Origin of the sequence: Nocardiopsis listeri NBRC 13360, from assembly GCF_001570765.1 — a bacterium.
Taxonomy (GTDB): Bacteria; Actinomycetota; Actinomycetes; order Streptosporangiales; family Streptosporangiaceae; genus Nocardiopsis; species Nocardiopsis listeri.
In genome coordinates this window covers 1-56,309 of the sequence record NZ_BCSH01000058.1, presented here as the reverse complement: position 1 = coordinate 56,309, position 56,309 = coordinate 1, and the positions used below count along the sequence as shown (strand labels likewise).

Here is a 56,309-nt window from a genome sequence, read left to right as displayed (position 1 = left end):
AGGGAGAGCCCACCCCCACCCCGCCCAACCACCCAAAGAATCAGAGACCCCAGGCGCCCCAACAGCAGACCGAAACCCCGCCAGACCACCAACAGGTTCCCTGGCCCAGGCGCCCCACCCACACACCCCACGCCCACCCGACCACCCCCAAACCCAAACCCAAAGCCCCAAGGCGTCCCTGGGCGACGAACTTCGAGGGGAACGATCGGGCCCTCCTCCACAAGCCCACCGATCTCCACGAGCCCACCGACAGAACACCGTCTCCACCTCCGGCGGTCTAGCGTGGGGGCATGAGTGAACCACGTGTCGAACTCGTGCGCTCCTGGCGGGGCAAACCTCCCCGGGAACGTCAGGAGACCCGCAGGCGGCAACTCCTTGAGGCCGGTCTGGAGGTGTTCGGCACCGAAGGATTCCGCGCGGCCACGGTCGGCCGGATCTGCGGGGAGGCGGGCCTGACCAACCGCTACTTCTACGAGCACTTCACCGACCGGGAGGCCGCCTTGCGCGCGGTCTACGACGGCCTGGTCCACGAGGCTCTACAACGGATCTCGGAGCACTTGCAGGGTTCGGAGCCCTTGCAGGATGAGGAGGGCCCGTTGGAGGCACGGGTGATGGCGGCGGTCGACGCCTATCTCTCCTTCTCCATGGAGGATCCGCGTCGGCCCCGGGTGGTCTCGGTGGAGAGCGTGGGGGTGAGCCCCGCCATGGAGGAACACCGGCGAGGGGTGCGTCATCGGATCGCTGAGCTGTTCACGGAGGAGTACCGGCGCTCGGTCCGGATGGGCGCGTCGGTGGACCATCCCTTCGGCAAGCAGGCCCTGGCCCTGGTCGGCGCGGCCAACGAACTGGTCATCGACTGGGTGCTGAGCGACCGTTCCCACACCCGGGAGGAGCTGTTGGAGGACGTGGCCGGGGTGTTCGTACCGGTGTTGAGGGCACGGCGGACTTCTTGACACACGCATGTGTCAACTTGGATGATGCGGGTCACGCCCACATCCCTCGGAGGCACCCCATGGCACCGCGTTATGGCGACTACCAGCTGGAGATCTACCTCAACGGACTGACCGGGGTCCTGCCGAAGTACCCCATGACCGCCGCGGAGCTGGAGCGGAGGGCGAGGGAGGCACTGCCGCCGTCGATCTGGTCCTACGTCGCGGGTGGAGCGGGCGACGAGCACACCCAGGAGGCCAACGCCACCGCCTTCGAACGCTGGGGCCTGTACCCGCGCATGTTCGTGGGCGCCACCGATCGGGACACCTCGGTGAACCTGTGCGGGATCGAGTTGCCCTCCCCCGTGATGATGGCCCCGGTGGGCGTGGTGGGTCTGTGCGCGCAGGACGGGCACGGTGACCTGGCCACGGCGGATGCGGCGGCCAGGACGGGCGTTCCGATGATCGCCTCCACCCTGTCGCAGGACCCGATGGAGGAGGTCGCCGCCCGGTTCGGGGACACCCCCGGATTCTTCCAGCTCTACACGCCGACGGACCGGGAGCTGGCCCAGAGCCTGGTCCGGCGGGCGGAGCGGGCCGGCTTCCAGGGCATCGTGGTCACCATGGACACCTGGATCACCGGGTGGCGCCCGCGCGACCTGTCCACCTCGAACTTCCCGCAACTGCGCGGCCACTGCCTGGCCAACTACACCTCCGACCCGGTCTTCCGGGAACGTGTGGGCGAGGACGCGGCGCCCGACGCCGTGGTCGCGCACTGGGCCGGTATCTTCGGTAATCCGCTGACCTGGGACGACCTGGAGTGGCTGCGTTCGTTGACGGACCTGCCACTGATCGTCAAGGGGATCTGCCACCCCGACGACGCACGGCGTGCGGCGGACGGGGGCGTGGACGCCATCTACGTGTCCAACCATGGGGGCAGACAGGCCAACGGCGGCATTCCGGCACTGGAATGTCTGCCGGACGTGGCCGCCGCCACGGACCTGCCGGTCATCTTCGACTCGGGGGTGCGGTCGGGTTCGGACGTGGTCAAGGCCCTGGCCCTGGGCGCGACGACGGTCGCGGTGGGTCGCCCGTACGTGTACGGGCTGGCGTTGGGCGGAGCGGACGGGGTGGTCCACGTCCTGCGGTCGTTGCTGGCCGAGGCGGATCTGCTCATGGCGGTGGACGGCTACGGATCGCTCGCGGACCTGAACCCGTCGGCGCTCAAGGATCTGCGCTGACTCCGCACCGGACATGACGAAGGGCCGGCGCGTGGGCGCCGGCCCCTGGCGTCATCCGGGTGCCGAAGGCGGTCGATCACTCGACGTTGTGCTTTTCCAGGAACGTGTAGACGTCGTGTTCGTCCACGCCGGGGAAGGTGCCCGCGGGCAGTGCGGACAGCACGTGGGAGTGGGCGCGGGCCGAGGGCCACACGTTCCCCTCCCACTTGCCGGCCAGTTCCGCGGGCGGACGCACACAGCACTCTCCACTGGGGCAGTTGGACTTGGTGCGGTTGGTGGTCTCGCGCCCGCGGAACCAGCGCGACTCCTTGTAGGGCACGCCCAGGGTGATGGCGAAGTTGCGCTCACGGCTGGGGTCGACGTGCGCCACGCACCAATGGGTGCCGTTGGGCTTGTCGGTGTACTGGTAGTAGATCGAGTACCGGTCGGGTGACTGGAAGACCTGCCGCCCCGACCATTGGCGGCACATGCGCTGACCTTCGATGGCGCCCGAGTCGTCGGTGGGGAAGACGAGCCCGTCGTTCTCGTAGGCCTTGTAGATGATGCCGGTCTCGTCGTTGCGGATGAAGTGGCAGACCAGGTCCAGGTGGCGGTGGGCCAGGTTGGTGAACCGGTGCGCGGCCATCTCGTAGGAGACGGAGTAGACGTCGCGCAGGTCCTCCACGGACAGGTCGCGGGCCTGCTTGGCCTCTTGGAGGTAGGTGACGGCGGTGGACTCGGGGATGAGCACGGCCGCGGCGAAGTAGTTGGCCTCCACCCGCTGACGGAGGAAGTCGCCGAAGTCGCGGGGCTGGTCGTGCCCGAGGATCACGTGGCCGAGGGTCTGTAGGAGGATCGTGCGCGGGCTGTGCATGCCCAGGCTGGTCTCGCGCTTGAGGTAGATGCGCCGGTTGACGTGGTCGGTGAGGGAACGCACCGAGCGCGGCAGGTCCTGCACGTACTTCAGGGAGAAGCCGTGGTGGGTGGCGATCGCGAGGATCTGTCCCTGGGAGATGGGTCCCGCCGTGTAGTTGACGGCGTCGAGGGTCTCGGCGGCGGCGCGCTCGATGTTCTCGAAGTAGTTGCCTCGCTCGCGCATCTGCCGACGCAGGTCGGCGTTGGCCCGCCGGGCCTCCTCCGGGGTGGCGGTCGGCTTGGCGTTGCGCCGCTTGAGCTCGTCGTAGAGACCGACGATGTGTTCTAGGACGTCGTTGGGGACCCTCTTGCCGACCTTCAGGTGCGGGAGGTTGAGGCCTTGGTAGAGGGAGTCACGCTGGGCCTCCTCGACGGAGATCTCCAGCTGCGCCCGACGGCTCGGGGGCTGCTTGGAGAGAAGTTCTTCGATGGACACCCCGAGGGCCGCGGCCAGGGACGTGAGGAGAGAGAGCTTGGGCTCACGTTTCCCGTTCTCCAGCAGCGAGAGCTGAGAGGGAGCACGCCCCACGCGTTCTCCCAGGTCGGAGAGGGTCATCCCGCGTGCGCGACGGAGATGACGGAGCCTCTGACCAAAGGTGACGAGATCTAGGTCACCTGTCAAAGACGGTATTTCTTCAGCACCAAAGTACGCCATGGCTTCATCTTACGGAAAGAATCGACGATCTTCACCCAAAATCGAGTGGAAAAGTCTTGGATCTTCACCAAGAATCATAGTTACCGGCGGGGAACTTACCGCCCAGGGCTCAGCCCCTGGCCCTGGAAGGACCTCCCTCGACCGGTGTGAACACCTTGGGGACTACACGAAGGCGGGAACGAACATGAGCACCAGCGCTCGTCGTCAGGAAGCCAGCGCCGCGCTCCAGCGCGACTGGGAGACCAACGCTCGTTGGGCGGGCATCGAGCGGACCTACTCCGCCGACGACGTGGTCAAGCTGCGCGGTTCGGTCACCGAGGAGCACACCCTGGCCCGCCGAGGCGCCGAGCGCCTGTGGGACCTGCTCCACACCGAGGACTACGTCAACAGCCTCGGCGCCCTGACCGGCAACCAGGCCGTCCAGCAGGTCCGCGCGGGACTGAAGGCCATCTACCTCTCCGGGTGGCAGGTCGCGGCCGACGCCAACCTCGGCGGCCACACCTACCCCGACCAGAGCCTCTACCCGGCCAACTCGGTCCCGTCCGTGGTCCGTCGCATCAACAACGCGCTCCTGCGCGCCGACCAGATCACCTGGTCCGAGGGTGACGACAGCGCCCCCGAGTGGCTCGCCCCGATCGTCGCCGACGCCGAAGCCGGCTTCGGTGGCACCCTCAACGCCTACGAGCTGATGAAGGGCATGATCGCCGCCGGCGCCTCCGGCGTCCACTGGGAGGACCAGCTGGCCTCCGAGAAGAAGTGCGGTCACCTGGGCGGCAAGGTCCTCATCCCGACCGGCCAGCACGTCAAGACCCTGAACGCGGCCCGTCTCGCCGCGGACGTCGCCGGCGTCCCGTCCCTGGTCATCGCGCGGACCGACGCCCAGGCCGCGACCTTGATCACCAGCGACGTCGACGAGCGCGACCAGCCCTACATCACCGGCGAGCGCACCGCGGAGGGCTTCTACCGCTTCCGCAACGGCGTCGACGCCTGCGTCGCCCGTGGTCTGGCCTACGCGCCGCACTCCGACCTGCTCTGGATGGAGACCGCGACCCCGGACCTGGAGGTCGCCCGCGACTTCGCCGAGCGCATCAAGGCCGAGTACCCGGACCAGATGCTGGCCTACAACTGCTCGCCGTCCTTCAACTGGAAGCGTCACCTGGACGACGCGACCATCGCGAAGTTCCAGCGCGAGCTGGGCCACATGGGCTACAAGTTCCAGTTCATCACCCTGGCGGGCTTCCACTCGCTCAACTACTCGATGTTCAACCTGGCCAAGGGCTACGCCCAGAACGGGATGACGTCGTACGTCGAGCTTCAGGAGGCCGAGTTCGCGGCGGAGGCCCAGGGCTACACCGCGACCCGCCACCAGCGCGAGGTCGGCACCGGCTACTTCGACGCCATCAGCACGACCATCTCCCCCGAGGCCAGCACCACGGCCCTCACCGGTTCCACCGAGGAAGACCAGTTCTCAGAGGCTCACTGAGTCCGGTCTTCGTTTCCTCAGAGGTCGTCCCACCCCGCTTTCGTGGCTGGGGCGGGGCGGGACGACCTCTCCCCCCTAGCCGTCGGCCATACGCGGTCCGTGTCACACGCGTATGGCCGACGGCTTTTTCCGTGTGCGGACGGGGTGCCGGGGGCCGGAGCGATCGCGGGTGTCGAATTCGGGGCGGGGGCGGGGACGGGGACGGCGTCCTCGCCCCATCCCCCACCCGCACGTTCCCACGGGCACCATCGGCCACGCGGGTACATTCGACTCGTGACCGACAGAACCCACCAGGACCCGAGCGAACCCGCCCCTTCTCCGGCCGCCCCCGCAACGGCCGAGACCACGATCCCGAACCTGCTGCCCGATCGCTCCCTGCTTCGCTGGGAGATCCTGTGCGTGCTCGCCCTGTCCCTGGGCGCCGCCGCGGTCTCGGCGACCATCACCTTCCTCGGGGTGCTCACCGCACCGGAGTCGATGGCCGACCAGACCGCGAACCTGATCCGCTCGCGCGCGGAGAACCGACCCTGGCTGGACCTGTCGTTCCAGTTGTACGCGGTGGTCTTCGCCTTGGCCCCGGTCGCGTTGGTGGTCTACCTGCTACACCGGACCGGGGAGTCGGCGCGCACCGTGGGCTTCGACCGGCACCGCCCCTGGTTCGACACCTGGAGCGGAGTACTGCTCGCGGCGGCGATCGGTGCCGGTGGCCTGGTCGTGTATCTGGTGTCGTGGCAGCTGGGGCTGACCCGCACCATCGTGCCCAGCACCCTGGAGGGCCACTGGTGGGAGATGCCGGTGCTGATCCTGCAGGCCCTGAAGAACGGGGTCCTGGAGGAGGTGATCGTGGTCGGGTACCTGCTGCACCGGCTCGGCCGACTGGGTTGGTCGCCGTGGAAGGCGGTGCTGGCGAGCTCGGTGCTGCGGGCGTTCTACCACCTGTATCAGGGCGTGGGCATGTTCTTCGGGAACCTGATGATGGGGCTGGTGTTCGGCTGGTTCTACCTGCGTTACGGGCGGGTGATGCCGCTGGTGGTGGCGCACACGGTGATCGACATCGTGGCGTTCGTGGGCGCCGTGTACCTGATCGGTCGCTTCGACTGGCTGCCGATGTGATGCGTTCCGACCCCGGTCGTCAGCGCGGGGCGCGTCGGTAGGTGAGTCGACGCAGCAGGGTCTCGGCGGGGCCGCGCGTCCCGGCGCGGTCCATCCGCTGCGCCGCCACCACGGTGAGCAGCCAGGTGGCGAGGGCCACCAGCGCCGCCGACCAGCTCGACAGGTACACGCCCAGGCCCAGTCCCCACGCCGCCAGGAACGGGGCGAACACCAGCGACTGGGCGAGATAACCGCTGAGCGAGCGGCGTCCCAGGGCGACCATCGCTCGGATCGGAAGCGACTCTCGATCCCGGCGGGTGTCGATCCGGTGGGCGATGAGTCCGAAGAGGGCGGCGTAGCCCACCCCGGCGAAGATCCCGGTGTAGAAGTGCGCGCCGCCCAGGGCGGCTTCGGGGACGGCGTCGATGAGTCCGAGATGGCCCAGGGCAGCCGCGACACCCGTGGTCCAGCCGAGCAGGATGCCCACGAACGCGGTCCGACGCAGCAGCGACAGGTGCCGGGCGGGCTCCTCCAGAACGCGGTGTCGGGCCGCGAGGAGCCCGATGAGGAAGGCCGTGGGCAGGGCGAGGGTGAACAGGCCGGAGAGCAGGGTGAACAGCCAGGTGGGGAAGCGGACCGCGGCGGAGGTCGCGTAGTCGGCCTCGGCGATGCTGAGCCGTTGCAGGTCGGCGGGCATGGGGCCGGAAGAGTCCACGAGCAGCCCGGAGACGGTCGAGACGGTCGTGGCCAGGGCGCCCAGGGTCAGCAGGACCACCACCCACACGCGCAGGGTCCGGTCGGTGCGGCCCAGGAACAGCGGGACCATGATCAGCCCGATGAGTCCGTAGACGCCGACGATGTCGCCCTGCCACAGCAAGGTGGCGTGCACCGCCCCGAGGAGGATCATCCACAGGTGCCGGCGGCGCAGGAGTCGTCGGGCCGCCTCAGGGCTCGTACCGCGCGCCGTCTGTCGCGCGTACATCTGTCCGACCCCGTAGGCGAACAGGAACCCGAACATGGTGTGGGTGCGGGCGTCCACGACGGTCACGGTCAGGGCCTGGACGATCCGGTCGGCGATCCCTCCGTCGGCGGGGTGCAGCATGGTCGCGCCCACGGGGGCGTCGTAGAGGAACCAGGGCACGTGGGCCAGGGCGATGAGCAGCAGCATCGCGCCGCGGGCCAGGTCCGGGGCCAGGGCGCGTTCGGCGACCGGGGTCGACGTGGCGGGAGTGGGGATGGTCTCGGTACGGCGGAGTGTCATGGTGATGGGCTCCGGGTCGAGGGTTCGGAGGTCATGTGGTCACCGTCTCCCGTCGGGGGCGGTCCCGGGCAGTGCTTCCACGTCACCCTTCACCCATGACTCCCGTGGGGGCGCGTCCATGACGTGACGTCACTGGTCGGGCCACCGGCCGGGATGTCATGGGTTCGTGGCAGGCTCCCGTGCATGGACGTGACCTTGCAGGTGACCATCGACTGCGCCGAGCCGCGAAGGCTCGTGGACTTCTGGTGCCGGGCACTGGGCTACGTGCCCGAGCCACCGCCCGAAGGGGCACGCCACCTGGCGGGAGCACTGGGCGGCGATGGGGATACCGGAGGAGGAGCTGCCCGGGGACGCCGGGGAGACCCCGGAGTCGATCGTCGACCCGGCCGGTCGGGGGCCACGGGTGTGGTTCCAGCAGGTGCCCGAACCCAAGGTGGTCAAGAACCGGGTGCACCCGGATCTGAAGGTCGGAGGTGGGCGTCGGGTGCCCTTGTCCGAACGCGTCCGGCGGGTCACGGCCGTGGTCGAACGGTCGACCGCCGCGGGCGGCACCGTGCTCAGGGTCCTGGACCACCCGGAGACGGAGTACTACGCGGTGGTGCTCCAGGACCCCGAGGGCAACGAGTTCTGCGTGGTGTGAGTACGCGGACGCCGTGCTCAGCGGGGTGGTTCCCAGCCGAAAAGGTGGAAGTGGCCGTAGCGGACGTTGAGACGTCGGACGTCGATGACCGTTGTGTTCGACGTGCTCCGATTACAGCCTTCACGGCGCTCAGCGGGCAGTGTCACCGTGTCAGGAGCCGACCGTGACTTTCCCCGGTGCGGGGGCATGACGTGGTGTCACTGGTGACGGCGGTGGGCGGGCTGAATACTGGGCCCGGTCACACAACCTGGAAGGTCACCCACGATGTCCGAACAGACCGAGGCGACACCACGTGATCTGCGCAGGCTCAACGTCAGCGTCGTGACGGCGGCGCTGTCCGCCACCGGCGCGTTGTTGGTGATCACCGACGCCGAGGTCTGGTGGCACGCCCTCCTACTGGCGATAGGCCTGGCCACGGCGTTGTTCACCGTCAACCGGTCGGCGACGGACGAGCGGTTGACGGTCCTGGTTCCGGGTCTGGTGGTGACCGCCGTGGTGTGGGCGGTCGGGATCCTGGTGGCCGAGACCCTGTCGGCGTCCTTCGGGCCGGCCATCGTCGGGACGTTGTTCGTCCAACGGCTTCCCCGGCATCGGCGTGCGGCGACCGTGCTCTTGATCGGCTTGGGTGTGGTGGTGCTCGCCGCCATGCCTTTGACCCTGGGCCTGTCCCCCTTTGAGTTGCTCACCCACAGTGTGGCCACCGCGTGCGTCGCGATCACGGGAAGCGTCCTGACGTCCCTCGTCCAGGTGATGTCCGGACTCGTGGACGAGCTGGAACGGTCCCGCCGGCGCGAGGCCGACCTGGCGGTGTCCCGTGAAAGGGTGCGGTTCGCCGGCGACCTGCACGACATCCAGGGGCACACCCTGCACGTGGTGAAGCTGAAGGTGGCGCTGGCCCGCAAGCTGCTGGGCCGCGACCAGGGGCGGCAGGACCGGGAACGGGCCGACCGGGAGCTGGGCGAGGTGTACGAGCTGGTCGGTGACACCATCTCCCGGACCAAGGAACTCGCCCACGCCCAGCGGCGACTCAACCTGTCCGCGGAACTGGAGAACGCCGGCAACCTCTTCGAGGCCGCGGGGATCCGGGTCTCCGTCGAACGCCGCAACGAGGTCGATCCGAGAGTAGGCGAGATACTCGGCCAGGTGCTGCGGGAGACGACCACCAACATCCTGCGGCACGCCCAGGCGGAACGGGTCCGGATCACGTTGACGGAACGCGGCATCTCCATCATCAACGACGGCGCGCGGACCGGACCCGTCACCGAGCTGCGCGGGCTGGCGGCGCTCCGCGCACGCGTGATCGATCTGGGTGGGGAGTTGGTCGTGGAGCGCTCCGACGAGGACTTCCTGACCGAGGCGACCTTTCCCGCCCCTGGCGCCTCTCTCAGCGATGATTCGGACACCGTTTCGGACATAACCGCCCGATCTTGGAGGGATGCTCGATGACCACCGTGGTCCTGGCCGACGATGAGGCCCTACTGCGTTCGGCGCTGGCGGCGTTGCTGCCCATGGAGGAGGAGATCACCGTGCTCGCGGAGGCCGAGGAGGGTGGGGCGGCGGTGGAGGCGACCCTGCGGCACCGGCCCGACGTGCTCGTCATCGACCTGGAGATGCCCGGGGTCGACGGTCTGGACGCGGTGGCGCGGATCCGCCGGGAGCTACCGGAGCAGGTGGTCCTCATGCTCACCCGGCACGCCCGCCCCGGGGTACTGCGTCGTGCCCTGAAGCTCGGTGTACAGGGGTTCGTCAGCAAGTCGGCGGAACCGGCGCACATCGCCTCGGTCGTGCGGAGCCTGCACGAGGGGCGCCGGTGGATCGACCCGGACGTGTCGGCCCGGGCGGTCATCGACGACAACCCGCTCACCGCCCGGGAGGTCGACGTGCTGCGGGTGACCGGCGATGGCTATTCCGTCGCGGAGATCGCCGGGCGGTTGCACCTGGCCCAGGGCACGGTACGCAACTACCTGTCGAGCGCGATGCGGAAGACGCAGACCCGGACACGGCATCAGGCCGCCCGCTACGCCCGAGAACACGATTGGCTCTAGACGGTCGGTCGGGTGCGGGCCTCTCGTTCGGCGATGACGTCCTCCAGGTAGCGGGGACGCCCCACCAGCAGACCCACGGCGAGGTTGAGGAGGACCAGGCCGATGATCATGATCATCGGCGCGTGCCAGCCGCCCGAGACCTCGTGCAGCATCCCGAAGAGGAAGGGCCCGGCGCCACCCAGCAGGTAGCCGAGGCTCTGGCTGGACGCGGACATGGCCGCGGTCCCCTCGGCGGTGCGGGTGCGCACGGCGAAGATGGTCAGGGCCAAGACGAAGCTGCCCATGCCCACGCCGATGAGGGTGGTCCACACCCAGGTGCCCGACAGCGGCGAGACCCACAGGCCGATGAACCCGACAAGGTAGGCGACGACGAACAGCACCACGAAGGGGCGTTGGTCGCGCACGCGCACGATGAGGGTGGGCATCACCAGGGACATGGGAATGCCCAGGGCGGTCAGGTAGGCCAGCATCACCCCGGCGGACTGGGCGTCCATGCCCTGGTCGCGCAGCATCTGGGCGAACCAGCCGAACATGATGTAGGCGATGGAGGACTGGGTACCAAAGTACACCACTCCTTGCCGGCCCAGGCCGGTGGACAGGACCCGACGCGGTCCGATCGCGCGGCCGCTCCCGCCCGTGGCGGGTTCGTGGCGCAGGACCAACAGCCAGGGCAGTACGGCGACCAGCCCGAAGAGCGCGTAGACCCCGATGGCCACACGCCACTCACCGGTGGCCTCCTCCAGGGGCACGGTGACGGCGGCGGCGATGGCGGTACCGACGGCCAGGCCGGTGGTGTAGACGGTGGTCATCAGACCGACCCGGTGCGGGAAGTGCTGCTTGACCAGGGCGGGGAGGATGACGTTGCCGATGGCGCCACCGGTCAGCGCGACGACGCTCAGGGCGAGGAACAACCAGGGTTCGGGTGCCAGGGCGCGGGCGACGAGACCGAGGGTGAGCGCGCTCAGCGCGTACACGAGCAGGTGGTGGGAGCCGAGTCGGCGGGCGAGGGTGGGGGTGAGCCCGCCCAGGAGCGCGAAACACAGTACGGGCAGGGTCGTGAGCAGGCCGGCGCCCACCGCGCTCATGCCCAGACCACTCGTGACCTCGTCCAGGACGGGTCCGACGCTGGTGATGGCGGTACGGAGGTTGAGTGCGGCCAGTGCGATGGCCACGGCGACCAGGAGCAAGGCCTTGCGTGGAAGCGCGGAGGCGGTTTCGGTCCTGGCCGCGGCGGTGTTTTCGGTGGGTGTTGTGCGCGCAGGGGTGGCGCTCATGGGACGCGGCTCACATAATTGTAGGATGACCCTATGTACTTCATGAGGATAACGCATTGCCCGTGAGGGCCTATTCCCATGCCCGACTGGTCTAGGCTCCCTCCTTAACCGTTCCATACCTGTGCGCTGGCCCTGTCATCCGGCGACCCGCCCCTAGGAGGTTTACGCGTGCCCCTCGCCTCTACACGCCGGACCGGTCTGGTCGACCAGGTCATCAGCCAGCTAAGAGCCCAGATCGACTCCGGTGAATGGGGTGTGGGCGACCGTATCCCCACCGAATCGGAACTGTCCGAACAGCTCGAAGTCGGTCGCAACACCGTCCGCGAAGCGGTTCGGGCCTTGGCCCACGCGGGCCTGTTGGAGATCCGTCAGGGCGCCGGCACCTTCGTGCGCGCCTCCAGCGAGCTCGGTGGTGCCCTGCGCAGGCGCCTGGAGCGCTCCCGTGTGCGGGAGAACCTGGAGGTACGGCGCGCCCTGGAGGTGGAGGCGGCGCGTCTGGCGGCGATGCGCCACACCGAGGAGGACATGGTCGACATCGATCGGGCCATGGCCCTGCGCGAGGAGGCGTGGCGCGGCCGCGACATGGGCGCGTTCGTGGAGGCGGACTTCACCTTCCACCGGGCGGTGGTCAACGCCACCCACAACACCCTGCTCATCGACCTGTACGACGACATCGCCCAGGTGGTCTACGCGAGCATCGCGCACACCGCCTACGAGCAGAGCGACGAGGCCGCCGAGCAGCCTTCCTCCGCCACCGAGGGGATAGACCACAGCAAGCTGACCGAGGCCGTTCGCGACGCGGACCCGATCCGGGCCGCCCGTGAGGCCACCTGTTACCTCGACGAGTTGCTGTCCCTGGCCGAGGACTGACACCGCACCGCACCGCGCGTACGAGGGCCCCGGGACCGAACACGGAGCGTGTCGTCCCGAGGCCCTCGTTTCGTCCTCGACGCCCTTCTCAGTGGTCCCCGCCGTAGACGTCGGTGACCGTCGAGAAGGAGCCGCGGCGCGACCGCATCGCCGGGTGCTCGCCGCCGCGCGCGTCCCGGCGCGGGTTGAGCGCGCGGGGGCGGCCGCGGCGGGCGGTGAGGTCGCCGGGAAGATCGGGGGCCTCCTCCCAGCCCGTGACCCGCGAGGGGTCCAGGCCCAGCAGGTCCAAGGTGCTCGCCCCCTCGCTCACGGCGTCGATGATCTCGCGTTCGCGGGAGATGCTGCTCATGGTGTCGGCGATGATGGCGCTGACCTGGCCGCGCGGGAGACAGACCACTCCGTCGTCGTCGGCGACGATCCAGTCGCCGCGGCGGATCGACAGTGGGACGGGGCCGGCCGCCTCCATGGTGATCTGGTGGCCCACCGAACCACCGGCGTCGTGCCCGGCCTCGCGGACCGAGACCCCCGTGCCGAAGACGGGGAGTTCGCAGTGGGCGATGGCGGCGACGTCGCGCACGCATCCCTCCAGGACGATCCCGACGATGCCCTTGGTACGGGCGGCCACGGCGAGGATCTCGTCCACGTAGCCGTACTCGGATTCGCCGGAGACGTCCACGATGAGCGCGGAACCGGGTGGGGCCTGGGCGACGGCCACGTGCAGCGCGAGGTTGTCCCCCGGAGAGCAGCGGACCGGGAAGGCGGTCGCGGCGAACGCGGCTCCCGGCCAGACGGAGAAGAGGTGGGTACCGAACGGTCGGCCCCCGCTTCGGGCCAGTGCCACCGTTCCCACAGCCGTCAACGTCTTCGCAAGCGCCATGTCAGCCTCCATTACACCCGCGCCCGGTGCGGCCGGCTCGAACCGACCTCCTCCATACTCACGGGTAACTTAAGCGTGACGCAAGCCATACAGGCGGGAAAGACGTAAAATGTTACCGGTGGTTACACGGATGGCCCGAACGACACCCGTTCTCACACGGCCGCACCACCCGTCGCGCCGACGGCGGCCACCGCGTCCAGTGCCGCCCGCGCCGCCGCCACGTCGTGCACCCGGAACACCCGCGCGCCCTCCCGAGCCGAGACCGCCAACGTGGCGAGCGTGCCCTCTCCTCGATCGGTCAGACCGACCCCCAGGGTCTCCCCCACGAAGTCCTTGTTGGAGACCGCCACCAGGACCGGCCAGCCGGTCGCGGCGAGTTCGCCCAACCGTCGGGTCAGCTCCAACGACTGATAGGTGTTCTTGCCGAAGTCGTGCGTGGGGTCGATCATCACCCCGTCGGGCCGCACCCCCAGGGAGACCGCGCGTTCGGCCAGGGCGCACACCCCGGAGACCACGTCGGCGACGACGTCGTCGTAGTGGACCCGATGCGGGTCGGTGCGCGGGGCCAGGCCGCCGCTGTGACTGCACACCAGTCCGGTGCCGTACTCGGCGGCCACCCGCGCCAGGTCGGGGTCGGCCCCGGCCCAGGTGTCGTTGATCATGTCCGCGCCGGCCTCCGCGCACGCGCGCCCCACCCGCGCGCGCCAGGTGTCCACGGAGATCACCACGTCGGGGTGGCGCTCGCGCAACTCCCCTACGAACGGGACCGTGCGGCGGATCTCCTCGTCCTCGTCCACCACGGCGCCGTAACCGGCCTTGACCCCGCCCACGTCGATGACGTCCACCCCCGCCGCCACGGCGTGGTCGGCGGAGGCCAACGCGGCCTCCAGGGCGTAGGTCGCGCCCCGGTCGTAGAAGGAGTCGGGGGTCCGGTTGATCACCCCCATCACCGCGTACCGGTTCCCCTCGTACGTGTGTGAACGCAGTCGCAGTGTCCCTGTTCCCTCCGGCACCGCCGGAGCACCTGTCACCATGGCTCCATCCTGGGCCATGGTCGAACACGGTGGCCAACCGGTATCGGTGCCGGAAGGGTCGGGTGCGGGCGTCTCAGCTCTGGTTCCAGGCCGCCGGACGTTCACCGCCGCGACGTTCCTTGTGCACCCGTAGGTGCTCCCAGGTCTCCACGTGACCGACACCCATGGTGGAGCGGATGGTCTCCAGTGCCTCCACCAGGCGGAAACGATCGGGTGCGGTGAGTCTGCCGACCACGTCGTAGCGCCCGAACCCGCTGGCGAGGAAGGAGACTCGGGCCATGTTGGCCAGGGCGCTGCCCAGCGCGTCGGCGTCGCCCCGACAGTGCAGACCGAAGCCGAGCTGTTCGTTGGAGCCCGCCGCCGTGGGGTCGACCAGGGCGGTCACGTGCACCACCCCGGAGTCGAGCAGACGCACCACCCGGGAGCGGGCCGCCGCCTGGGACAGTCCCACCTGACGCGCCAGGTCCGCGTACGAAGCCCTGCCGTCCTTGAGGAGTCTGCGGACCAGGCGCCAATCCAGCGCGTCCAGTTCGATGTCGTGGAGCTCCCTCACGCTGCTGTGGGCGTCCTTGTACACCGCGTTGGCCCGGAAGACCTCCGCGCCCTCCACACCCGGCAGCGAACGCAGGTGGGCCATCTCCTTGGTGAGCGCGGCGTCATCGGCCACGCGCACCTGTGCCACCGCGGGGAAGCGCCCCGCGGTCTGGGCCGCGAAGGTCACCGCCTCCCGCTCCTCCAGAGCCTCCAGGGCCGGTTCGACCGGTCCACCGATCCGGAAGGACACGTGGCCCAAGACCTCCATGCCCACCACGCCGGCGTGCAGCACGCCCACGATCCGGATCGCCCCTGATTGAACGAGTTGCCGCACGCGAGCGCGCACCGCGGTCCGTGACAGACCGACACCGTCGGCCAGTGCCTGGAAGGTCGCTCTGCCGTCCCCCTGCAACGCGCGCATGAGCGCCGCGTCAACCGCATCGAGCACGATGCCTGCCTTTCGTTCCCATGTCGTCGTCCATTCCCCCGAACGACGCCCCCTCCTCCGGCCAGATCATCGCAGTTGTGGAGCCTCTCGTACTACAGATCGCCAAAGAAATCGGCTCATTCACCCCTTTGACCGGCCCGAGACGGGTAGCCAAAACCCCATCGGGTACCTCTCGACCACATAACAGACTTGTATAGAACATCCCTCGAGACGGGTACGCAGTGCATACAACCTCCGCAAAGCGCCACACTGAACGGGCGGGCTCGGGTGAGGCCCCGGAGAACGCAGGGGGACCATGGGATCCCGGCACGGTGATCTCGGCGTGAGCGGTCGGAACCGTGGGGACGTTCACGGGCGTAAAACCCATGAGAGGCACAACCGAAGGTGAGCGCCACCCGGAATCGTGGTGTGGGCACAGGAACCAGTACGGGGCGGACCCGACCGCCCCTTGGTGTGAGAGGAATGCCGGTGGCAGCGGAGGACGAGCGGCGGGATGAGGCGCCCGAGCACCAGAGCGGACGCCCGAGCACGGGTGGGGCGCTGCTGTGGACCGCCGTGTCGGTTCCCTTCCCCGGAGCGGCTCATTTGCGCATGGGGCGACGCAAGGCGGGCTCCTTGATCCTGGGCCTCTACCTCCTGGGGGTCATCGCCCTGGGACTGTGGGCCTACCGATTGGGCGCGCACGAGTCCGGCACCATGACGGTGCTGGCCGGAATGGCCGTACAGGACATCTGGTTGTTGGGCGCGATGGGCGTGGTGTTCGTCGTCGCGGTGGTGTGGATGAGCGTGATCGTCCATTCCTGGGTGATCACCCGTCCCGAGGGCAAGGGGCGCAGCCGGCGGATGATCGGCGCCATGACCGTGCTGGTGCTGTGCCTTGCCGTGGCCGCGCCCTCCGCGTGGGCGCTGCACGCCGGATACACCGCCTACGAGACGTTGGGGTCGGTGTTCGGCGCGCCCGAACGCGAGGACCTGCCCCCGCACGACGCGGCCGACCCCTGGTACGGGGCCGAGCGGATCAACGTGCTGCTGATCGGCTCGGACTCGGGCGACAACCGCTACGGTACGCGCACCGACACGATGATGGTGGCGAGCGTGGACACCGACACCGGTGACACCATGCTCGTGGGCATGCCGCGCAACCTGGAGGACGTCCACTTCCCCGAGGACAGCGCCTTGGCCGAGCGCTACCCGGAGCCCTATGGGTTCGACCTGCTGCTCAACGACGTCTACCAGACGATCGCCGAGGAACCCGACGAGCTCGCGATGAACCCCATCGCCCCGGACCCGGCCGCGGACACCCTCAAGAAGGTGATCGCCTACAACCTGGACCTGGAGGTGGACTACTACGCCATGGTCGACATGATGGGCTTTCGGGACCTGATCGACGCCGTGGGCGGCGTCCAGGTGCGCATCGACGAGCCCATCCCCTATGGCGTACACGGCGGTGTTCTGGAGCCGGGTCTCCAGCGGCTGAACGGACACGACGCCCTTTGGTACGGCCGGTCCCGGGTCAACAGCGACGACTACGGGCGGATGGGCCGCCAGGGTTGTCTGATCAAGTACGTCGCCGAGCAGGTGGAGCCCACCACGGTCCTCACCAGCTACCGGCGCCTGGCCGGGGCCACCAAGCGGACCCTGACCACCGACATCCCCCAGTCCAAGGTGCCGGCCTTCATCGAGCTGGCCGACCTGGTCACCGACGAGGGTTCCATGAGCGCCTTCCAGCTCTCCCCGCCCCAGGTCAACACCGCCGCCCCGGACTGGGAGGAGATCCAGCGGCTGGTCCAGGAGGCCATCGACGGCAGCACCGAGGGCGACGAGCTGCCGGACGAGTCCTCCGAGGGGGCCACCGGTGAGGAGGACGAGGAGTCCTCCGAGGAGCGGTCGGGGCAGGAGTCCGAGGACGAGCGGACCGAGTGGCAGGACTACACCGGTCTGGACGAGGAGTCTCCGGCCGACCCGGGCCGACAGGTCGGCGCGGAGGCCGGCGACCTCGACGCGCTGTGCCCCTGATCCGAGGCCCCAAACCCCCTTCGGTGCGGTGACCGGTCCCGGCCGTTCACCGCACCGAGCGTTGCCACCACCTCGACCGTGTGTGACGCTGACGCCGTGACCGCAGCGCAGCTTTGGACCCTCGTAGCCCTCGGCGCCTTCCACGGACTGCACCCCGGCATGGGTTGGTTGCTCGCGGTCGGTCGTGGCCTCCAGGAGGGCGGGCGCGCCCAGGTGCTACGCGCGTTGCCGGCGATCGCGGTGGGCCACGCCGGCAGTGTGGCGGTGGCCGCGGTGGCGATCACGGTGACCGGTTCGGTGACGGCCTCGGTGCTGTTCCCGGTGCTGGGCGGCGCGGTGATCGTGCTCGTGGGGTTGGTGATGTTGCTGTCCCGGCGGCACTTCCACTGGCGTGAGGTGCGGCTTCCGCTGTGGCAGCTGACCGCCTGGTCGTTCCTGATGGCCTCGGCGCACGGCGCGGGTCTGATGCTGATGCCGGTGTTGGCGGGCGGACTCTCCCACACCCACGTGGACGGTGGTGGCCACGGCGACCATGGCGGACACGGTGCGCTGTCGGCGGCCGAGGGAGGCGGACCGGTGGATCCGGGATCGGCCACGGCCGAGACCGGGACGGCCGGCGCGGCGGAGATGGTCGAGGGTTCCTGGAGCCTGTGGGACGCCACGCTGCTCGGGTTGGCGGCGACCGGGGTGCACACCCTGGCCATGTTCGCGGCCGCGGGGGTGGCGGCGCTCATCGCCTACGACTTCCTGGGGGTGCACGCCCTGCGATGGAAGGGGGTGACCATGGACCGGATCTGGGCCCTCACCCTCGTCCTGGGCGGGGCCTTCGTCCTGTGGTCGGTGCTGTGATCGGTCGGTGCCGTTGTCGTGGGCGGTTTCGCCCGGGCCGCTGACTTTGATTCCGGCCACAGTCGGGAATGACTCGAATGTCCACTGTGTCCAATAGACGAAGTGCCTCTTCTTCGAGGCCACCAGACACGTGCGCCAGGGACGAGAAGGTGACCGACCGGTCGCCCGCCCTCGGCGTGGAGGGGCAGAGTCCATGACGCACAGAGCCGCCGCACCCGGACGCCGCTGGCACGGGGTGATCCTGTCGACGGCGATCCTGGCCGCGCTCGCCGTGGTCGCGGTCCTTGGCGCCCGGTGGGTGGTGCACAACCAGGAGAAGGTCTTCCCCGTCTCGACGCCGTGGGGACCGGACTGTTCGGTCTGGGTCGGCGACGACCAGGTCCGGCTCGACCGCGACCAGGCGCAACGGGCCACCACGGCGGCGGCGGTCATCGCCCAGGGCGAGGACGCCCCGGTCGAACGGCCCGACGTGGAGGACATCCCGGACGAGGTGATGCGGGTGCTCGTCGAGGGCCCGGAAGATGACGCCGGACCCTCACTGACCTGCCGTTACGGTGGCGAAGAGGTCGAGTTCGAGGAGGAGAGGCCCTCCGGCATGACCCCGCGCACCGAGACCCTCAAGGCGGGCGTTGAGGAGCACTTCTCCGACACCAGCATCGGCGGTTACGTGGCCGGTGGCTACGACTCCGGCCACGGCGAGGGGTCGGCGCACTACGAGGGCCGCGCGCTCGACATCTTCTACCGGCCGGTCACCGAGGACAACCGCCGACAGGGGTGGCTGATGGCGCACTGGCTCATCGCGCACGCCCCCGACTTCCAGGTCGACGTGATCATCTTCGACGACAAGATCTGGAGCACCCGCTACCCGTCGCTGGGGTGGCGCCACTACGAGGCCGACCCCGACAACGAGATCCTGCGCCACCTGGACCACGTGCACGTGGACGTGCTGCGCGGACCGGACCCCGACGAGGCCTGATCCTCACGAAGAGGGGTCGAGGAGGACACGGGGAAGGGCCCGGACCGATCTTGGGCGGATCTCCAGCGGTGGTCGCGGGCCCCTCTCGTCGGCTCGGGCCGGGCCGGTTCAGTCCTCCAGCCGGAAACCGAGCTTGAGACCCACCTGGAAGTGGGCGACCTGGCCGTCCTCGATGTGTCCGCGGACCTGGGTGACCTCGAACCAGTCGAGCCCGCGCAGCGTGGTCGAGGCCCGTTGGACGCCGTTGCGGATGGCCTGGTCGATCCCGTCCGGCGAAGTGCCGACGATCTCGGTGACGCGGTAGGTGTGGTCGGTCATCGGTGGACCCCCTGCGTAGTCGGTTACGGGGGCGGCGCGGACGCGGCCCCCGTTCCCTGCGTCCCCCCGATCCACCGTGGTCACACGTGGCCGTGAGAGGTGACCGATTCGTCCCGGATCCCCTTCCGAAACCGGGGATCCTCGACCTTTGCCGACCTTTTCCGGGGGCCTTGACCCCGGGTGGGTCCGGATTGACCCGAGTGCCGCGATGGCCTCAGGGGAACACAGGGACACAAGTGGGGGCGAAGTGTCAGATTAGTCCTGACCTGGGACTTAGGACTCTACGTCGACGGGACTCTCCCGAGACAACGTCGTAACTGACTCTTGACGTACCCCGGGGGGCGGCGGTGTACATTGGGATATAGCGCTTCGGTCCCCCGTCGGAGCGCGCGGCGATGTTCCGAGCCCCCGTTGGAACATCGCATGCGACGCCGGGTGGTTTGCCCCCGTAACCACCCGGCGTCGCTTTTTGTCCACGCTCGGGCGGTGGATACCCGCCCGTGGCCGTGGCTTGACCATCAGATCCGCTTCGTCTCCTGGGGTTCGGCATTGAGTGAGACCACGACGAACGCGCACTGCTCCCGAAGGGGTTGTCGCGCTCCGGCCGACTGGGCCCTGGTGTGGAACAACCCCAAGCTGCACACCCCCGACCGCCGCAAGGTGTGGGTGGCCTGCGACGAACACCGGGAGTACCTGGCGAACTTCCTGGGCATGCGCGGTTTCCTGCGCGAGACCGTTCCCATGGACGAGTTCGAGGGCTGATCGCCCCGGGTCTTGGAGCCGGTGTCCCCACGAACCGGGTCGTGGATCGCGCGCGGCCAGGGTCGGGTTCAGGCGTCGGTGGGCTTCTCCAGGTTCGCGCGTGCTCGACTGAGGGCCTCCGGCGTGTCCACGTCGAAGGCGTCAGGGGCTCCGGGCAGCGGAACGTGCGCGGGCTCCAAGGGGCCGAGCAGTCCGTGGAGCGATCGCCGTGTGTAGGCGGCCAGCGCCTCACGAAGAACGTCGGTGCGCCACAGTCCGGTGAGCCACTGTTGGCGCCCCGAGGCGTCCACCAGCACCGCACCGTTCGCGGGTCCGGCGGCGTGGGCCAGGGCGGCGAGATGCTCCGGACGCAGATAGGGCAGGTCGGCGGCGAGCAACACACACCAGGGGGCGCGCACGTTCGGCAGGCCCACGCGCAGGGCCGGCACCGGGCCGGCCCCCGGCGGGTCCTCGCGAACGTAGGAGGCCCGCGGCCGATGCCGTTCGGGTCCGACCACGGTGACGCCGGCCTCGGGGTCGTGCGCGCGCACGGTGGCGGCGACGTGTTCCAACAGGGTGCGTCCGGCGATGGTCAGACCGGGTTTGTCGAGCCCGCCCATGCGGGTCGCCGCTCCCCCGGCCAGGATCACCGCGTCCAGGTGTTCGCTCACGCCCCCAGCATGCCCTACGGCTCAGCCCTTGACGCAGACGACCTGGCGCAGGTGGGCCGCCACCTGGACGAGGTCGGTCTGAGCCTCGATCACCGATTCGAGGTCCTTGTAGGCGGCGGGGATCTCGTCCACGACGCCCCGGTCCTTGCGGCACTCCACGCCCTTGGTCTGTTCGACCAGGTCGGCCTCGGTGAAGGTCCTGCGCGCCTTGTTGCGGCTCATCCGACGCCCCGCCCCGTGGGAGGCGGAGTTGAACGAGGCCGGGTTGCCCAGCCCCTTCACGATGTAGGTCCCAGTGGCCATACTGCCCGGAATAATGCCGAATTCGCCCGAACCGGCGCGGATGGCGCCCTTTCGGGTGACGAGCACGTCCACCCCGTCGTAGGTCTCTTCGGCCACGTAGTTGTGGTGGCAGGAGATCCACTGCTCGAAGGTGGTGCCCGGGACCTGGTCGGCCAGGACCCGGCAGGCCAGGCCCATCATGACGTCGCGGTTGCGGCGCGCGTAGTCCTGGGCCCAGAACAGGTCGCGCCGGTAGGCGTCCATCTCCGGGGTCCCGGACAGGAACACCGCCAGGTCGCGGTCGGGCAGGTCCTGGTTGTGCGGCAGCGTCTGGGCCCGGCCGATGTGGTGGTCGGCGAGTTCCTTGCCGATGTTGCGCGACCCCGAGTGCAGGACCAGCCACACGTTCCGGTCGTCGTCCAGGCACACTTCGAGGAAGTGGTTGCCGCCGCCCAGGGTCCCCATCTGGCGACGGGCGCGCTCGTTGCGGGGGTGGACGGCCTCGGCCAGGTCGTCGAAGCCGGCCCAGAAGGTGTCCCAGCCGGAACTGCGCAGGCCGGGAACGCGGGCGGGGTCGACGGGCTCGTCGTGGGCGTGGAAACCGACCGGGATGGTCGCCTCCAGCGCCGAGCGCAGGGCACTCAGGTCGTCGGGCAGGTGCTCGGCCTTCAGCCCGGTGCGCACCGCGGTCATGCCACAGCCGATGTCGACGCCGACCGCGGCGGGGCTGACGGCGTCTCGCATCGCGATCACCGAACCCACCGTGGCGCCCTTGCCGTAGTGGACGTCGGGCATGACGGCCAGGCCGTGGGTCCAGGGCATGCGGGTGACGTTGCGCAGCTGCTCCATGGCGGCGGACTCGACCCCGTCCGGGTCGGCCCACATACGGATCGGCACTCGTTCACCGGGAACCTCGGTGTAAGACATGGGGCCACCCCCTTTCGTGTCGGTCCCGGGGGCACCGGTCGGCGCCCCCGGGACATCAAGCCAGAACGGGAGGTCGGAGGCGATCGAATATTCGCGGTCGCCGGTCGGGTCGGGCGCGTCAGCCGCCGATCGCGGACATCGGGCGGGCCGGTTGCAGGAAACTGGGGTCGTTGATGCCGTGGCCGGGCAGTTTGCTCGCCACGGCGGCCTTCCAGCGTTGGGCGATCTCGTCGTCGGTGGCGCCCTCGCGCAGGGGCGTGCGCAGGTCCGACTCCTCGCGGGCGAATAGACAGTTGCGGATCTGGCCGTCGGCGGTCAGGCGTACCCGGTCACAGGCCCCGCAGAAGGGGCGGGTCACCGATCCGATGACGCCGACGGTGGCGGTGCGACCATCGGGGAAGTTCGCGCCCCGTACGTGGAACAGCTCGGCCGGGGCGCTGCCCCGGGTGTCGGCGTCGGCGGCTTCGAGGCCGAACTCGGCCTCCAACCGCTGGAGGATCTCGTCGGCGGTGATCATGTTGTCGCGCCGCCAGCCGTGTTGGGCGTCCAGCGGCATCTGCTCGATGAAGCGCAGTTCGTAGCCGCGTTCGATGCAAAAACGCAGCAGGGCGGGCGCTTCGTGGTCGTTGATGTCGCGCATGAGCACGGTGTTGACCTTGACGGGGGTGAGACCGGCTTCCGCGGCGGCGGCCATCCCCTCCAGGACGTCGTCCAGACGACGGCGTCGGGCGAGCTTCTCGAACACGACGGGGTCGAGGGTGTCGAGGGATACGTTGACCCGGTCCAGCCCGGCCTCGGCGAGCGCGGGGGCCATTCGGGCGAGCCCGATGCCGTTGGTGGTCAGGGCGGTGCGCGGGCGGGGCTCGTGTTCGGTGGTGCCGGCGACGATGCCGGGCAGGCCGCGCCGTAGTAGGGGCTCGCCACCGGTGAAACGGACCTCGTCGATGCCCAGTCGAGTCGTCCCGATACGGACCAGTCGCAGGAGTTCGTCGTCGGTGAGCAGTTCCGGTTTGGGCAGCCACTCCAGGCCCTCAGCAGGCATGCAGTAGGTACATCTGAGGTTGCAGCGGTCGGTGAGCGAGACCCTCAGGTCGGTCGCCACGCGCCCATAGGAGTCGGACAGCACAGGCGGTCACCCTCTCCAGTATGAATTGCCGAGTAGGCGGTACGCCAATTTGCACCCACCCGAGGGATACCCACTCGACAGCGTAGAAGATCCACTTTCACGGTGAGTAGCCCTGATCGCACCTTTTGCCGCATTTCGTCGGTGACCACCAGGATTTCCGCCTATGTGTGGATCTTCACCCCAAGGAGCAACGCGAATCGTTGTCCGAACGTTTCCCAAGAACCGCTTCATGTGGCCTCTCGGCGGCCGGGCGGGCACCGCGGGTGATGACATCGCCGTACCCGATGCCCCATGCTCTACCGAGGACGACGTTTCGATCGTCCCAGAGCCGCACGGCGACGAGGAGGCAGGACACGGTGATCAGCACACGCGAGTGGGCCCTGGCGGGTGGGCCCGACGGTTCGGCGAAGCTGGCGGCACGGGCCTGGGCGCCCACGAAGGGTGAACCCACCTGGTTGGCCGTCCTGGTGCACGGCTACGGCGAACACCTGGGCCGCTACGACCAGGTCGCCGAGGACCTGTGCGCGGCCGGCGCGGTGGTCTACGGCGCCGACCACCGCGGACACGGACGGTCCTCCGGTGAGCGCGTCCTGATCGACGACTACGCCGGGGTGGTGGAGGACGTCCACCGCGTCGTCACCCAGGCGCGCACCGCCTACCGCACCATCCCCCTGGTACTGATCGGTCACTCCATGGGCGGCATGATCGCCGCCCGCTACGCCCAGGTGTACCCGGAGTCGCCGCAGGCACTGGTGCTGTCCGGACCGGTCCTGGGCCGTTGGACCGCGGCCGAACGGCTCGCCGCCGCCACGGAGATCCCCGACGACCCCATCGATCCCTCCGTCCTGTCCCGCGACCCCGAGGTGGGACGGGCCTATCTGGCCGACGAACTGGTCTGGCACGGCCCGTTCAAACGCACCACGGTCGAGGCACTGCTCACCGAACTGGAGCGCGGCAACGCGTCCGGGACCGTGGGTTCGCTGCCCACGCTGTGGGTGCACGGCAGCGAGGACGCGCTGGTCCCCGTCTCCGACACTCGGGTGGGGATCGAAAGGCTCGCCGGTGAGGACTTCACCGCGCGGATCTTCCCCGGCGCCCGGCACGAGGTGTTCAACGAGACCGACCGCGACGAGGTCCTGGCCGAGGTGATCCGCTTCGCCCACCGCTTGACGACCTGATTCCGCAGCGAGGAGCCGAGGCGCATGACCATTCCACCGCCGACGTCGGGGTCCGGACGGCGAGACGAACCGTCCTCGGGCGCGATCCCATCGCTCACACCACCGCTCTCGGAGGTGGCGGCCTCGCGGGAGGTCGTGCGCGCCCTACTGCGCGAACAGCACCCGGACCTGGCCGATCGCGAGATCAGCGACCCGATCGAGGGCTTCGACATGGCCGTGTTCCGCCTTGGTGAGGACCTCGCGGTCCGACTGCCGCGCCACCGGGAGGCCATCGCCTCGTTGGCGGCGGAGGTTCGGTGGGCGAAGGAACTGAGCCAAGCGTGGACCTTCCCCGCGCAGCGGATCGTGCGGACGGGAGTTCCGGGCGCGGAGTTCCCCTGGAGTTGGGCCATCACGTCCTGGCTTCCCGGCCGGATCGCGGCGCAACGCCCCTTGGACGCGTCGGCCGCACCGGACCTGGGTCGGGCCCTGGCCGAGATCCACCGGCCCGCGCCCGCCGACGCCCCGTTCGACGTCGAACAGGGCATTCGGCTCGCCGAGCGGGAGCCCGTGCTCCGAAGGTTCCTGCGGGCCCTGCCCGTGGTGGGGGCCGGCCGGGGCCCGATGGTGGACCCGAACGCCGTGGCGGAGTTGTGGGGACGGGCGCTCGCGGTGCCCGACGACGCCCCCCGGGTCTGGATCCACGCCGACCTGCACCCGTTCAACGTGATCTCCGACGAGGGCCGGTTCGGCGGCATCATCGACTGGTCCGGCGTCTCGCGCGGCGACCCCGCCGTGGACCTGGGTTTCCTGTGGTCGCTGCTGCGGCGCGACGCCGTGGCCGAGGCCTATCGGGCCTACGGTGGCCTCGACGAGGCAACGGAGGCACGGGCCAAGGGGATCGGGATGGTGAAGGCCATCACGCTCGCCGCGGTACCGAAGGCCGAGGTCTCTCGGATCGGATGGCGGGCGCTGACGGAACTGGGCGTGGCGGTTCACGGTGGGAACGCGGAAAGAGGTCGGTCCCTGACGGATCCGATCCGCTGAAGGGCCGTTCCTCACACGTACAGGCGACCACGCGGTTGGGCGGGGTGGGCCAGGATCTCGGCGTAGGCGGCGGCCAGGCGGTCCACCGCGTCGACCATGACCTCCGGCGGGCGGGTGTAGGCCAGGCGCAGGTACCGCTCCAGGGTTCCGTCCGCGCCGAAGACCGGCCCGGCCGCAGGGTGGACCCCGTGTCGGATCGCGGTGGTGGACAGCGCGCTCGCCACCGGCTGTGGCAGCGTCGCCCACAGCACGAGTCCTCCCCCCGGCACACTCGGCCGCCAGTCGGGCAGCCGCTCGCGCAGGGCGCGCAGGAGGGCGTCCCGGTTGCGGCGCAGCTCCCGACTGCGCTCGGCGCGGATGCGCAGCACGTCCGCGAGCAGATGGGTGGCGGTGAGCTGGTCGTGCACCGAACCGGCCAGGTCGAAGCGTTGGCGCACCTGCATCAGCCGGGTCACCATCGGTGGAGTGGCGCGCACCCAGCCCACCCGCAGCCCGCCCCAGAACAGCTTGGCCACCGACCCCACGGTCAGCACCCGCCCGTCGATGTCGTGGGCGGCCACCGGCGCGGGCAGGTCACCGGAGTCGATGGCCAGTTCCGCGGCGGACTCGTCGACGATGAGGTGGGTGTTGGCGCGGCGCGCCTCCCGGACCAGGACGCTTCGTTCGTCGTCGTCCATGAGCGCGCCGGTGGGGTTGTGGAAGTCGGCGACCGTGTACGCCACGGCCGGCTTCCACTGGCGGAAGGCGTCCACCAGGTACTCCATGTCCCACCCCTGCGGGGTCACCCCGGTGGTGCGGATGCGCGCTCCGTTGCGGCGCGCGGCGTCCGGTCCGTGCGGGTAGGTGGGCGACTCCAACAACACCTGGTCCCCCTCCTGGACCAGTAGGTCCATGGCCAGGGTGATGCCCTGTTGGGCGCCGTTGGTGACGAAGATCTGTTCGGGTGTGGTGGGCAGTCCACGCTCGACGTAGCGGCGGGCGATGGCGTGGCGTAGTTCGGGCAGCCCATAGGGGTAGTAGCCCATGCCGGCGACGTGCGCGGCGAGCTGTTCGGAGGCGTGGAAGGAGGCCTCGCGCAGGCCCGCCACCGCGGGTGGGGCGGCCACCCCGAGGTCGATGTGCTCGGTGGCCGGCGCGAACGTGGAGGGTTCGTGGGTTCCGGAGTGGGGCAGGACCGTCCAGCTTCCGGCGCCCTGTCTGCTGTCGAGGTAGCTGTTGTCGCGCAGCCAGGCGTAGGCGGCGGTGACGGTGTTGCGGCTCAGTCCCAGGGCGGTGGCCAGGTCGCGTTCGGCCGGTAGGCGGGTGTGGGTGGGCACACGACCGTCCAGGACCAGGCCACTGATGGCGTGGGCGATGGCAAGGTAGTAGGGGCGTTCGACGGGCGCCTCACCGATGAGGCGGGCGAGCAGACGCCCGTTGATCCTGCGGGTTCCGCCTCCGGTTCCGGGACGATCACTGCGCGGTTTTGCCAAAGGGGTCCACCTCGGTGGGTCTGGATCAGACCACTTGTCCTGATTGGCTCTTCATTTCCGGGATTTCTTGGTCCACGATACCGATGTGGCTCCCCCGGGTTGATTGTCATCCAATGACAGGATGGCTTGCTTGAGATGACTTCGAAAGGAAGGCCGTGTCCAGTACGGTCCGCACCCTGGCGTCCAGGGTCCTGATCACTCCCGCGCTGCCGCGTCCGCGTCTGCGCCGCCTGGTCCAGCTCTACCTGGGCCTGTACCTGTTCGGTCTCAGCGGCGCCATGCTGCTCCGCTCCGACCTCGGCGCGACGCCCTGGGACGTGTTGCACCAAGGCCTGTCCCTACAGACGGGGCTGACGATCGGCACTTGGAGCGTGATCATCGGCGCGCTGCTGATGCTGCTGTGGATCCCGCTGCGCCAGAAGGCCGGGATCGGCACGCTGAGCAACGTGGTCGTGATCGGACTCTCCACCGACCTGTCCCTGTGGCTGCTGCCCACCACCGACCTCATGTTCTGGCGGGTGACGCTACTGGTGGGGGGCGTGCTGGTGTGCGCGGTGGCGACCGGCTGCTACATCGGGGTGGGGCTGGGGCCCGGGCCCCGGGACGGACTCATGACCGGGTTGGCCGCGCGCGGGCTCTCCGTTCGTCTCGCCCGCACGCTCATCGAGCTGACCGTGGCGCTGGCCGGTTTCCTGCTGGGCGGCACCGTGGGGATCGGCACCGTGGTGTTCATGGTGGCCATCGGCCCGTTGGCACAGGTGTTCCTGCCGATGATGCGAATGCCGGAGCCGACCTCACGCGGCGAGGGGAATCCGGAGCAGACGCGTCGATGATCACCACGACATAACTTCTCTACGGAAAAACTCCCCAATTCACCCCATACTTCCACGCACCGGCATATGCACGTGCACGTACGGGTGACAACGGCCCGGTGGAGCGTGGAAGATGGGGATCGCGGTAAACGGCGAGGGCCGGGATCGGTACTTTCCTCCACCGTTCTTTTCGGCTGCCCTCGCCTGGGCACATAACCGGGTACGGCAGTGACGGACGACCGGGGGAACTGTGGTCCGAACGGCGCCCCGACCCGTGGAGAGGTCGGGCGACAAAACCCCGAGGGGGCGTGCGCACGAACGTGCGCGCAGCGGTTCGCTACGGCGCGATGCCCCTCGTACGGTCGGGGACATCAGCGCCTACCGCGTACTCGTGACGACGTGATGGGGGTGTGCCGCGTGCCCGGCCGGATTGAAGACTACGCAGTGATCGGCGACATGCAGACAGCCGTGTTGGTCGGTCGCGACGGTTCCATCGACTGGGCTTGTCTGCCCGACTTCGATTCCTCCGCCTGCTTCGCCGCCCTGCTGGGCGACGAACAGAACGGCCTGTGGAGCCTACGACCCACCGGCGGCACCGCCCACGCCGACCGGCGCCGCTACCGGGGTGGCACCCTCATCCTCGAACAGGAATGGGACACCGACACCGGCACGGTACGGATCATCGACTTCATGCCACCGCGCGGCGGCGCCCCGCACATCGTGCGGATCGTGGAGGGCGTGCGCGGCACCGTGGAGATGAGCACGGCGATGCGCATCCGCTTCGACTACGGGCACGTCGTCCCCTGGGTGCACCGGACCGGCGCCGAACTGGTCGCCATCGCCGGACCCGACGCCGTCTGGCTCAGCAGCCCCGTCCACCTCAAGGGGCACAACTTCACCCACGACGCCACCTTCACCGTCAATGAGGGCCAGCGGATCCCCTTCGTGATGACCTGGCACCCCTCCCAGATCGAGGAGTCCGACCACCTGGACGCCGAGAAGGCGCTCTCGCGCACCGAGCGCTTCTGGGAACAGTGGGTCAGCCAGTGCAGGTACGAGGGCCCCTACCGGGAGGCGGTGGTGCGCTCCCTCATCGTGCTCAAGGCGCTCACCTATCAGCCCACGGGCGGCATCGTCGCCGCGCCCACCACCTCCCTGCCCGAGGACATCGGCGGTGTCCGCAACTGGGACTACCGGTACTGCTGGCTGCGCGACGCCACCATCACGTTGGAAGCACTCATCCGTTCCGGGTACAAGGACGAGGCGCAGGCCTGGCGCGAGTGGCTGGTCCGCGCGGTCGCGGGCGAACCCCAGCTGATGCAGATCATGTACGGCATCCGGGGCGAACGCCGGCTCACCGAGTGGGAGGCCGACTGGCTGTCGGGCTATGAGGATTCCAGTCCGGTACGGATCGGTAACGCCGCCGTGGGCCAGTACCAGCTCGACGTGTACGGCGAGGTCATGGACGTCCTGCACCTGGCCAGACGATCCGGGATCCGTGGCGGCGACCACCTGTGGGGGTTGCAAAGGTCCCTGGTCAACTACCTGGAGTGGTGCTGGGACGAACCCGACGAGGGCCTGTGGGAGGTGCGCGGACCACGGCAGCACTTCGTGCACTCCAAGGTGATGGCGTGGGTGGCGGCCGACCGCGCCGTGCGCAGCATCGAGGAGTTCGGCAAGGAGGGGCCCATCGAACGGTGGACGGCGCTGCGCGACACCATCCACGCCGAGGTGTGCGAATACGGCTTCGACCCGCAGCGCAACACCTTCACCCAGTACTACGGCAGCAAGGAGTTGGACGCCGCCCTGCTGCTCATACCCGAGGTCGGGTTCCTGCCCTACGACGACCCCCGGGTCATCGGCACCATCGACGCGGTCCGCAAGGACCTGATGGTGGACGGGTTCGTGCTGCGTTACCGCACCGACCTGGAGGACTCCGCCGACCAACTGCCCGGTGACGAGGGCGCCTTCCTGGCGTGCAGCTTCTGGATGGCCAACGCGCTGCTGTCCATCGGCCGCCAGGAGGAGGCCAGGCAGTTGTTCGAGCGGTTGCTGTCCCTGCGCAACGACGTGGGTCTGCTGGCCGAGGAGTGGGACCCGCGCGCGGGCCGACAGGTGGGCAACTTCCCACAGGCCTTCAGCCACGTGCCGTTGGTGACCACCGCGCTGAACCTGGAGGACCGCCAGGGCGGCTGGCGCGCGGAGTAGCGACCCCGACGGAACGGAACGCCCTCGCGGGCTCGGCGCGCGGGGGCGTTCGTCGTCGGTTCGACGTGGAGGTCGGGATCAGGCACTCGTGGGCACTTCGAACACCGGATCGGGAGCGGTTGTACGCTTACGCCCCGGAGGCCATCGTGACCGCCATCGGTCAGGGGCGAGGTTTTTCAGTCCGATCGCAGGGGGTCACGCGTGCCGCAGGAGAGGGTCCTGGGCGGCCGATACCGCCTTCTGTCCAAGCTGGGCGCGGGCGGGATGGGCCAGGTCTGGCAGGCCGTGGACGAGTTGCTGGATCGACCGGTCGCGGTGAAGCTGATCCAGCCCGGACGCGCGGACTCCGACGAGGTCGCGGCCCGGTTCCGCCGCGAGGCACGACTGACCGCACGCCTGGCGGGGCACCCCAACGTGGTGATCCTGCACGACTTCGGTCACGACGCCGGGGGCGTGGTGTTCACGGTGATGGAGCTGGTTCCGGGACGTCCGTTGTCAGAGGTGATCAAGGGCGCCGGCCCGTTGCCGATCGACCTGACGGCGTCGCTGGTGTCACAGGCCGCGGCGGGGTTGAGCGCGGCGCACGCCGCCGGGATCGTCCACCGGGACGTCAAGCCGGGCAACCTCATGGTGATCGAGGACGGCCCCGACGGACCCGGGCTGAAGGTACTGGACTTCGGTATCGCGGCGGTGGTCGCGGCGACCCAGAACGACCGCATCACCCGGACGGGACAGGTGATCGGCACCCCGCTGTACATGCCCCCCGAACAGGTGCGCGGGGACCGCGTGGACCGGGCCGGGGACCTGTATTCGCTGGGCGCCATCCTCTACCAAATGCTGACCGGTGAGCCCCCGTTCCACAGTGATCGCCCGCTCACGGTGCTGCGCATGCACCTGAACCAGGAGCCCCGGCGGCCCCGCGCGCTGCGCCCGCAGATCCCGCCGGCGCTGTCCGAACTGGTGACGCGGATGCTCGCCAAGGAGCCCGGACAACGCCCGGCCGGGGCCGAGGAGGTGCGTGACCGTCTGGCCCCGTACCTGCCGTACCGGTCCGCTCCGATCCCGGTGACCAAGCCGGTGCCCGCCCCGCCCCGCGAGCAGCCGGGGCAACGGCCCGACATCAGCGGCGACGCGCACCCGATCCGGCTCACCGCGCTGGTGGAGGCCGCCAGGGACCGTGTCGACGAGGGCGACTTCGACACCGCAGCCGAGGAGCTGCGCACCCTGATCCCGCTACTGCGCGCGGTGTACGGGGCCGACCACCCGGACACGCTGCGCGCCCGTCGTCGGGAGGCGTACGCCACCGGGAAGGGCGGCGACCACGGCGAGGCGGTCGCCGGGTTCGAGACGCTCCTGCCCGACCTGATCCGGGTCTACGGGACGCGCCACCCCGAGACCCTGGCGGCCCGCTACTACCTGGCCACCAACGCGGGCCGGGCCGGCGACCACGTCCTGGCCGCCCGCACCCTGGAAGCGCTCCTGCCCGACCTGGTCGCGGTCGGTGGACCCGACTCGACCAAGGTGCTCACCGCACGTCTGTACCTGGGGTTCGAGGTGGGTGAGGCCGGTGAGCCGGGCCGCGCGGTCGACCTGCTCGGCACGCTGATCCCGGACCTGGCCCGGTTGCGCGGCGCGGACGCCCCGGTGACCCTGCGGGCCCGCCACTACCGCGCCGCCTACCTGGGCTACGACGGCCGCCCGGCGGAGGCGGTGCGCGAGTACGAGGCACTGCTCGCCGACCACGTCCGTGTCCACGGGGAAGAGGCCGAGAGCACTCGCGGCGTTCGCACCCACCTCACCCTCTGGCGCGCCCACGCCCCCTGATCCTTCGACGCCCCAAGGATTCCGTGGCGATCGTGCGAAAACCACCATCGATCGGCGGAATCGGACGCGGGTGTCGGTGGTGGGCGCTAGTGTTCTGCCCATGTCATCCAGGGACCTGAACGAGATCATGGACAGCGGCTGGGCGAAGGCGCTGGAGCCGGTCGCACCGCGGATCGCCGAGATGGGCGACTTCCTCCGTCAGGAGGTGGCCGCCGGACGCACCTACCTGCCCGCGGGCGACCACGTCCTGCGCGCCTTCCAGCAGCCCTTCGACGAGGTACGCGTCCTCATCGTGGGTCAGGATCCCTATCCGACCCCGGGCAACGCCGTGGGGCTCAGCTTCTCCGTCGCCCCCGACGTGCGTCTGCCCGCGAGCCTGCGCAACATCTACAAGGAGATGGTCGAGGACATCGGCGTGCCGATGCCCTCCAACGGCGACCTCACTCCCTGGACCGAGCAAGGCGTCCTGCTGCTCAACCGTGTGCTCAGCGTGGCTCCCGGCAACCCCGGTTCGCACCGGGGCAAGGGCTGGGAGGCCGTCACCGAACAGGCCATCCGCGCCCTGGCCGAGCGCGACCGGCCGCTCGTGTCCATCCTGTGGGGACGCGACGCCCGCAACCTGCGACCGCTGATGCCCGGTGTCCCCTGCGTGGAGTCCGCCCACCCCAGCCCGATGTCGGCGCGCAACGGTTTCTTCGGTTCCAGGCCGTTCAGCAGGACCAACGCGTTGTTGGCCGAACAGGGCGCCGAACCGGTGAACTGGCAGCTGCCCTAGGCACTCCCATCCCCCTGGGAGTCCACACGCGAATTCCACCCTCGAACACGAACCAGCCCACGGACTCGGTGCCTCCTCCGGCGCCGGGTCCGCCGCGTTCCACCCCTCGAACCCGGAAAGGCCACCCCCGGCTATGGCGAAAAGACTCGGTTACGAAGACGCGCTTCGGACCCTCGGTGAGAACGACTCCGAGGTCCTGGACCTGGCGGAGCAACTCGCCGACGGCGGGTTGGGGCTGCTAGGTGTCCCGGACCTGTTCGGTGTGCGCGGCGCGCTGGTGGGCAAGGGACGCAAGGCCCTGGAAGGCATCCGAGGCAAGCTCAAGGGCGAAAGCCGGATGTCGCGAACGGAGAAGATCTCGGCCGCCTACCAGGTCCTGGTGATCACCTCGTTCTTCGAAGGGGCCGAGGAGGCCTTCGAGGAGGTCGGCCTGCCGTTCGGGATGGACGAACTGGAGATCACCGCCGAGGAGCAGTACACGCTGTTGGGGCGGCACCTGAGCCAGGGCGCCCACCCGCTGTTCCCCTTCACCCACTCGGGGTCGGGCCGCACGGGGATCGACTGGCCACTGGAGCGGACCGGCGCCACGGGCGACTTCACGTCCTTCGTGTTCGGACTCGCCGTGGCCGAACGGCACGGGTTCACCCCGGACCACCCGATGACGGAGAGGTTCCAACGGTCCCTGGCCCGCCACGCCTCGGCCCGGTTCAAGGAGGGGATCCTGCGGTTGGGGGCCGACATCCCCGAGTTCGCCATGTGGCTGCACACGTCCGAACGCGAACGCGACCGACGGGAGATCGGCACCGGTCTGGCCGACCTGCACGAACAGCTGACCCGGATCGGTTCGGACCGTCCCGTCTCCAGGCGTCGACGGGAGCTCTCCGCCTCCTACCAGGCGGTGCTCAACCGTCCCGTGCTCCGGTCGGACGAGGTCCCCTCCGGGCTCTCCCTGCCCTCGCTACGCGAGGCCTACATCCCCCCGCGCGGGCGCGTCACCCTGATCAACAGCACAAGCTCCCCCGCGCTCGACCGCTGGTGGCGGGAGTTCCCGGTCCAGGACGACCTCCAGACCCTGGTGGCCTCGTTGATCACGCATCCGCGCGCCACCGAGTACCCGGTGGTGGTCCTCGGGCACCCGGGCGCGGGAAAATCCAAGTTCACCGAGATGCTCGCCGCCCAACTTCCCCCCGAGGACTTCCTGCCCATCCGAGTGGAGTTGCGTTCTGTCAGCCCGAACGCGCCCCTGCACACCCAGATCGAGGAGGGGCTCAACGCCGACCTGCACGCCTCGGTCTCCTGGCGGGACCTGGCCGACGACGCCGACGGCGCCCTGCCGGTGATCATCCTGGACGGGTTCGACGAACTGCTCCAAGCCACCGGGGTGGACCGGTCCGACTACCTGGAACGCGTCCAGGAGTTCCAGCAACAACAGGAGGCGCTGGGGCAGCCGGTGGTCGTGATCGTCACCAGCCGCACCCTGGTGGCCGAACGGACCCGGTTCCCGTCACTGACCACGGTCATCAGGTTGGAACCCTTCGACGAAGGTCAGATCGAACAACTCTTGCGGGTGTGGAACCAGGCCAACGCCGAGGCGTTCGAGCGCAAGGGCCTGCTGCCATTGGAGGCGCGGTCCCTTCTCCACTACCGAGAGCTGGCCGAACAGCCGCTGTTGATGCTGATGTTGCTCATCTACGACGCGCACGGCAACGCGCTACGCCGGGACTCCCACGCTCTCTCCCACGGTGAGTTGTACGAACGCCTGTTGACGATGTTCGCCAAGCGCGAGGTGGAAAAGCACCGCGCCCGTCTGGGTGGACGTGCCCGTGAGGAGGCGGTGGAGGACGAGCTGCGCCGCCTGGAGGTCGTCGCGATGGCGATGTTCGCCCGCGGCCTACAGAGCGTGCGCGCCGAGGAGTTGGAGCACGACCTGTCCGTCCTGATGCCGGAGGCGGCCGAACGCCCCGAGGACACGGGCCTGCACGGCACCATCGCCCCCGCCCACCAGGTGCTGGGCCGCTTCTTCTTCGTCCACGAGGATCGTGCCCAGACCTCGGAGGGCACCAGCAGCGCCTTCGAGTTCCTGCACGCGACCTTCGGGGAGTACCTGGTGGCCCGTCTGGTGGTGGCGGTGCTGGAGGAACTCGCCGAGGACCGGAGTCGGGCCACGCGCCGACGCAACCGTGCGTCCCGGTTGGACGACGGCGAGCTCTACGCCCTGTCCTCCTTCGCGGTGTTCGCCGGGCGGGACAAGGTGGTGTCCTTCCTGGACGAGATGCTCCAAGAGCGTGTGAGGGAGGATCCCGGCCTCGGGGACGACCTGCGGGAGCTGTTGATCGACCTGTTCCGCGAGGCCCCCTTCCCCGCCCCCAACCGTTCCTTCGCCGAGTACGAACCCAAGCGGCTGCCGATCGCCATGAGGGAGGCCTGTTACACGGCGAACCTGATCACCCTGTTGGTCCTGCTCACCGAGAGGCCGATCCCGTTCGACGAGCTATTCCAGGACGTCCCGGACCTTCGTCAGACCTGGCGCCGCATGGTCGCCCTGTGGCGTCTGCTGCCCGCCTCCCAGTGGTTCGGGATCCTGGAGACGGTGCGGGTCCGGCACCTGGGGTTCTGGGAGAATCAGGATCCCGTGTCGGTTCTGGAACGGGAGAGGGGCGGCCCGGTCAACCTCGGTGAGTGCACGGGTTTCGAGCTGCCCGACGACGCACGGGCGACCTCGGCCTTCATCAACCCGTACGAGGTCGAGGTTCCTGCGGGGACGTTGGCGCACCGGTTCCTGCGTTCCCTGGCGACGCGGATCAACGGGACCGGTTCACGGTTGGCGCTGACCTTCTCCCCCTACCTGAAGCACGTCTCCCACGAACTGGGGAGATTCGTGGTCAAGGACGCGGGAGAGGAAGTCGTCTGGGAGGTGGCCCACGACGTGTTGCGGCTGCGCTTGGAGCCGCTCGACGGTCTTTCCGCGGAACAGGTCGACGAACGGCTCTGCCGATATCGGCGACTGCTCGACTTCGATGCCGGCGGGGTCACCCTGACCGTCCTGCGGCAGGCCTTGGAGGACCTGCGTTCCTGGCCCGAGCCCCGGCACGGTGAACAACGCCTGACCCTGGCCCGGATGGCCCAGGACGCCCTTCGGGAGTCGGGGAACCACTCCGCCGAGGCACCGGAGGTCATGGAGTCGCTCCGTCGCCTGCGCGGTGAGATCTTCAGGTTCCTGGAGAGGGACGCGGAGCGGGACGGATTCGACGCGCCGAGCTCCGCCCCACCCGCCGCGGGGACCTTCCGGTACCCGCCACTGCCCCCGGTGTCCTACCCGTCCGCACCCGTACCGCAGAAACCCGGGGAGGACCCCGACGTTTCCGGGGCGTGGTGGGGTTCCTCGGGATGGTGAGGACTTCGTTCGACGGACCGGCGCTCCGTGGGTGTCGCGCAGCAGGGTGTGGCCCTAATCCGCCAGGGCCCTTTTGACCAGGGCCGGGACGACCCGGCCGATGGGGTCGTGCAGCACGGCGCTCGCGTAGTCGTCGTAGGGGGTGGGTTCGGCGTTGATGACGCCCAGGGCGGAGCGGGACATCATGGCGACGTCGCACAGCCCCGCGACCGGGTGCACGGTCAGGGACGTACCGATGGCCAAGAACACGTCACAGTCACGGGCGGCCTCGGTGGCGCTCTCGATGATCTCGGGGTTCAGTCGCTGGCCGAAGGAGATGGTGTCGGACTTTTGGATCCCTCCGCACTCCACGCATCGGGGATCGGACTCCTCGTCCAGGCGGGCGAGTACGGCGGCGCTGGGGGTACGCAGTCCGCATGACATGCACATCACCCGGAGCATCGTGCCGTGCACCTCGATGACCTGCTCGTCGGGGACCCCCGCGCGCTGGTGCAGGCCATCGATGTTCTGGGTGATGAGGGCGCGCAACCTGCCCGACGCGGACAGGTCGGCCAAGGCGCGGTGCGCGTCGTTGGGTTCGGCCTTCCACACACTGTGGGCACGGCGCGACGACCAGACCTCGCGGCGCACGTCGATGTCGCCCATGTAGCAGTCGATGTCCGACAACGCCTGGGCGTCGGGATCGTTGGTCCACAACCCTTGGGGTCCGCGGTAGTCGGGGATTCCGGAGTCGGTGGACACCCCGGCACCGGTCAGGACGGTGATGCGTCGCGCGGACGCGAGGAGTTCGGCGGCGTGCTCGAACCCCTCGGGGTCGGCGAAGCTCGCGGTGTCGTCGGTCATCGAGGCCATACTCCATTCTTACCGCGCCCGTGATCCCCCTTCCGCACGGCCCGCCCGTGAGCTGCGGGCCCGGGCGGAAGCCGACGTCGTACTCTCGGGTACGTGTGGGGCGGGTGGTCGCATTGCCCCACCGATGCGCACGAGGGGGGCAAAGGGTGCCAAAATGCACACAATCATGAAGCAGTCCTACATTCTCGTGGTCAACGGGACCAAGGTCCAACGCCCGGTGTTCGTGCTGGGCGCTCCTCACTCCGGGGTTCCACTGATCGCCCGTGCCCTGTCCCTCGCGCCCGGCTTCCACGTGGGAGCCGGTTCCTCCGGGGTGCTCAACACCGTGTACGCGGTGGCAAGGCGCCCCTCCCTGGCCTCGGAGAAGGCCCCGGCCACCGCGAGCCTGTTCCGGGAGGCCTACGCGGAGGCCTGGCAGCTCACCCCCCTGACCTGCCCGAGGTGCCCGGGCCCGTACGCCCGGGTACCCGCGAACACGGCCTCCGAGCCGTGTGAGCACAGCTCCAGGGTGCGCCGTTACGGCGACGCCAGCCCCGACCTGCTCTACAGCGCCAACGCCCTCCAGTCGGCCTTCTCCGACGCCCTGTTCGTGCAGGTCATTCGCGATGGCCGTGACGTCGTCGCGGACATGTTGGAGGACGAGCGGTCGTTGGCCTGGCTCAAGCCCAGTTTCATGAAGTTGGAGCACGAGTTCCCCAACCACTTCTTCGGCCTGGAGGATGAACAGGACCTGGAACGGTTCACCGAGGGGTCCTCGGCCACCAAGTGCGCGATGCGGTGGCGGGGCGCGGTGCTCATGTCCGCCGGGTTGCGCCGCGAGATCGGCGCCGAACGGTTGTTGACGTTGCGGTACGAGGACGTGCGGGGTGGCGAGGTGCGGACCGCGGAGAAACTGCGCGAGTTCACCGGGGCCCGGGTCTCGGCCGGCGAACTGCTGAGCGACGACTCGGGGGTGGGCTCGTGGAAGGAGCGGTTGTCCCGCCGGGACCACGGTGACGTGCACGAAGTGGCCCGCAACGAGTTGTCCCGTCTGGGTTACCTCTGATCGGGGCCGTCCGCGCCATGTGCGCGGAGCAGGGCCTGGGCGGCCTCCTTCGCGGTGAGCGCGGCGTCGGTGATCCCGGTGACGTTGCGGGCGACCACCGCTCCTTCGTGGAGCATGAGGAGGGTGTCGGCCAGGGCGTCGGGGTCACCGGCTCCGGTCGGCGCGACCAGGGTCCGGTACAGGTCCCGCAGCCAGTGCTTCTGTTCCTGGGCCACGGCGCGACCGGGGTGTCGGGGGTCGGAGAGTTCGGCGTAGGCGTTGACCATGGCGCAGCCGCGTTCGTTCTCCCGGTCCATCCACTCTTCCAGGGCGGCGAAGGTGGCGACGATCCGGTCGATGGGCGGACCGTGCGCCTCCACCCGTGAGGTGAGGAAGTCGCGCCACCGCAGGTCGCGGGCTCGCAGGTAGGCGACGACCAGACGCTGTTTGGACCCGAAGCGGTCGTAGATGGTCTTCTTGGTGACCCCGGCCTCCTCGGCGATCAGTTCCATGCCCACGACGTTGACGCCCCGGCTGTAGAAGAGCTCGGAGGCGACCTCCAGGACCCGACGGGCGGCGGGCGTGAGCGGGCGCTGTTCGACGGTGTGCATGATGTCTCCCTGGTCGGGTCCGGCGACTACATTGATAGTATACCGACCGGTGTGTTTACCTCCACGGTATGAGCCTTTCCAGTACCGCGCCCCGTGCCCCGGCGCCCCGCCGCACCGACCTGGTCACACCGCTGCTCGCGGTGGGGTTGGTGGTGATGTGGAGCTCGGGTTTCGTCGGAGCCGAGCTCGGTACCCGATACGCACCCTCCACGACCCTCCTGGCCTGGCGATTCCTCCTGGTTGCCGCGGCGTTGGCCGCCTGGTGCCTGTGGCGGGGCTCGCGCATGCGCCGTCGCGACCTGGCCCTGCACGCCCTCGTCGGGCTACTCGCGCAGGCCGGTTTCCTGTACGGAGTGGTGGCCGCCGCCGAACACGGGGTGTCGGCCGGTACGAGCGCGTTGGTCGCCGCCTTGCAGCCGATGGTGGCCACGGCCCTGGCCATCCCCCTGTTGGGCGAATCGGTGCGCGGCCGGCAGATCCTGGGGCTGGCCGTGGGACTGGGCGGCGTGGGGTCGGCGGTGGGCTCCGATCTGTTGGGCGTGCACGCCGCCCCGTGGTGGGCCTACCTGTTGCCGTTGGGAGCGATGCTGTCGTTGGTGACGGCCACCCTGGTGGAACATCGGGCCCGGCCCGGCGGGAACCTGATCGAGGCGTTGGCCGTGCAGTGCACGGTGAGCGCGGTGCTGTTCACGGGTCTGGCCTCGGTCACCGGAACCCTCGTCCCGCCCATGGAACCGGGGTTCTGGGTGGTGGTGCTGTCCACCTTGGGCGGGTACGGGTTGTACTGGGTCAACCTGGCCCGCACCGGCGTGGCCCGGGTCTCGGCGCTGCTCTACCTCACCCCGCCCACCACGATGTTGTGGACCTGGTGGATGTTCGGCGACCCCGTGGGCCCGGGCGCCCTGGCCGGCCTGGGTGTGTGCCTGGTGGCGGTATGGCTGGTGCGATCGGGCCCGACCCGTTCGGGCACGGGTCCCTCCTGAGAGAGCGCCGGGCACCGCAGCCATACGCTCCGGTCCCGCCTCGGCCCCCGCCGTCAGCGGTTCGGTGGCTCCCACGAGCCGAGGAACCCCCTGAGGGGAGGGTCCGGCGTGCGGCTACGATGAGTGCATGATCTCTACTGTGCTGTCCGTCCTGGCCCTGATCGTCGTGGTCGGGATCTTCCTCTCGATCTTCGTCGGAGGCGCCGTATACGTCGCTCGGACTCGCCGCAACGGCACCGAGGCCATGCTGGCCGGCGCCCGCAAGGTGCGCGAGCTGCGCTGACCCCGGCCGCCCTCAGCCCTCCAGGGTCTCGGGGTCGGGACCGAAGCGGCGTCCCTCGTCGAGTCCCCCGATGCGTTCCATCGCCTCCCGCGACAGTTCGAAGTCGAACACCTCGAAGTTGGAGCGGATGCGCTCGGGCGTGACCGACTTGGGGATGACCACGTTGCCCAGCTGGATGTGCCACCGCAGCAGGATCTGCGCGGTGGTCCGTCCCAGTTCTCGGGCCATCTCCACGATGAGCGGGTGGTCCAGCAAGCGTCCCGAGCCCAACGGGCTCCACGCCTCGGTGACGATGTTGTGCTCGGTGTCGAAGGCGCGCAGCTCGGACTGGGCCAGCAGCGGGTGCAGCTCGATCTGGTTGACCATGGGGGCGATCCCGCCCTCCCGCAGGACACGTTCCAGGTGTGGGCGGTTGAAATTGCACACCCCGATCGAACGTGCCCGGCCCTCGGAGTAGAGGCGTTCCAGCGCCTTCCACGTGGACACGTACCGGTCGCGCCCGGGTTGTGGCCAGTGCACGAGATAGAGATCGACCACGTCCGTCCCCAGTCGTTCGGTGCTGGCGTCGAAGGCGCGCAGGGTGGGGTCGTAGCCGTGGTCGGGGTTGGCGACCTTGGTGGTGACGAACACGTCGTCCCGTGCCAGCCCGGAACGGCGCAGCGCCTCCCCCACACCGGCCTCGTTGCCGTAGGAGGCCGCGGTGTCGATACTGCGGTAGCCGACGGCCAGGGCTTCCAGGACCGCCGCGGTCACGGCGTCGTCGGGCACCTGCCACACGCCGAAGCCCATTTGTGGCATGCGAAGCCCGTTGTTCAGTGTGATGGTGGGAACCGTCATCGTCCTCATCCCCCGTCGGTCCGACCGGCCGGTCGCCGTGTACGTCGTCCTTCTTGCTCCCGTGTTCGTGGCCTGTTCGGCCACTGTGCGCATACTGCCACGTCGCCGCGGGTGCGGACCTGAGGCTGCGCCGCTGTCGGGCGGGCTTTTCACCCGGATGGCCGGACCCGGCCACGCCCGAGCGAGGGGCGATAGTCTGCCCGCCCCGACCCAGGAGGGGACGAATGGGACATGAGGCGCGGTTGCGGGTCAGCGCGGAACTCGGGCGGGAACGTGGCGCGTTGGTCGAGCGGATCGTCACCGAGGTGTACGCGGAGGTGCCCGCCTACCGGGCGCTGCACGCCTCGCAGCTGGTGGAGGTCCGGGCGATCACGTCGTGGTTGGTCACACGTTCGATGGAGCTGTGGGTACGCGGCGCGGACCGGCTTCCCGAGGAGGACGTGGAGCGGCTGCGTGGCATCGGCCGGGCACGCGCCGCCGACGGCCGATCCATCGGTGCGGTAGTGCGCGCGCACCGGGTGGGTTCGGCCGCCGCGGTACGGATCATCCGGGAACGGGCGGGCGATCGGCTCGACACCGACGACGTGTTCGCCCTGGGCGAACTCTGGTTGACCTCCCTCGACCAGATCGCCGAGAGCCTGTCCCAGGGCCACGTCGAGGCCGCCGACCGACTCGACGCCGACCGGGAACGGGCCCGCCGCGCCCTGCTCGACGACCTGCTCATCGGCCGCCAGTCCTCCCCCGGCGCGATCCGCGACCGGGCGCGCACGTTGGGCATCGCGCCACCCGACCCGGCGACGTTGGTGGTGGTCGAACCCGACGGGGAGACGGGCGCGACCGTGGCGACCGGCCTGGAGCTGCTGCGGGAGGTGACCGGCGCGGACCCACTGGTGACCACGCGTTCGGGCCGGGTGGTGGTGCTGGTCGCGGCCCAGGACGCCGCGCATGTGGTCGCCGCGATGGTGGAACGGGGCCTGCGGGGATGCGCGTTGGCGCCACGCGCGCTCGGCGACATGTCGGCGGCCTACCGACTGGCGGACGGCGCCCTGGAGACCGCGCCACCCCACGCCTTGGGCGAAGACGGTCTGCTCCGTGAGGCCGACGCCTGCGTGCTCGCCCTGATCAACGGTGGCGGCGTCACCCCGGCCACGGTACGCCGCACGGTCCTGGGTCCGCTGCTCAACCTCGAACACCGGCACCTGTTGGAGACGTTGATCGCCTACTTCCGCTCCGGGACGGCCACCACCGCCGCCGACGAGCTGCACGTGCACGCCCAGACCCTGCGCTACCGACTGCGTCGGGTCCGTGAACTGACCGGTCACGATCCGCAGCGTCCCTGGTCGCGGTTTGTGTTGGAGACGGCCTGCGCCATCGCGCCCTGAACCCGCCGCGTCCTGGCCCGAACCCGGGTGCGCAAGGCGGGGCGGATGGGTAGGAACCGTGCGGCGACGCCCCCCGTCCGAGGAAGGCCCCACGATGACCACCACCCCTCCACCCCTGCACGGCCCCGAGTTCGAGGCCGATCCCCACCCCGCCTACCGGTGGTTGCGCGAGAACGAACCGGTACACCGGGTGGACCTGCCCGGCGGCGCGTGGGCGTGGGTGGTGACCCGCTATGGTGACGCCCGCGACGTGCTCGCCGACCCCGAGATGCTCAAGGACCCGTTGGCGGGTGAGCGGACCTGGTTCAAGGCCGGGTTGGGTCTGCCCTATGACCACCGGGACAGCCTGCGGCGCAGCATGGTGAACGTGGACGCCCCCGACCACACCCGGCTGCGTCGGGTGGCGAGCGCCGCCTTCACGCCCAGGCGCGTTCGGGCGCTGGAGGAGAGCGCCGAACGGATCACCGCCCGGCTGTTGGACGCGTTGGTCACCTCCCCCGACCCCGACCTGGTGCGCGACCTGGCCTACCCGCTACCGATCGCGATCATCTGCGACATCCTCGGGGTGCCCGAGGCCGACCGGCCCGAGTTCCACCGTCAGGCCGCGGTGATCGACTCCTCGTCCTACGAGGAGGTCGAGGCGATCGCCGCGACGACCGACTGGTTCGACTCCTACCTGGGGTCGTTGGTGGACGCCCGACTGGCCGAGCCGACCGACGACCTGCTCAACGACCTCGTACAGGCGCACCGCGTCGGGGACCTCACCCGCGACGAGGTGACCTCCACCGCGTTCCTGTTGTTGGTGGCCGGGCACGAGACCACCGTGGCGTTGATCGGCAACATGCTGCTGACCCTGTTGCGCCACCCCGACCGGTGGGAACGCGTTCGTCAGGACCGTTCCCTGTTGGGCCCGGCGATCGAGGAATCTTTGCGGTTGGAGAGCCCGTTGCAGAACGCGACCTGGCGCTTCCCCGCCCGGCCCACCACCGTGGGCGGGGTGCGCCTGGGGGCGGGCGAACCCGTTCTGGTGTCGCTGTTGGCGGCCGGGCGCGACCCGCGACGGTACGAGGACCCTGACACCTTCGACCTCGAACGTGGCTCCTCCCACCTGGCCTTCGGGCACGGGGCGCACTTTTGCGTCGGGGCACGGTTGGCGCGGATGGAGGCTCGGGTCGCGGTGGGCGCGCTCCTGGACCGCCTGCCCGGGCTGCGGCTCTCCGTCCCCGAATCCGAGCTGCGCTGGTGGCCGAGCATGATCATGCACGGGCTGTTCGCGCTGCCGGTGACCCTCGACCCGAACCGGTAGACCGTGTTCGGGCCGGCCGGGTGAAGTCTTGCCCTGCCATGGGGTGCTGTTTCTCCCGTGACAACGGTCGGTGGCCGAGACTGGCAGGCGGGACGCGTCCAACCGCGTCCCGCCACCTACTCGCAAGGGGGAATCGGTCGTGACGACCTCCGATCAGCGCACGAACACGCCCAAGCCGCGCAGCAGCCAGCCGTGGCTCCACCAGCGGGGCGAGGAGATCCAGCAGTTCGGGACGGTCCGCCAACTTCCGGTCGGGTTGTCCTACGACACCCGAATGTACTCGTGCCAGCGGCTCAACCAGGTCCTGTGCGACACCCGCATCCTGCACGACCTCTACAAGAAGCATCACTGGTTGATGCGCGGTCAGACCTTCTACCAGCTGCACCTGCTCATGGACAAGCACGCCGACGAGCAGTTGGAGCTGATCGACACCGTCGCCGAGCGCGTCCAGACCCTGGGCGGCGTGGCGGTGGGCGACCCCCGACACGTCGCGGAGATCACCAGGATCCCACGTCCACCGAACGGGGCCGAGGAGGTCCCGGCGATGCTCTCCCGTCTGTTGGAGGCCCACGAGACCATCCTGGAGGAGGCCCACGACGCGGCCGCGCGCGTGCAGGAGTTGGGTGACGACGGCACCAACGACGTGCTGGTCTCGGACGTGATCCGCACCAACGAGCTGGAGGCGTGGTTCGTGGCCGAACACCTGGTGGACACCCCGCTGGTGAGCGGTTGATCCACACGGACCACCGGGGCCGGGCGCCATAGCGGTGCCCGGCCCCGGGCCGAGGCGAGGTCGCGGTCCGGAAACGGACCGCGTCCGGGAGGAATCGAACGGGTCGAGAGGGTAGGTACCGGGACGTTGATCCGTGCCTCGTCGGAGCTCCCGGTCGGGGTACCGAGCCCGTACTCCCGATCCCCCGGAGGTACTCGACGTGTCCGCTTCCCTGGCCCTGCCCCGTGTTCTACGCGTGGGTGCGGGGGCCTCGTCCGAGCTGGCCGAGGTCCTGGACTCATTCGGCCTGTCCCGCCCCCTACTGGTGACCGACCCCTTCGTCGCCTCCCGCCCCTTCTTCCACGAGATCCTGAGCCGGTTGGAACGGGCCGGGATCTCACCGGGAGTGTTCACCGGAACCGTCCCCGACCCCACCACCGAGGTGGTGGACGCGGGGGTACGGGCGTTGCGGGAGGGCGATTTCGACTCGTTGGTGGGGGTGGGCGGCGGTAGCTCCATCGACACCGCCAAGGCCGTGGCCCTGCTCGGCTCGCACGGTGGCCGTATGCGCGACTACAAGGCCCCGGTGGTCACCGACGCGTCCGCCCTTGCTGTGATCGCGGTCCCGACCACCGCGGGCACGGGCTCGGAGTCGACCCGCTACAGCATCATCACCGACGTGGAGACCGACGAGAAGATGCTGTGCGCGGGGCTGGCGATGCTACCGCGGGCGGCGCTGGTGGACTTCGAGCTGACCCTGGAGACGCCGGGCAGGTTGACCGCCGACACCGGGGTGGACGCCTTGACCCACGCCATCGAGGCGTACGTGAGCACCAAGGCCAATCCGATCTCGGACGGGCTTGCCCGGGACGCGATGCGCACGCTCTTCGCCCACCTGCGCTCGGTGTACGCCGACCCCGCGGACCGGACGGCCCGGGAGGCCGTCATGGCGGGCGCGACCCAGGCCGGTATGGCCTTCTCCAACTCCAGCGTGGCCTTGGTGCACGGGATGAGCCGACCGATCGGCGCGCACTTCAAGGTGGCGCACGGGTTGTCCAACGCGATGCTGTTGCCGACGGTCACGGAGTTCTCGGTGGGCGCGGCACCGGGGCGCTACGCCGACTGCGCACGGGCCATGGGGATGGCCGCGCCGGGCAGTACGGACGGTGAGGCCACCGGGGCACTGGTGTGGGAGCTGCGACTGCTCAACGAGGAGTTGGGCGTGCCCTCCCCGCGCGCCCACGGGATCGACGCCGAGCGTTGGTGGGAGCTGGCGCCGTTGATGGCGCGGCAGGCGTTGGCGTCGGGTTCGCCGGGGAACAACCCGCGGGTGCCCACCGCCGAGGAGATCGTGGAGCTGTACCACGCCGCCTACGGCTGATACCGGCCGCGATGGTGGCCCTGACCACCGCACCCGACGTGAAGGGGACCGCGCACGTGTGGCGCGGCCCCCTTTCTCCCTCGGCCCTGTTACCGGGTGATGCCCCACCTACGGCGCAGGGAACGATCCGCCCAGTTGAAGAACACGTCGATGAGGATCCCGATCACCAGCACGATGATGATGTAGCCGAGCAGGCGTTCGGCGTCGTTGAGCTGGCGCGCCTGACTCAGCGCCCACCCGATCGAGTTCTGCTGGTTGATGATCACCAGCAGCTCACCCGCCATCAGGGACCGCCAGGCGAACGCCCAGCCCTGTTTGAGCCCGGTGACGAACATCGGCAGCGCGGCGGGGATGATCAGCAGCCGGTACCGCTGTGTCCCACGCAGCCCCATGACCTTGCCGGCGCGCAACAGCGACGGCTGCACGTAGTCGATACCCGAGGTCAGGCCGCCCGCGATCGAGGGCGCCGCGCCCAGGACGATCACGAACATGATCGCGGACTCGCTGATGCCGTACAGCAACATCGCGAAGGGGAACCACACGATCGACGGCATGGTCTGCAATCCGGTGATGAGCGAACCGATCGCCACCCGCAGCGGTTTGAACCGCGACACCGCCAAACCGAGGAGCACGCCCACCGCCAGGGCCAGCGCGAAGCCGATGAAGGCCCGCCGCATGGTGACCCGTACGGCCTCCCAGAACTCGGGGGTGGTGATCTCCCCGAAGAGGGTGGGCAGGACACGGTCGGGGCCGGGGAAGACCCATTCGGAACGCCATCCGCTCCACACCACGGCCTGCCAGGCCAACAGCACCAAGGCGACGGCGGCGAGCTTGGGCCAGGTGGCCGCCCAGATCCTGCCCGCGGTCTCGGCCACGCTCCGTTCGTCGCCGCCGCGTTCGGGTTGCGTTTCGAGTGCGTCCAGGCCCTGGACGGCGTCGCCCCTGCTCCGGGTCTCAGGCATGGCGTGAGACCTCCTCGCGAAGTCGGTCGGTGATGACGGCGGCCTGTTCGGCGATCAGTGCGGAATCGATGCGGCGGGGGCGTTCACCCTTCACCTCGAACTCGGAGATGACGCGCCCGGGACGGCTGGACAGCAGTACGACCCGGTCACCCAGACGCACCGCCTCACGCACGTTGTGGGTGACGAACATGATGGTCAGGGACCTCTCCCGCCAGATCCGTTCCAGTTCGTCGTGGAGGATGTCGCGGGTCATGGCGTCCAGCGCGCCGAAGGGTTCGTCCATGAGCAGGACGTCGGCGTCCTGGGCCAGGGCACGGGCCAGGGCCACGCGCTGACGCATGCCGCCGGAGAGTTCGTGCGGGCGCTTGCGCTCCGACCCGGTCAGACGCACCAGGTCCAGGAGTTCGGCCACACGCTTGCGGCGTTCGGCCTTGGGAACCTTGTTGACCTTCATGGGGATCTCGATGTTGGCGCCGACGGTGAGCCAGGGGAAGAGCGCGGCTTCCTGGAACATCATGGCCACACGGTGTTCGCCCACGTCCACGCTACCGGTGGTGGGGCACTCCAGCCCGGCGACGAGGGAGAGCAGGGTGCTCTTGCCGCATCCGGAGGCGCCCAGGAGGGCCAGGAACTCGCCCTCCCCTACCTGGACGGACATCCCGTCGATGGCGGTGACGGCGCCACCGCCGCGCCCGAACACCTTGGATATGTCGTCGATCCGCACGGCGGTGGTGCCGGTGCGGGTCTCGGTGATGGTGCTCATTGTTTCCCTTCGCCTTCCAGGCCCACCGGGGCGGCCGGAGCGACTCGCGGTGGGTTCGGGCGGACACGCGTGTCGGGGGTCCTTCGAGGTCTGAAGCGACACGGATGAACTCTACTTAATGAGTAGGTTTTGTGGAAGCACTAGAAGCCCTCGACCTCCTCGCGTCCTTCCTCGGTGAGGATCTCGTTGAGCGCTTCGAGCGAGTAGATCCCCTCCAGATCCACCGGGTCGAGCAGACCGACGGCCTCGGCGTGCTCGGCACCGCTCCGCAGCGAGGGAGCGATGGGGTCGACGGTGAACGAGACGTTGTCGAACGCGGAGGCGACGACCTCCGGGGAGAGGTCTCCACCGGTGAGGGCCTCCAGGTGGGCCAGGGTCGCCTCTTGGGCCTCCTCGGAGTTGTCGTTCATCCAATCGACCGTCTCGACGTGGCCCCGCAGCAGGTCCCGGACGGTATCGGGGTTCTCCTCCAGGAAGTCGGCGTTGACGATCAGGTTGGTGGTGACGAACTCACCGCCGGTGTCCGGCCACAGGTCCTTCTCGTCGACGAGCAACTCGGCGTCGTGCTCCAGGAGCAGACGGCTCAGGTGCGGCTCGGGCACCCACGCCCCATCGATCTCACCGAGCGCGAAGGTGTTGACGATCTCGGCGTTGTCCTGCGGCAGGATGGACAGCTCGCCACCGCCCTCGGTGTCGATGTCCCACCCCTGTTCCTCGGCGAACCAGCGCAGCGCCACGTCCTGGGTGTTGCCCAGCTGGGGCGTGGAGATGGTGCGGCCGGGCAGGTCCTCGACGTCGTCGATGCCCTCGCGCGCCACCAGACCGGCGCCCTGGGACGTGGAGCCGGCGATGACGCGCAACGCGGTGCCGCCGGACTGGGACCAGCCGTTGATCGTCGGGTTGGGGCCGATGAAGGTCGCGTCGATCTCGCCGGAGAAGAGCGCGTTGATCGCGTCCGGACCGGCGTTGAAGGTCTGGGTGGACAGTTCGACGTCGCCGAGCGCCTCGTCGAAGGTCCCGTTCTCCACACCCACCAGGGCGGGCGCGTGGGTGACGTTCGGGAAGTAGCCGAGCGTGAGGGTGTCGGAGCCTTCGTCGGCGTCGGCGTCGGCCCCCCCACAGGCGGTCGCGACCAGGCCGATCGCCAGTGCCGTGGCGGCGGTCGAAAGCGCGGAGGTTCGCATCCTCATGGGGGTCCTCTTCTGTCGTGGGGCCAGACAGGAAAAGCCTACTTAATAAGTAGGATTTATGGGAAGACGGCGCGGCATCCTTGCTGTGACCTGCGCCACCGCGCGCCGGGCCCCGGGCACGCGAAAGGGCGGCGGGGTCGAAGGACCCCACCGCCCTGAACGGCGTACCGCGCGCGACTACTCGACCGGGCGGCCCTCGGCGTCGACGGCCAGGACGACGCCCTGCCAGGTCTGCTGGATGTACTCCAGGACCCGCTCGTCGTGGAGCAGGTCGGCCAGCAGCCGGATCCGCTCGTCGTCGACGTTCTCGTCCAGCGCCACCAGGCCGTTGGCGTACTTCTCGACGTAGTCGTCGCCCTCGGGCTCCCAGGCCAGGAGGTTGGACTCCTCGGTGAGGTCGGCCTCGATGGCGTAGTTGCCGTTGACGACCGCGGCGTCCACGTCGGTGATCGAGCGCGGAAGCTGTGCGGCCTCCAGCGGCGTGATCGTCAGGTCGTTCGGGTTGTCGGTGATGTCCTTCTCCGTGGCGGTCTCACCGGCCTCCGGATCGACGGTGATCAGACCCTCGGTCTCGAGGATGCCCAGGGCCCGGTTGAGGTTGGCCGGGTCGTTGGGGACCGCGATCTCGGCGCCCTCGGGCAGGTCCTCGGCGCTCTCGACGCCCTCGGAGTACAGCCCCAGGCGTTCGATGTGCACGTCGGTGATGTAGGTGAGGTCGGCCTCGGGCCCGTTCTCCGACCACTCGTTCAGGAACGAGCGGTGCTGGAAGTAGTTCGCGTCCAGGTCGCCGTCGACCAACTGGGCGTTGGGCGTGTTGTAGTCGGCGATCTCCACGATGTCGAGGTCCAGCCCGGCCTCCTCGGCGAGGTTCTCGTCGATGAAGGCGAGGACGTCACCGTGCGGAACGGGGTTGACACCGATCCGGAGCGGCGCCTGGCCACCCTCGGCGGGCTCGGCGGCCTGCTCACTCGGGGCACCGCAGGCCGCGACCGCGAGAGTCAGGGCGGCCGCGCCGATGAGGATCGAGGTCGTGCGCATGGGTGCACTCCTTCGTGATCGTGGGGTGGAGGATCGCAGGGGGCGGTCGAGGCCGGGACGGACCTGACCGCGATGTGCCCGGGCGCCCTTTTGGTGCGCCTACGGGCTGATCAGAGCCTATCCCACCTATATAGTAGGAATAATCCGCTCGACGCCGGCCAAAACGTGGCCTTGACCACAGCGGCGGCGTTTCCCGCCAAGTCAGCAGGCATCAAGGAGAACGCGGCGCGTCACGGAACCATGCTCAGCGCACGCACCGCCACACCCGGAATCGACGCTCACCTCCACCCTCACGAGGCCACCCCTGCCCACCGGCCATTCCCCCGAGCGGCGCCCCCCGAAGGGGGCACGGAGCGGTGGGTCACGCCGTCGCGGACCCGCGAAGAGCGGTGCGGGACGCCCGGAGGAACCCTCGAAGGCGGTCGCACAGACGGGCCGGGGCGACGCGCGAACGCCCGGCGGGTGGGCGCACCCCAGGGGTCACGGAGACCGGGGCCGGACCGACCAGGGGCGCGGTGAGGAGCAGTCCACTCGGGAGGTGGCGCCGGACGGGGCGACCCACGGCGGCGCCCAGGGGGATCCGGTGCAGCACCGCCCGGTCGGAGACGTTCACCAGGGTCAGGGCGCGCTCCTCTCGCAGAACGTGGATCCCACCCGGATCCACACCCGGGGCGAGCTCGACCTCGACCACCAGGTCGGCACCGCGACGCCCGCTGTCGACCCGAACGACCGGATCCACGGCGAGCTGTGCCCACAGGGCGTGCTCGAACCCCTCGAAGACGTCGGTGACGCGCATCGGACCACTCCCATCGTGTTGAGTTGTATGGACTCAATTTTATTGACGCTCAGCTGCTCGGGCAAGTGATTCATCGAGGCGCACCCCGGGATGTGAGAGGGGTCACCAGAGTGCGAGAATGAGCCCGCCGAGCCCGGCCAGGACCCCCTCACCCACACGGAGCGAACATGGCACTCGTAGCCGGAATCGACAGTTCGACACAGTCCTGCAAGGTCGTGGTCTGTGACAGCACCACCGGCAAGGTGGTCCGCGAGGGACGCGCCCCGCACCCCGACGGCACCGAGACCCACCCCCACCACTGGTGGAGCGCCCTGGGCGAGGCCTCCTCCGGACTGTTCGACGACGTCGCCGCGGTCTCCGTCGCCGGCCAACAACACGGCATGGTCGTGGTCGACGAGGACGGGGAGGTCATCCGCCCCGCCCTGCTGTGGAACGACGCCCGATCCGCCGGGGCCGCCCACGACCTGGTCCAGGAACTGGACGGCCCCAAAGCTTGGGCCGACGCCGTGGGAAACGTGCCGGTGGCCAGCTTCACCGTCGGCAAGCTGCGCTGGTTCGCCGAACACGAACCCGAGCTCGCCGCACGCGCGCACGGTGTCATGCTCCCCCACGACTGGCTGACCTGGCGGCTCGGCGGCGCCCGCCACCAACCCACCACCGACCGCGGCGACGCCTCCGGCACCGGCTACTGGTCACCCGCGGAGAACACCTACCGCACCGACCTGTTGGTGCGCGGGTTCGGCCGGGAACTGGAGGTCCCCCGCGTGGCCGCCCCCGCCGAGACCGTGGGCCACACCCCCGAGGGCGCGCTCATCGCACCCGGCACCGGAGACAACATGGGGGCCGCCCTCGGCCTCGGCGTGCGACCCGGCGACGTGGTGGTGTCCCTGGGCACCAGCGGCACCGTGTTCGCCGCACACGACCGCCCCACCCACGACCCCACCGGAACGGTGTGCGGGTTCGCCGACGCCACCGGTGGCCACCTGCCGCTGGTGTGCACCCTCAACGCCGCCCGGGTACTGAGCTCGGCCGCCGCGATGCTCGGCACCGATCTGGCCGGCCTCGACCACCTCGCGTTGGGAGCGCGCCCAGGGTCGGATGGCGTGGTGCTGCTGCCCTACCTGGACGGCGAACGCACCCCGGAACTCCCCGAGGCCACCGGATCCCTGCACGGGCTGCGCAGGGACAACATGACCCCCGCCAACATCGCCCGCGCCGCCGTGGAGGGGATGCTGTGCGGACTCGCCGACGGGTTGGCCGCCCTCTCCGGGCAGGGTGTGCCCACCGAACGGGTGCTGCTGGTGGGCGGAGGCGCCCGTTCGGCCGCGGTCCGCGCCATCGCCCCCATCGTCCTGGGCGCGCCCGTGGTGGTTCCACCGGCCGCCGAGTACGTGGCGTTGGGCGCCGCCCGCCAGGCCGCCTGGGCACTGTCCGGTGAGGAATCACCGCCGGTGTGGACCCTGGGCGCACCGGAGGAGTCGTCCACGTACGACTTCGAGGCCGGAACGGAACTGCGTGAACGCTACGCGCGCTTCCGGCACACCGTTCACGGGGTGTAGGCCCGCCAAGGCCCCGGAACACGGGTTCGGTACGCTGTTCCATCGTGTTCCGGGGCACTCCGGACTTTCGAGCTGCGGGAGCATGCATGTCGGTCGAGGAACGGTTGCGGGTACCGATCGGATCGGCGCCGAACTGGTCCACCTACCCCGACGCCCGCCGCATCCTCGTCGTGGCCCACACCGTCACCACCCTGACGAGGCTTCTCGACGTCCTTCCACTGTTCGATTCCGACCCGAGAATCCAGCTCGTCTTCACCCGGGCCAGAACCTCCAACTTCCGCGAGGGCGTCACCGATTTCCTCGATGACATCGGTGCTCTCGTCGCACCCTGGGAACAGGCACTGGAGGAGGAATTCGACCTGGCGATCGCGGCCAGTTACGGCGACGACCTACACCTGATAAATGCGCCTTTGATTGTTTTCTCCCACGGCGCAGGGTACAATAAGATAGGGAAAGCGGAAAGCGGAAAGCGGCCTTCGGGCTGGGGCCGGCCACCCTCCTACGGGACGGGACCCTCGTTCCCGGAACACTCGTGTTGTCCCACCCCGAACAGCTCGACCGTCTCCGCCGGAGCTGCCCCGAGGCCGTGGACGCCGCGCTCATCGCCGGAGACCCCTCCCACGACCGCATCCTGGCCGGACTCCCCTGGCGTGACCGCTACCGCGACCACCTCGAAACCGGGCACCGGAAACTGGTCGTGGTCAGCTCCACCTGGGGGCCTGGTTCCCTCCTCGGCTCCCGGCCAGAACTCCTGAACCGGTTGCTCGCCGAACTGCCCGTCGACGAGTACCGCGTCGCCCTCGCCCTGCATCCCAACACCTGGCACGGCCACGGTCACCACCAGGTACGTTCCTGGCTCGCCGAGGCCGAACGGGCCGGTCTGCGCGTACTTCCGCCCCGCCAGGGCTGGCAGGCCGCGCTCGTGGCCGCAGACCACGTCATCGGCGACCACGGATCCGTCACCGCCTATGGGGCGTCCCTGGGCACCCACACCATGCTCGGAGCCTTCCCCGACACCGAGATGGATCCGTTCTCCCCCATCGCCCGATTCGGCCGCTCCGCCACCCGGCTACGCGCGGACCTCCCCCTGCTCCCGCAGATCCTCGCCGACGCCACCGACCACAAACCCGACCGGTTCGCGGCCTTCACCGACCGGCTCAACTCCCGACCCGGCGGCTCCGGACGGATCCTGCGCGAGACCTTCTACCGGCTCCTGGACCTGCCCGAACCCGAGCACCCGGTACGGACACTCCCGGCCGACGTCCCCGTCCCCTACCGGCGGGGTTGGCCCGACACCACCGACCACGCACCACTGTGGAGCACCGTCCAGGAGGAGGGTTCCGGGCTCCGTGTGCGCCGCCACCCCGCCGAATCCGTCACCGGGGAACGCCTCTTCCTGGACCGCCCCCACTTGGTCACCCATACGGACGAGACCCAGGTCCGGTGGAGCGAAGCCGCCTGCCTGCTCCTCTGCGGCCCCGACTCGGGGAGCCCCGGTGGGGACACCTCTTGGGCAGTGCTGCGGGCGAGGCTGTCCGATCACCCTCGGGCCCACCTCGCGGTCGCCGCGGACGGCCCCGACTGCCTGCTCGTCGACCGTGACGGCACACGGATCAGGCTGGTGGCGGACGACCCCGGACACCGACACGATCCCACCGTCGCCGCCTCGGCGTACTGGCATCGATGGGTCGAGGGTGAGGCCCCCGAGGGGTCACTCCTCGTCCTGCTGGGCGAGCACGAGTCGAGCTTCACCATCCGAGCATCGAACGCAGGGTGATCACCCCGGGGACCAGACGGCGAGTCGCTCGCGGACATCGGCCACATCGCGCTCGGCGTTCGCCGTCTCGTACGCCTCCAACGCACGCTCCAGGTCCGCTCGGGAGGTCACGGCGTCCCGATCCCGGTTCACGTCGGCTCGCAGCACGTACACGTCCCCGACCCGGCGCAGGTCACCCAGGAGACGGTGGCGATCGATGGCGCCATCGTACGATTCCAGGGCCTCCTCGACCCGGCCCTGGTCCCGACGCAGGTCACCCAGGGCCGCGCCGGTTCGGGCGTGGTTCTGGTGGTCGCCCTCGGCGAGCAGCCCCCTCGCGTGCAGGAGCAGGGACTCCGCCTCGGCCGGACGGCCCGCCCGCCGGTGGGCGACGCCCTCCTTGCGTTCCATGATGTGCAGTGCCCTGAGATCGACGGGGTCCAGACCTTCGGCGATGCGTCGGGCCTCGGCGAAGTGCCCGATCGCGGCGTCGTACTCTTCAGCATCGGTCTCGACGTCTCCGAGCGCGTCGTGGGCGGTGAGGACCACCAGCGGGTGCTCGCCCTGGGCGAGTTCCAGGGCCCGCTCCGCTTGAAGGCGCGCGTCCGTCGGGTTCCGGTCCCGGCGATAGGCGATGGCCGTCTGCACGCACAGGCGGGAGAGCCGAGCGGGTTCGAGGTGGTGGGTGTCCAGGGTCGCCCTCAATACGGGCACCTGCGCATCGACCATGTCGGTGAACCAGCCGGAGTGGAACCAGAAGGGCCACAGGACCTCGCACAGTTCCGCGGCCATCACGAAGTGGCCCCTGGCCACGGCGTCGATCACGACCTTGACCAGGGTCTGACGTTCGGGGGTCAGCGCCTGTCGGGCCTCGTCGATGCTCGCGAAGGAGCGAGCGGCCCGCACACTGTCGGGGAAGGCCGAACGGCCGTCGAGTTCGACCTGGAGCCAGCGACCCGGCATCAGCTTTCGGTGCGCGGCGTAACCGATCTCGTAGTAGTGGGTGAGGGTGCGTTGGGGGGTGTCCAAGCGTTTCTCCGTGTCAGGGGTGAAGGTCGACCTCATACTGCGCGTGATGAAGCGGTACCTGGGTTCGGGGCCGGTCACGACGGTGTCGAGGACGCCCCTCTCCGCCAGGATTTCCAGCCCCGCACGCACGTCCTCCGGTCCCGCGGAGTCGGCCATGAGGGCCTCGGCCAGGTCGAAACCGAAATCGACGTCGGGGAGGCCGGCCAGTCGGACCGCCAAGGCACGTTGCCCGTCATCGAGTCCCGCGAAGTCCACCCGATCACGTGGGCGCCGCCCCGGGACGGCGTTCGAACCGAAGTGGTCCCGGTGCGCGGTGGCGAGTGGGTCCGCTGCCCCGCACTGGCGTTCGACGTGGACATCGAAGGCGTAGTCCGCGATGAGCCCGGGATTGCCTCCTGCCGCGACCACGAAGTCGGCGATCATCGCCCATTCCCGCGGCTCGGAGGGTGCCAGGTCCGACCGCAGGCAGAACATCGTCGTGGCGTCCTCCTCCGACAGGGCGTCCAGCTGGATGGAGCGCCATTGAACGTGGCGCAGGAGCCTCCTGTCGTCGCGGCCCAGCGTCCTCAGGTCGAAGTTCTGGGGTCCGGCGACCACGGTGAGACTTCCAGGGGAGGTCGCCAGGAAGAGGCGGACGTCGGTGAAGTTTCCGGGAGAATCCACCATGACGGCGATCCCGCTCCGCCATCGCGGGCTCTGGTGCAGCTTCTGGACACGCCACTCCAAGGTGGCCGGAATATCCTCCTCCGGAATGTCCATGAGACGCAGCAGGCGGCCCACGGCCATCCACGGATCCTCCCTGACCAGGTCCACCAGGACGTGGCCGCCGGGAAAACGGGCACGGTCCCGCTCGAAACCGTCGTGCAGGAGTTTCAGGCCGAAGGCGGTCGTGCCCCCGCCCTGGATCCTGCTGGACACCGTGAGCATGGTCGAGGCACTCGGGTCCTCGTCGATGATCCGCTGCGCATCGGCCCGAGGTTCGTCCCGGTCCACATAGGAGGGAGGCACCAGGAGATCGAAGGTGCGTTCGGAGTCGTCGGAGACATCAGAGATGGCGCCATTGATGTAGTGGACCGTGATGTCACGCGCTTGGAACAACGTTCCGTGGACGTCTCGGGCGTTGTTGGACGTGCTGTCCCTGGGGGTTTCGACGCTCAACGGGTCCACCTCACGGTGCGCGACTGCTGGGGTACCGGAAGACTATCCAGCCAGGCCCCACCCGACCGTTCGGGTGGCCCCGCCGGCCGCAGTCGGCCACCCGCACTGGGGAGGGATCAGGTCCCAGGCCCCTCCCACTTGTCGCGAAGGAACTCGTCGACGTCATAGGGCATCAGGTTGAGCGGCGGTCCCGGGGGCGCGTTCGTGTTCATCGTCCGGATCTTCTTGTTCAGGTCTTCCAGGAGTTCCCTGACCCGCTTCTCCGTCCGGGCCTTGCGCGCCTCGATCAGGGTGTCCTCGGCCTCCTTACGCAGCCGCAGAGTGGGCGGCAGCAGCGAGACGTTCTCCTGCTTGAGCTTGCGCTTGATCCACCAGTTCTCGTCGTAGGGGCGGCCGATGTCGGGAATGGGCTTGCCGGCACCGGGAAGATCGTCGAACTCTCCCTTTTCCTGAGCCTCACGGATCTGGGCGTCGATCCAGGACTCGAATTCCATGCCGGTGGGCTTGCGTTTCGTCATTGAACCGCCTCCTCCAGGGTGAGCACGCCAGTACACGTCCGTGTGGGCTGTTCCACAAGACCATCCTGCCTTGTGGAAGTGGACGTTAGACATGGCCCCCGGAAGAATCCTCGGCGCGTCCCGACCCTCCCCGATCCGCACCGATCCACACCGATCCGCTCCGGTGCTGGTGCTGGTGCTGGTGCTGGTGGAGTCTGTCCGGGTGTGGATGGGTGGGGCGCTTGAGGTCAGGGGCCCTCCGGTTCACGGAGCGGGTGGCTGGTGGTTGGTGGGACGCCTCAGGTAGGGACCCTGCCG

General features: G+C 69.4%; 49 protein-coding genes and 1 pseudogene. 29 read left to right on the top strand and 21 right to left on the bottom strand.

All coding sequences use genetic code 11. The features are described 5' to 3' along the window. Window positions 1-290 precede the first annotated feature (290 nt). Window positions 291-953, top strand: coding sequence for a TetR/AcrR family transcriptional regulator (locus NLI01S_RS18120; protein ID WP_067606155.1), 663 nt, complete (start codon window positions 291-293; stop codon window positions 951-953). A gap of 59 nt (window positions 954-1,012) precedes the next feature. Next, window positions 1,013-2,170, top strand: a complete 1,158-nt coding sequence (locus tag NLI01S_RS18115; protein ID WP_067606154.1) for an alpha-hydroxy-acid oxidizing protein — start codon at window positions 1,013-1,015, stop codon at window positions 2,168-2,170. 76 nt (window positions 2,171-2,246) lie between these two features. On the opposite strand, the gene NLI01S_RS18110 is transcribed toward NLI01S_RS18115, so the two are convergent. Continuing rightward, window positions 2,247-3,686, bottom strand: coding sequence for a helix-turn-helix domain-containing protein (locus NLI01S_RS18110; protein ID WP_084392692.1), 1,440 nt, complete (start codon window positions 3,684-3,686; stop codon window positions 2,247-2,249). Window positions 3,687-3,903: 217 nt separating this feature from the next. On the opposite strand from NLI01S_RS18110, the gene aceA reads away from it, so the two are divergent. Both aceA and NLI01S_RS18100 read left to right on the top strand, forming a co-directional pair. Further along, window positions 3,904-5,202 (top strand): isocitrate lyase, encoded by a 1,299-nt coding sequence (aceA, locus tag NLI01S_RS18105; RefSeq protein ID WP_067606151.1) that lies wholly within the window; start codon window positions 3,904-3,906, stop codon window positions 5,200-5,202. A gap of 273 nt (window positions 5,203-5,475) precedes the next feature. Beyond that, window positions 5,476-6,315 (top strand): CPBP family intramembrane glutamic endopeptidase, encoded by an 840-nt coding sequence (locus NLI01S_RS18100; RefSeq protein WP_067606149.1) that lies wholly within the window; start codon window positions 5,476-5,478, stop codon window positions 6,313-6,315. 19 nt (window positions 6,316-6,334) lie between these two features. On the opposite strand, the gene NLI01S_RS18095 is transcribed toward NLI01S_RS18100, so the two are convergent. Further along, entirely contained in the window at window positions 6,335-7,555 is a 1,221-nt protein-coding gene (locus NLI01S_RS18095; RefSeq protein ID WP_067606147.1) for a DUF418 domain-containing protein, read from the bottom strand. 153 nt (window positions 7,556-7,708) lie between these two features. Between NLI01S_RS18095 and NLI01S_RS26615 the strand changes: the two are divergent. The 4 genes and pseudogenes from NLI01S_RS26615 to NLI01S_RS18080 all read left to right on the top strand — a co-directional run. Then, window positions 7,709-7,825, top strand: a pseudogene (locus tag NLI01S_RS26615) (VOC family protein); the annotation flags it as partial. Between the two features lie 49 nt (window positions 7,826-7,874). After that, window positions 7,875-8,195: a VOC family protein gene (locus tag NLI01S_RS18090; RefSeq protein ID WP_263363334.1), complete on the top strand. Its 321-nt coding sequence runs from the start codon at window positions 7,875-7,877 to the stop codon at window positions 8,193-8,195. 264 nt (window positions 8,196-8,459) lie between these two features. Next, window positions 8,460-9,641, top strand: a complete 1,182-nt coding sequence (locus tag NLI01S_RS18085; protein WP_067606144.1) for a sensor histidine kinase — start codon at window positions 8,460-8,462, stop codon at window positions 9,639-9,641. After that, window positions 9,638-10,240 carry a response regulator transcription factor gene (locus NLI01S_RS18080; RefSeq protein WP_067606142.1) on the top strand — a complete coding sequence of 201 codons (603 nt, stop codon included), beginning with the start codon at window positions 9,638-9,640 and terminating at the stop codon, window positions 10,238-10,240. Before NLI01S_RS18085 ends, NLI01S_RS18080 begins: the two co-directional genes overlap by 4 nt. Here the strand turns inward: NLI01S_RS18080 and NLI01S_RS18075 are convergent. Next, complete coding sequence (locus NLI01S_RS18075) at window positions 10,237-11,514, bottom strand: CynX/NimT family MFS transporter (protein ID WP_067606140.1); 1,278 nt, start codon at window positions 11,512-11,514, stop codon at window positions 10,237-10,239. The genes NLI01S_RS18080 and NLI01S_RS18075 overlap by 4 nt on opposite strands. 168 nt (window positions 11,515-11,682) lie before the next feature. Between NLI01S_RS18075 and NLI01S_RS18070 the strand changes: the two genes are divergently transcribed. After that, window positions 11,683-12,384, top strand: coding sequence for a FadR/GntR family transcriptional regulator (locus tag NLI01S_RS18070; RefSeq protein ID WP_067606138.1), 702 nt, complete (start codon window positions 11,683-11,685; stop codon window positions 12,382-12,384). A gap of 88 nt (window positions 12,385-12,472) precedes the next feature. Here the strand turns inward: NLI01S_RS18070 and NLI01S_RS18065 are convergent, their stop codons facing one another. The 3 genes from NLI01S_RS18065 to NLI01S_RS18055 form a co-directional block, all read right to left on the bottom strand. Beyond that, window positions 12,473-13,234, bottom strand: a complete 762-nt coding sequence (locus NLI01S_RS18065) for an RraA family protein (RefSeq protein WP_067606136.1) — start codon at window positions 13,232-13,234, stop codon at window positions 12,473-12,475. 179 nt (window positions 13,235-13,413) lie between these two features. After that, window positions 13,414-14,295 (bottom strand): dihydropteroate synthase, encoded by an 882-nt coding sequence (folP, locus tag NLI01S_RS18060; protein ID WP_190318511.1) that lies wholly within the window; start codon window positions 14,293-14,295, stop codon window positions 13,414-13,416. Between the two features lie 73 nt (window positions 14,296-14,368). Next, window positions 14,369-15,277, bottom strand: a complete 909-nt coding sequence (locus tag NLI01S_RS18055; protein ID WP_067606134.1) for an Lrp/AsnC family transcriptional regulator — start codon at window positions 15,275-15,277, stop codon at window positions 14,369-14,371. A 468-nt stretch (window positions 15,278-15,745) separates the two neighbouring features. Here NLI01S_RS18055 and NLI01S_RS18050 point away from each other — a divergent pair, with 468 nt between their 5' ends. The 3 genes from NLI01S_RS18050 (at window position 15,746) to NLI01S_RS18040 (ending at window position 19,118) form a co-directional block, all read left to right on the top strand. Continuing rightward, the gene (locus NLI01S_RS18050) at window positions 15,746-17,293 is read left to right on the top strand and encodes an LCP family protein (protein WP_067606132.1); all 1,548 of its coding nucleotides are present in this window, start codon (window positions 15,746-15,748) and stop codon (window positions 17,291-17,293) included. A 96-nt stretch (window positions 17,294-17,389) separates the two neighbouring features. After that, window positions 17,390-18,142, top strand: coding sequence for a cell wall anchor protein (locus tag NLI01S_RS18045; RefSeq protein WP_067606158.1), 753 nt, complete (start codon window positions 17,390-17,392; stop codon window positions 18,140-18,142). Window positions 18,143-18,335: 193 nt separating this feature from the next. Next, complete coding sequence (locus NLI01S_RS18040) at window positions 18,336-19,118, top strand: hypothetical protein (RefSeq protein WP_067606130.1); 783 nt, start codon at window positions 18,336-18,338, stop codon at window positions 19,116-19,118. A 108-nt stretch (window positions 19,119-19,226) separates the two neighbouring features. Here NLI01S_RS18040 and NLI01S_RS18035 read toward each other — a convergent pair whose 3' ends face one another. After that, window positions 19,227-19,436 carry a dodecin gene (locus tag NLI01S_RS18035; protein ID WP_067606128.1) on the bottom strand — a complete coding sequence of 70 codons (210 nt, stop codon included), beginning with the start codon at window positions 19,434-19,436 and terminating at the stop codon, window positions 19,227-19,229. Between the two features lie 549 nt (window positions 19,437-19,985). Between NLI01S_RS18035 and NLI01S_RS25375 the strand changes: the two genes are divergently transcribed. Beyond that, a complete protein-coding gene (locus NLI01S_RS25375; protein ID WP_084392691.1) occupies window positions 19,986-20,198 on the top strand; it encodes a hypothetical protein in 213 nt (70 codons plus the stop codon). Between the two features lie 68 nt (window positions 20,199-20,266). Here NLI01S_RS25375 and mobA read toward each other — a convergent pair whose 3' ends face one another. From mobA to moaA, 3 genes are all read right to left on the bottom strand, one after another. After that, on the bottom strand, window positions 20,267-20,848 hold the full coding sequence (gene mobA / locus NLI01S_RS18030; protein ID WP_067606126.1) for a molybdenum cofactor guanylyltransferase: 582 nt from the start codon (window positions 20,846-20,848) through the stop codon (window positions 20,267-20,269). 21 nt (window positions 20,849-20,869) lie between these two features. Then, window positions 20,870-22,057 (bottom strand): RtcB family protein, encoded by a 1,188-nt coding sequence (locus NLI01S_RS18025; RefSeq protein ID WP_067606124.1) that lies wholly within the window; start codon window positions 22,055-22,057, stop codon window positions 20,870-20,872. 118 nt (window positions 22,058-22,175) lie between these two features. Beyond that, window positions 22,176-23,183, bottom strand: coding sequence for a GTP 3',8-cyclase MoaA (moaA, locus tag NLI01S_RS18020; RefSeq protein ID WP_084392689.1), 1,008 nt, complete (start codon window positions 23,181-23,183; stop codon window positions 22,176-22,178). A gap of 356 nt (window positions 23,184-23,539) precedes the next feature. Here moaA and NLI01S_RS18015 point away from each other — a divergent pair, with 356 nt between their 5' ends. Both NLI01S_RS18015 and NLI01S_RS18010 read left to right on the top strand, forming a co-directional pair. After that, complete coding sequence (locus NLI01S_RS18015) at window positions 23,540-24,361, top strand: alpha/beta hydrolase (RefSeq protein ID WP_067606122.1); 822 nt, start codon at window positions 23,540-23,542, stop codon at window positions 24,359-24,361. Window positions 24,362-24,385: 24 nt separating this feature from the next. Next, entirely contained in the window at window positions 24,386-25,387 is a 1,002-nt protein-coding gene (locus NLI01S_RS18010) for an aminoglycoside phosphotransferase family protein (protein WP_067606120.1), read from the top strand. An 11-nt stretch (window positions 25,388-25,398) separates the two neighbouring features. Here NLI01S_RS18010 and yczR read toward each other — a convergent pair whose 3' ends face one another. Next, window positions 25,399-26,859, bottom strand: a complete 1,461-nt coding sequence (yczR, locus tag NLI01S_RS18005; protein WP_067606118.1) for a MocR-like transcription factor YczR — start codon at window positions 26,857-26,859, stop codon at window positions 25,399-25,401. Window positions 26,860-27,014: 155 nt separating this feature from the next. On the opposite strand from yczR, the gene yczE reads away from it, so the two are divergent. The 5 genes from yczE to NLI01S_RS17980 all read left to right on the top strand — a co-directional run bounded on the left by yczE (window position 27,015) and on the right by NLI01S_RS17980 (window position 35,872). Then, window positions 27,015-27,692 carry a membrane protein YczE gene (gene yczE / locus NLI01S_RS18000; protein ID WP_067606116.1) on the top strand — a complete coding sequence of 226 codons (678 nt, stop codon included), beginning with the start codon at window positions 27,015-27,017 and terminating at the stop codon, window positions 27,690-27,692. Window positions 27,693-28,073: 381 nt separating this feature from the next. Continuing rightward, on the top strand, window positions 28,074-29,879 hold the full coding sequence (locus NLI01S_RS17995; protein WP_067606114.1) for a glycoside hydrolase family 15 protein: 1,806 nt from the start codon (window positions 28,074-28,076) through the stop codon (window positions 29,877-29,879). Between the two features lie 201 nt (window positions 29,880-30,080). Then, window positions 30,081-31,703 carry a serine/threonine-protein kinase gene (locus tag NLI01S_RS17990; RefSeq protein ID WP_067606112.1) on the top strand — a complete coding sequence of 541 codons (1,623 nt, stop codon included), beginning with the start codon at window positions 30,081-30,083 and terminating at the stop codon, window positions 31,701-31,703. 100 nt (window positions 31,704-31,803) lie between these two features. Then, complete coding sequence (locus NLI01S_RS17985) at window positions 31,804-32,478, top strand: uracil-DNA glycosylase (protein WP_067606110.1); 675 nt, start codon at window positions 31,804-31,806, stop codon at window positions 32,476-32,478. A 133-nt stretch (window positions 32,479-32,611) separates the two neighbouring features. Continuing rightward, window positions 32,612-35,872 (top strand): NACHT domain-containing protein, encoded by a 3,261-nt coding sequence (locus NLI01S_RS17980; RefSeq protein ID WP_223809288.1) that lies wholly within the window; start codon window positions 32,612-32,614, stop codon window positions 35,870-35,872. Window positions 35,873-35,926: 54 nt separating this feature from the next. Here the strand turns inward: NLI01S_RS17980 and NLI01S_RS17975 are convergent, their stop codons facing one another. Further along, window positions 35,927-36,724 carry an SIR2 family NAD-dependent protein deacylase gene (locus NLI01S_RS17975; protein ID WP_067606108.1) on the bottom strand — a complete coding sequence of 266 codons (798 nt, stop codon included), beginning with the start codon at window positions 36,722-36,724 and terminating at the stop codon, window positions 35,927-35,929. Between the two features lie 166 nt (window positions 36,725-36,890). Between NLI01S_RS17975 and NLI01S_RS17970 the strand changes: the two genes are divergently transcribed. Next, entirely contained in the window at window positions 36,891-37,769 is an 879-nt protein-coding gene (locus tag NLI01S_RS17970; RefSeq protein WP_067606106.1) for a sulfotransferase, read from the top strand. Here NLI01S_RS17970 and NLI01S_RS17965 read toward each other — a convergent pair. Further along, window positions 37,760-38,359 (bottom strand): TetR/AcrR family transcriptional regulator, encoded by a 600-nt coding sequence (locus NLI01S_RS17965; RefSeq protein WP_067606104.1) that lies wholly within the window; start codon window positions 38,357-38,359, stop codon window positions 37,760-37,762. The genes NLI01S_RS17970 and NLI01S_RS17965 overlap by 10 nt on opposite strands. A gap of 68 nt (window positions 38,360-38,427) precedes the next feature. Here NLI01S_RS17965 and NLI01S_RS17960 point away from each other — a divergent pair, with 68 nt between their 5' ends. Further along, window positions 38,428-39,342 carry a DMT family transporter gene (locus tag NLI01S_RS17960; protein WP_067606102.1) on the top strand — a complete coding sequence of 305 codons (915 nt, stop codon included), beginning with the start codon at window positions 38,428-38,430 and terminating at the stop codon, window positions 39,340-39,342. Between the two features lie 127 nt (window positions 39,343-39,469). After that, on the top strand, window positions 39,470-39,625 hold the full coding sequence (locus tag NLI01S_RS26085; protein WP_190318510.1) for a hypothetical protein: 156 nt from the start codon (window positions 39,470-39,472) through the stop codon (window positions 39,623-39,625). Between the two features lie 12 nt (window positions 39,626-39,637). Here NLI01S_RS26085 and NLI01S_RS17955 read toward each other — a convergent pair whose 3' ends face one another. Continuing rightward, the gene (locus tag NLI01S_RS17955) at window positions 39,638-40,462 is read right to left on the bottom strand and encodes an aldo/keto reductase (protein WP_190318509.1); all 825 of its coding nucleotides are present in this window, start codon (window positions 40,460-40,462) and stop codon (window positions 39,638-39,640) included. Between the two features lie 224 nt (window positions 40,463-40,686). On the opposite strand from NLI01S_RS17955, the gene NLI01S_RS17950 reads away from it, so the two are divergent. From NLI01S_RS17950 to NLI01S_RS17935, 4 genes are all read left to right on the top strand, one after another. Beyond that, entirely contained in the window at window positions 40,687-41,844 is a 1,158-nt protein-coding gene (locus NLI01S_RS17950) for a PucR family transcriptional regulator (protein WP_067606098.1), read from the top strand. Between the two features lie 94 nt (window positions 41,845-41,938). Then, window positions 41,939-43,150, top strand: a complete 1,212-nt coding sequence (locus NLI01S_RS17945) for a cytochrome P450 family protein (RefSeq protein ID WP_067606096.1) — start codon at window positions 41,939-41,941, stop codon at window positions 43,148-43,150. A 139-nt stretch (window positions 43,151-43,289) separates the two neighbouring features. After that, window positions 43,290-43,883: a Dps family protein gene (locus tag NLI01S_RS17940; RefSeq protein WP_067606094.1), complete on the top strand. Its 594-nt coding sequence runs from the start codon at window positions 43,290-43,292 to the stop codon at window positions 43,881-43,883. 199 nt (window positions 43,884-44,082) lie between these two features. Continuing rightward, complete coding sequence (locus NLI01S_RS17935; protein ID WP_067606093.1) at window positions 44,083-45,243, top strand: iron-containing alcohol dehydrogenase; 1,161 nt, start codon at window positions 44,083-44,085, stop codon at window positions 45,241-45,243. 89 nt (window positions 45,244-45,332) lie between these two features. Here the strand turns inward: NLI01S_RS17935 and NLI01S_RS17930 are convergent, their stop codons facing one another. The 5 genes from NLI01S_RS17930 to NLI01S_RS17910 form a co-directional block, all read right to left on the bottom strand. Continuing rightward, a complete protein-coding gene (locus NLI01S_RS17930; RefSeq protein WP_067606091.1) occupies window positions 45,333-46,205 on the bottom strand; it encodes an ABC transporter permease in 873 nt (290 codons plus the stop codon). Then, window positions 46,198-46,968, bottom strand: coding sequence for an ABC transporter ATP-binding protein (locus NLI01S_RS17925; protein ID WP_067606089.1), 771 nt, complete (start codon window positions 46,966-46,968; stop codon window positions 46,198-46,200). Before NLI01S_RS17925 ends, NLI01S_RS17930 begins: the two co-directional genes overlap by 8 nt. Window positions 46,969-47,108: 140 nt before the next feature. After that, window positions 47,109-48,158, bottom strand: coding sequence for an ABC transporter substrate-binding protein (locus NLI01S_RS17920; RefSeq protein ID WP_067606087.1), 1,050 nt, complete (start codon window positions 48,156-48,158; stop codon window positions 47,109-47,111). A 177-nt stretch (window positions 48,159-48,335) separates the two neighbouring features. Beyond that, a complete protein-coding gene (locus NLI01S_RS17915) occupies window positions 48,336-49,196 on the bottom strand; it encodes a MetQ/NlpA family ABC transporter substrate-binding protein (protein ID WP_067606085.1) in 861 nt (286 codons plus the stop codon). A gap of 361 nt (window positions 49,197-49,557) precedes the next feature. Next, window positions 49,558-49,992: a hypothetical protein gene (locus NLI01S_RS17910; protein ID WP_067606083.1), complete on the bottom strand. Its 435-nt coding sequence runs from the start codon at window positions 49,990-49,992 to the stop codon at window positions 49,558-49,560. 167 nt (window positions 49,993-50,159) lie between these two features. Here NLI01S_RS17910 and xylB point away from each other — a divergent pair, with 167 nt between their 5' ends. Both xylB and NLI01S_RS17900 read left to right on the top strand, forming a co-directional pair. Beyond that, on the top strand, window positions 50,160-51,551 hold the full coding sequence (gene xylB / locus NLI01S_RS17905; RefSeq protein ID WP_067606081.1) for a xylulokinase: 1,392 nt from the start codon (window positions 50,160-50,162) through the stop codon (window positions 51,549-51,551). A gap of 532 nt (window positions 51,552-52,083) precedes the next feature. Next, window positions 52,084-53,328, top strand: coding sequence for a hypothetical protein (locus tag NLI01S_RS17900; protein ID WP_223809287.1), 1,245 nt, complete (start codon window positions 52,084-52,086; stop codon window positions 53,326-53,328). On the opposite strand, the gene NLI01S_RS17895 is transcribed toward NLI01S_RS17900, so the two are convergent. Both NLI01S_RS17895 and NLI01S_RS17890 read right to left on the bottom strand, forming a co-directional pair. Further along, window positions 53,329-55,494, bottom strand: a complete 2,166-nt coding sequence (locus NLI01S_RS17895; RefSeq protein WP_067606077.1) for a tetratricopeptide repeat protein — start codon at window positions 55,492-55,494, stop codon at window positions 53,329-53,331. It abuts the gene before it with no gap. 116 nt (window positions 55,495-55,610) lie between these two features. Continuing rightward, window positions 55,611-56,012 carry a DnaJ family domain-containing protein gene (locus tag NLI01S_RS17890; protein ID WP_067606075.1) on the bottom strand — a complete coding sequence of 134 codons (402 nt, stop codon included), beginning with the start codon at window positions 56,010-56,012 and terminating at the stop codon, window positions 55,611-55,613. Between the last annotated feature and the right edge of the window lie 297 nt (window positions 56,013-56,309).

What these genes read in the sequence shown, in the direction of transcription:
- NLI01S_RS18120 (WP_067606155.1), top strand. Translation starts at nt 291, where the DNA reads ATGAGTGAACCACGTGTCGAACTCGTGCGCTCCTGGCGGGGCAAACCT.
- NLI01S_RS18115 (WP_067606154.1), top strand. Translation starts at nt 1,013, where the DNA reads ATGGCACCGCGTTATGGCGACTACCAGCTGGAGATCTACCTCAACGGA.
- aceA (WP_067606151.1), top strand. Translation starts at nt 3,904, where the DNA reads ATGAGCACCAGCGCTCGTCGTCAGGAAGCCAGCGCCGCGCTCCAGCGC.
- NLI01S_RS18095 (WP_067606147.1), bottom strand. Translation starts at nt 7,555, where the DNA reads ATGACACTCCGCCGTACCGAGACCATCCCCACTCCCGCCACGTCGACC.
- NLI01S_RS18090 (WP_263363334.1), top strand. Translation starts at nt 7,875, where the DNA reads ATGGGGATACCGGAGGAGGAGCTGCCCGGGGACGCCGGGGAGACCCCG.
- NLI01S_RS18085 (WP_067606144.1), top strand. Translation starts at nt 8,460, where the DNA reads ATGTCCGAACAGACCGAGGCGACACCACGTGATCTGCGCAGGCTCAAC.
- NLI01S_RS18080 (WP_067606142.1), top strand. Translation starts at nt 9,638, where the DNA reads ATGACCACCGTGGTCCTGGCCGACGATGAGGCCCTACTGCGTTCGGCG.
- NLI01S_RS18075 (WP_067606140.1), bottom strand. Translation starts at nt 11,514, where the DNA reads ATGAGCGCCACCCCTGCGCGCACAACACCCACCGAAAACACCGCCGCG.
- folP (WP_190318511.1), bottom strand. Translation starts at nt 14,295, where the DNA reads ATGGTGACAGGTGCTCCGGCGGTGCCGGAGGGAACAGGGACACTGCGA.
- NLI01S_RS18040 (WP_067606130.1), top strand. Translation starts at nt 18,336, where the DNA reads ATGACGCACAGAGCCGCCGCACCCGGACGCCGCTGGCACGGGGTGATC.
- NLI01S_RS18035 (WP_067606128.1), bottom strand. Translation starts at nt 19,436, where the DNA reads ATGACCGACCACACCTACCGCGTCACCGAGATCGTCGGCACTTCGCCG.
- NLI01S_RS18025 (WP_067606124.1), bottom strand. Translation starts at nt 22,057, where the DNA reads ATGTCTTACACCGAGGTTCCCGGTGAACGAGTGCCGATCCGTATGTGG.
- NLI01S_RS18010 (WP_067606120.1), top strand. Translation starts at nt 24,386, where the DNA reads ATGACCATTCCACCGCCGACGTCGGGGTCCGGACGGCGAGACGAACCG.
- NLI01S_RS17995 (WP_067606114.1), top strand. Translation starts at nt 28,074, where the DNA reads ATGGGGGTGTGCCGCGTGCCCGGCCGGATTGAAGACTACGCAGTGATC.
- NLI01S_RS17985 (WP_067606110.1), top strand. Translation starts at nt 31,804, where the DNA reads ATGTCATCCAGGGACCTGAACGAGATCATGGACAGCGGCTGGGCGAAG.
- NLI01S_RS17980 (WP_223809288.1), top strand. Translation starts at nt 32,612, where the DNA reads ATGGCGAAAAGACTCGGTTACGAAGACGCGCTTCGGACCCTCGGTGAG.
- NLI01S_RS17975 (WP_067606108.1), bottom strand. Translation starts at nt 36,724, where the DNA reads ATGGCCTCGATGACCGACGACACCGCGAGCTTCGCCGACCCCGAGGGG.
- NLI01S_RS17970 (WP_067606106.1), top strand. Translation starts at nt 36,891, where the DNA reads ATGAAGCAGTCCTACATTCTCGTGGTCAACGGGACCAAGGTCCAACGC.
- NLI01S_RS17965 (WP_067606104.1), bottom strand. Translation starts at nt 38,359, where the DNA reads ATGCACACCGTCGAACAGCGCCCGCTCACGCCCGCCGCCCGTCGGGTC.
- NLI01S_RS17960 (WP_067606102.1), top strand. Translation starts at nt 38,428, where the DNA reads ATGAGCCTTTCCAGTACCGCGCCCCGTGCCCCGGCGCCCCGCCGCACC.
- NLI01S_RS26085 (WP_190318510.1), top strand. Translation starts at nt 39,470, where the DNA reads ATGATCTCTACTGTGCTGTCCGTCCTGGCCCTGATCGTCGTGGTCGGG.
- NLI01S_RS17955 (WP_190318509.1), bottom strand. Translation starts at nt 40,462, where the DNA reads ATGACGGTTCCCACCATCACACTGAACAACGGGCTTCGCATGCCACAA.
- NLI01S_RS17950 (WP_067606098.1), top strand. Translation starts at nt 40,687, where the DNA reads ATGGGACATGAGGCGCGGTTGCGGGTCAGCGCGGAACTCGGGCGGGAA.
- NLI01S_RS17945 (WP_067606096.1), top strand. Translation starts at nt 41,939, where the DNA reads ATGACCACCACCCCTCCACCCCTGCACGGCCCCGAGTTCGAGGCCGAT.
- NLI01S_RS17930 (WP_067606091.1), bottom strand. Translation starts at nt 46,205, where the DNA reads ATGCCTGAGACCCGGAGCAGGGGCGACGCCGTCCAGGGCCTGGACGCA.
- NLI01S_RS17925 (WP_067606089.1), bottom strand. Translation starts at nt 46,968, where the DNA reads ATGAGCACCATCACCGAGACCCGCACCGGCACCACCGCCGTGCGGATC.
- NLI01S_RS17920 (WP_067606087.1), bottom strand. Translation starts at nt 48,158, where the DNA reads ATGAGGATGCGAACCTCCGCGCTTTCGACCGCCGCCACGGCACTGGCG.
- NLI01S_RS17915 (WP_067606085.1), bottom strand. Translation starts at nt 49,196, where the DNA reads ATGCGCACGACCTCGATCCTCATCGGCGCGGCCGCCCTGACTCTCGCG.
- NLI01S_RS17910 (WP_067606083.1), bottom strand. Translation starts at nt 49,992, where the DNA reads ATGCGCGTCACCGACGTCTTCGAGGGGTTCGAGCACGCCCTGTGGGCA.
- xylB (WP_067606081.1), top strand. Translation starts at nt 50,160, where the DNA reads ATGGCACTCGTAGCCGGAATCGACAGTTCGACACAGTCCTGCAAGGTC.
- NLI01S_RS17890 (WP_067606075.1), bottom strand. Translation starts at nt 56,012, where the DNA reads ATGACGAAACGCAAGCCCACCGGCATGGAATTCGAGTCCTGGATCGAC.